Origin of the sequence: Paenibacillus sp. 102 (genome assembly GCF_039549175.1) — a bacterium.
Classification (GTDB): Bacteria; Bacillota; Bacilli; order Bacillales; family Bacillaceae_G; genus Bacillus_A.
Genome location: NZ_JBCGHT010000001.1, coordinates 861955 through 919625, shown reverse-complemented (window position 1 = coordinate 919625; position 57671 = coordinate 861955). Strand labels below are relative to the sequence as shown.

At 37.7% G+C, this 57671-nt stretch carries 54 protein-coding genes and 2 other annotated features (2 of these 56 only partly in view); of the genes, 44 read left to right on the top strand and 10 right to left on the bottom strand.

Translation table 11 applies throughout. From position 1 onward, the window contains the following. The 10 genes from AAIE21_RS04870 to pheA form a co-directional block, all read left to right on the top strand. A protein-coding gene (locus tag AAIE21_RS04870; RefSeq protein WP_006096063.1) for a ribosomal-processing cysteine protease Prp crosses the window boundary here: on the top strand, nt 1-91 show its 3' portion. The gene continues 254 nt to the left of window position 1, outside the view; 91 of the gene's 345 nt are visible here — the last part of the coding sequence; the start codon falls outside the window, past its left edge; it ends in the stop codon at nt 89-91. A 3-nt stretch (nt 92-94) separates the two neighbouring features. Further along, entirely contained in the window at nt 95-385 is a 291-nt protein-coding gene (rpmA, locus tag AAIE21_RS04865) for a 50S ribosomal protein L27 (RefSeq protein ID WP_000944957.1), read from the top strand. A gap of 64 nt (nt 386-449) precedes the next feature. Next, nucleotides 450-998, top strand: a complete 549-nt coding sequence (locus AAIE21_RS04860) for a Spo0B C-terminal domain-containing protein (RefSeq protein ID WP_343265700.1) — start codon at nt 450-452, stop codon at nt 996-998. Beyond that, nucleotides 998-2284, top strand: a complete 1287-nt coding sequence (gene obgE, locus AAIE21_RS04855; protein WP_343265699.1) for a GTPase ObgE — start codon at nt 998-1000, stop codon at nt 2282-2284. Before AAIE21_RS04860 ends, obgE begins: the two co-directional genes overlap by 1 nt. A 92-nt stretch (nt 2285-2376) precedes the next feature. Next, entirely contained in the window at nt 2377-3084 is a 708-nt protein-coding gene (locus tag AAIE21_RS04850) for a response regulator transcription factor (protein ID WP_343265698.1), read from the top strand. Next, nucleotides 3074-4156: a HAMP domain-containing histidine kinase gene (locus AAIE21_RS04845; RefSeq protein WP_343265697.1), complete on the top strand. Its 1083-nt coding sequence runs from the start codon at nt 3074-3076 to the stop codon at nt 4154-4156. The genes AAIE21_RS04850 and AAIE21_RS04845 overlap by 11 nt, the downstream gene beginning before the upstream one ends. 94 nt (nt 4157-4250) lie before the next feature. Further along, nucleotides 4251-5027 (top strand): ABC transporter ATP-binding protein, encoded by a 777-nt coding sequence (locus tag AAIE21_RS04840; RefSeq protein ID WP_241814891.1) that lies wholly within the window; start codon nt 4251-4253, stop codon nt 5025-5027. Then, nucleotides 5002-6915: an FtsX-like permease family protein gene (locus AAIE21_RS04835; protein WP_343265696.1), complete on the top strand. Its 1914-nt coding sequence runs from the start codon at nt 5002-5004 to the stop codon at nt 6913-6915. The genes AAIE21_RS04840 and AAIE21_RS04835 overlap by 26 nt, the downstream gene beginning before the upstream one ends. Before the next feature lie 244 nt (nt 6916-7159). After that, nucleotides 7160-9073 carry an ABC transporter permease gene (locus tag AAIE21_RS04830; protein WP_343265695.1) on the top strand — a complete coding sequence of 638 codons (1914 nt, stop codon included), beginning with the start codon at nt 7160-7162 and terminating at the stop codon, nt 9071-9073. 95 nt (nt 9074-9168) lie between these two features. Further along, nucleotides 9169-10020, top strand: coding sequence for a prephenate dehydratase (gene pheA / locus AAIE21_RS04825; RefSeq protein WP_343265694.1), 852 nt, complete (start codon nt 9169-9171; stop codon nt 10018-10020). 42 nt (nt 10021-10062) lie between these two features. Here pheA and AAIE21_RS04820 read toward each other — a convergent pair whose 3' ends face one another. The 3 genes from AAIE21_RS04820 to AAIE21_RS04810 all read right to left on the bottom strand — a co-directional run bounded on the left by AAIE21_RS04820 (nt 10063) and on the right by AAIE21_RS04810 (nt 12479). Then, entirely contained in the window at nt 10063-10710 is a 648-nt protein-coding gene (locus AAIE21_RS04820) for an MOSC domain-containing protein (protein ID WP_343265693.1), read from the bottom strand. Between the two features lie 87 nt (nt 10711-10797). Further along, a complete protein-coding gene (locus AAIE21_RS04815) occupies nt 10798-11340 on the bottom strand; it encodes a transcription repressor NadR (protein WP_343265692.1) in 543 nt (180 codons plus the stop codon). 2 nt (nt 11341-11342) lie between these two features. Next, a complete protein-coding gene (locus AAIE21_RS04810; RefSeq protein ID WP_343265691.1) occupies nt 11343-12479 on the bottom strand; it encodes an IscS subfamily cysteine desulfurase in 1137 nt (378 codons plus the stop codon). A 365-nt stretch (nt 12480-12844) separates the two neighbouring features. Between AAIE21_RS04810 and nadB the strand changes: the two genes are divergently transcribed. The 5 genes from nadB (at nt 12845) to AAIE21_RS04785 (ending at nt 19607) form a co-directional block, all read left to right on the top strand. Beyond that, a complete protein-coding gene (nadB, locus tag AAIE21_RS04805; protein WP_343265690.1) occupies nt 12845-14371 on the top strand; it encodes an L-aspartate oxidase in 1527 nt (508 codons plus the stop codon). Between the two features lie 20 nt (nt 14372-14391). Beyond that, complete coding sequence (gene nadC / locus AAIE21_RS04800) at nt 14392-15225, top strand: carboxylating nicotinate-nucleotide diphosphorylase (protein ID WP_343265689.1); 834 nt, start codon at nt 14392-14394, stop codon at nt 15223-15225. 29 nt (nt 15226-15254) lie between these two features. Next, nucleotides 15255-16361 (top strand): quinolinate synthase NadA, encoded by a 1107-nt coding sequence (gene nadA / locus AAIE21_RS04795; protein ID WP_343265688.1) that lies wholly within the window; start codon nt 15255-15257, stop codon nt 16359-16361. A 204-nt stretch (nt 16362-16565) separates the two neighbouring features. Then, nucleotides 16566-18785 (top strand): SafA/ExsA family spore coat assembly protein, encoded by a 2220-nt coding sequence (gene safA / locus AAIE21_RS04790; RefSeq protein ID WP_343265687.1) that lies wholly within the window; start codon nt 16566-16568, stop codon nt 18783-18785. Nucleotides 18786-18926: 141 nt separating this feature from the next. Then, the gene (locus AAIE21_RS04785; RefSeq protein WP_343265686.1) at nt 18927-19607 is read left to right on the top strand and encodes a YhcN/YlaJ family sporulation lipoprotein; all 681 of its coding nucleotides are present in this window, start codon (nt 18927-18929) and stop codon (nt 19605-19607) included. A 68-nt stretch (nt 19608-19675) separates the two neighbouring features. On the opposite strand, the gene AAIE21_RS04780 is transcribed toward AAIE21_RS04785, so the two are convergent. Next, entirely contained in the window at nt 19676-20110 is a 435-nt protein-coding gene (locus AAIE21_RS04780; protein WP_343265685.1) for a branched-chain amino acid ABC transporter substrate-binding protein, read from the bottom strand. Between the two features lie 448 nt (nt 20111-20558). Here AAIE21_RS04780 and AAIE21_RS04775 point away from each other — a divergent pair, with 448 nt between their 5' ends. After that, nucleotides 20559-21092: a BofC C-terminal domain-containing protein gene (locus AAIE21_RS04775; protein ID WP_343265684.1), complete on the top strand. Its 534-nt coding sequence runs from the start codon at nt 20559-20561 to the stop codon at nt 21090-21092. Between the two features lie 16 nt (nt 21093-21108). On the opposite strand, the gene AAIE21_RS04770 is transcribed toward AAIE21_RS04775, so the two are convergent. Beyond that, the gene (locus tag AAIE21_RS04770) at nt 21109-22053 is read right to left on the bottom strand and encodes an iron-hydroxamate ABC transporter substrate-binding protein (protein WP_343265683.1); all 945 of its coding nucleotides are present in this window, start codon (nt 22051-22053) and stop codon (nt 21109-21111) included. A gap of 191 nt (nt 22054-22244) precedes the next feature. On the opposite strand from AAIE21_RS04770, the gene ruvA reads away from it, so the two are divergent. Genes ruvA through yajC form a run of 6 tightly spaced genes read left to right on the top strand, consistent with a single transcriptional unit; the run spans nt 22245 to nt 26580 of the window. Next, nucleotides 22245-22862 carry a Holliday junction DNA helicase RuvA gene (ruvA, locus tag AAIE21_RS04765; RefSeq protein ID WP_343265682.1) on the top strand — a complete coding sequence of 206 codons (618 nt, stop codon included), beginning with the start codon at nt 22245-22247 and terminating at the stop codon, nt 22860-22862. A gap of 5 nt (nt 22863-22867) precedes the next feature. Continuing rightward, a complete protein-coding gene (gene ruvB / locus AAIE21_RS04760) occupies nt 22868-23869 on the top strand; it encodes a Holliday junction branch migration DNA helicase RuvB (protein WP_343265681.1) in 1002 nt (333 codons plus the stop codon). After that, nucleotides 23866-24066: a DUF2905 domain-containing protein gene (locus AAIE21_RS04755; RefSeq protein WP_343265680.1), complete on the top strand. Its 201-nt coding sequence runs from the start codon at nt 23866-23868 to the stop codon at nt 24064-24066. The genes ruvB and AAIE21_RS04755 overlap by 4 nt, the downstream gene beginning before the upstream one ends. A gap of 18 nt (nt 24067-24084) precedes the next feature. Beyond that, nucleotides 24085-25137 (top strand): tRNA preQ1(34) S-adenosylmethionine ribosyltransferase-isomerase QueA, encoded by a 1053-nt coding sequence (queA, locus tag AAIE21_RS04750; RefSeq protein WP_343265679.1) that lies wholly within the window; start codon nt 24085-24087, stop codon nt 25135-25137. Between the two features lie 14 nt (nt 25138-25151). After that, the gene (gene tgt / locus AAIE21_RS04745; RefSeq protein WP_343265678.1) at nt 25152-26291 is read left to right on the top strand and encodes a tRNA guanosine(34) transglycosylase Tgt; all 1140 of its coding nucleotides are present in this window, start codon (nt 25152-25154) and stop codon (nt 26289-26291) included. Between the two features lie 28 nt (nt 26292-26319). Further along, nucleotides 26320-26580, top strand: a complete 261-nt coding sequence (gene yajC, locus AAIE21_RS04740) for a preprotein translocase subunit YajC (protein ID WP_018782985.1) — start codon at nt 26320-26322, stop codon at nt 26578-26580. Nucleotides 26581-26612: 32 nt separating this feature from the next. Here yajC and AAIE21_RS04735 read toward each other — a convergent pair whose 3' ends face one another. Beyond that, nucleotides 26613-26996: a TIGR04086 family membrane protein gene (locus AAIE21_RS04735; RefSeq protein WP_343265677.1), complete on the bottom strand. Its 384-nt coding sequence runs from the start codon at nt 26994-26996 to the stop codon at nt 26613-26615. Between the two features lie 114 nt (nt 26997-27110). On the opposite strand from AAIE21_RS04735, the gene AAIE21_RS04730 reads away from it, so the two are divergent. Beyond that, nucleotides 27111-27758 (top strand): DUF421 domain-containing protein, encoded by a 648-nt coding sequence (locus AAIE21_RS04730; protein ID WP_343265676.1) that lies wholly within the window; start codon nt 27111-27113, stop codon nt 27756-27758. Nucleotides 27759-27798: 40 nt separating this feature from the next. Here AAIE21_RS04730 and spoVB read toward each other — a convergent pair whose 3' ends face one another. Next, entirely contained in the window at nt 27799-29358 is a 1560-nt protein-coding gene (gene spoVB / locus AAIE21_RS04725; protein WP_343265675.1) for a stage V sporulation protein B, read from the bottom strand. Nucleotides 29359-29575: 217 nt separating this feature from the next. Between spoVB and AAIE21_RS04720 the strand changes: the two genes are divergently transcribed. The 12 genes from AAIE21_RS04720 to AAIE21_RS04665 all read left to right on the top strand — a co-directional run bounded on the left by AAIE21_RS04720 (nt 29576) and on the right by AAIE21_RS04665 (nt 44780). Beyond that, nucleotides 29576-29860, top strand: coding sequence for a post-transcriptional regulator (locus AAIE21_RS04720; RefSeq protein WP_343265674.1), 285 nt, complete (start codon nt 29576-29578; stop codon nt 29858-29860). Between the two features lie 355 nt (nt 29861-30215). Next, complete coding sequence (secDF, locus tag AAIE21_RS04715; protein ID WP_343265673.1) at nt 30216-32477, top strand: protein translocase subunit SecDF; 2262 nt, start codon at nt 30216-30218, stop codon at nt 32475-32477. A 196-nt stretch (nt 32478-32673) separates the two neighbouring features. After that, nucleotides 32674-33567: a cation diffusion facilitator family transporter gene (locus tag AAIE21_RS04710; protein ID WP_343265672.1), complete on the top strand. Its 894-nt coding sequence runs from the start codon at nt 32674-32676 to the stop codon at nt 33565-33567. A gap of 123 nt (nt 33568-33690) precedes the next feature. Further along, a complete protein-coding gene (recJ, locus tag AAIE21_RS04705; protein ID WP_343265671.1) occupies nt 33691-36030 on the top strand; it encodes a single-stranded-DNA-specific exonuclease RecJ in 2340 nt (779 codons plus the stop codon). A gap of 47 nt (nt 36031-36077) precedes the next feature. Next, on the top strand, nt 36078-36590 hold the full coding sequence (locus AAIE21_RS04700; RefSeq protein ID WP_033672699.1) for an adenine phosphoribosyltransferase: 513 nt from the start codon (nt 36078-36080) through the stop codon (nt 36588-36590). A gap of 212 nt (nt 36591-36802) precedes the next feature. Beyond that, complete coding sequence (gene relA, locus AAIE21_RS04695; RefSeq protein WP_343265670.1) at nt 36803-38986, top strand: GTP diphosphokinase; 2184 nt, start codon at nt 36803-36805, stop codon at nt 38984-38986. 17 nt (nt 38987-39003) lie between these two features. Next, entirely contained in the window at nt 39004-39444 is a 441-nt protein-coding gene (locus AAIE21_RS04690) for a D-tyrosyl-tRNA(Tyr) deacylase (protein ID WP_343265669.1), read from the top strand. A gap of 222 nt (nt 39445-39666) precedes the next feature. Further along, on the top strand, nt 39667-39843 hold the full coding sequence (locus tag AAIE21_RS04685; protein ID WP_001242606.1) for a hypothetical protein: 177 nt from the start codon (nt 39667-39669) through the stop codon (nt 39841-39843). Nucleotides 39844-39897: 54 nt separating this feature from the next. Then, nucleotides 39898-40129, top strand: a binding site (T-box leader). Nucleotides 40130-40198: 69 nt separating this feature from the next. Then, nucleotides 40199-41470 (top strand): histidine--tRNA ligase, encoded by a 1272-nt coding sequence (hisS, locus tag AAIE21_RS04680; protein ID WP_343265668.1) that lies wholly within the window; start codon nt 40199-40201, stop codon nt 41468-41470. 12 nt (nt 41471-41482) lie between these two features. Next, nucleotides 41483-43258 carry an aspartate--tRNA ligase gene (gene aspS, locus AAIE21_RS04675; RefSeq protein ID WP_343265667.1) on the top strand — a complete coding sequence of 592 codons (1776 nt, stop codon included), beginning with the start codon at nt 41483-41485 and terminating at the stop codon, nt 43256-43258. Between the two features lie 188 nt (nt 43259-43446). Beyond that, the gene (locus tag AAIE21_RS04670) at nt 43447-44214 is read left to right on the top strand and encodes a tRNA threonylcarbamoyladenosine dehydratase (RefSeq protein ID WP_000903174.1); all 768 of its coding nucleotides are present in this window, start codon (nt 43447-43449) and stop codon (nt 44212-44214) included. A 311-nt stretch (nt 44215-44525) separates the two neighbouring features. Next, nucleotides 44526-44780 carry a hypothetical protein gene (locus AAIE21_RS04665; protein ID WP_343265666.1) on the top strand — a complete coding sequence of 85 codons (255 nt, stop codon included), beginning with the start codon at nt 44526-44528 and terminating at the stop codon, nt 44778-44780. Between the two features lie 348 nt (nt 44781-45128). On the opposite strand, the gene AAIE21_RS04660 is transcribed toward AAIE21_RS04665, so the two are convergent. Together AAIE21_RS04660 and AAIE21_RS04655 are read right to left on the bottom strand one after the other, a co-directional pair. After that, nucleotides 45129-45779 carry an RsfA family transcriptional regulator gene (locus AAIE21_RS04660; protein WP_343265665.1) on the bottom strand — a complete coding sequence of 217 codons (651 nt, stop codon included), beginning with the start codon at nt 45777-45779 and terminating at the stop codon, nt 45129-45131. A gap of 38 nt (nt 45780-45817) precedes the next feature. Next, nucleotides 45818-47104, bottom strand: a complete 1287-nt coding sequence (locus AAIE21_RS04655; RefSeq protein WP_343265664.1) for a replication-associated recombination protein A — start codon at nt 47102-47104, stop codon at nt 45818-45820. Nucleotides 47105-47405: 301 nt separating this feature from the next. On the opposite strand from AAIE21_RS04655, the gene cymR reads away from it, so the two are divergent. From cymR to AAIE21_RS04620, 7 genes are all read left to right on the top strand, one after another. Next, nucleotides 47406-47822: a cysteine metabolism transcriptional regulator CymR gene (cymR, locus tag AAIE21_RS04650; protein ID WP_000704116.1), complete on the top strand. Its 417-nt coding sequence runs from the start codon at nt 47406-47408 to the stop codon at nt 47820-47822. A 35-nt stretch (nt 47823-47857) separates the two neighbouring features. After that, nucleotides 47858-49003 (top strand): cysteine desulfurase family protein, encoded by a 1146-nt coding sequence (locus AAIE21_RS04645; protein WP_343265663.1) that lies wholly within the window; start codon nt 47858-47860, stop codon nt 49001-49003. A gap of 16 nt (nt 49004-49019) precedes the next feature. Next, complete coding sequence (mnmA, locus tag AAIE21_RS04640; protein WP_343265662.1) at nt 49020-50135, top strand: tRNA 2-thiouridine(34) synthase MnmA; 1116 nt, start codon at nt 49020-49022, stop codon at nt 50133-50135. A 112-nt stretch (nt 50136-50247) separates the two neighbouring features. Beyond that, nucleotides 50248-50907, top strand: a complete 660-nt coding sequence (locus tag AAIE21_RS04635; RefSeq protein WP_343265661.1) for a tetratricopeptide repeat protein — start codon at nt 50248-50250, stop codon at nt 50905-50907. A gap of 102 nt (nt 50908-51009) precedes the next feature. After that, entirely contained in the window at nt 51010-53346 is a 2337-nt protein-coding gene (gene recD2 / locus AAIE21_RS04630) for an SF1B family DNA helicase RecD2 (protein ID WP_343265660.1), read from the top strand. 132 nt (nt 53347-53478) lie between these two features. Beyond that, nucleotides 53479-53667, top strand: a complete 189-nt coding sequence (locus AAIE21_RS04625; RefSeq protein ID WP_000490499.1) for a hypothetical protein — start codon at nt 53479-53481, stop codon at nt 53665-53667. An 18-nt stretch (nt 53668-53685) separates the two neighbouring features. Continuing rightward, nucleotides 53686-53814, top strand: a complete 129-nt coding sequence (locus AAIE21_RS04620; protein ID WP_001102898.1) for a YrzQ family protein — start codon at nt 53686-53688, stop codon at nt 53812-53814. Nucleotides 53815-53861: 47 nt separating this feature from the next. Here the strand turns inward: AAIE21_RS04620 and AAIE21_RS04615 are convergent, their stop codons facing one another. Beyond that, entirely contained in the window at nt 53862-54074 is a 213-nt protein-coding gene (locus AAIE21_RS04615) for a hypothetical protein (protein ID WP_343265659.1), read from the bottom strand. A 184-nt stretch (nt 54075-54258) separates the two neighbouring features. On the opposite strand from AAIE21_RS04615, the gene AAIE21_RS04610 reads away from it, so the two are divergent. Then, the gene (locus AAIE21_RS04610) at nt 54259-55317 is read left to right on the top strand and encodes an AI-2E family transporter (protein ID WP_343265658.1); all 1059 of its coding nucleotides are present in this window, start codon (nt 54259-54261) and stop codon (nt 55315-55317) included. An 81-nt stretch (nt 55318-55398) separates the two neighbouring features. Continuing rightward, nucleotides 55399-55616: a binding site (T-box leader), on the top strand. A gap of 53 nt (nt 55617-55669) precedes the next feature. Continuing rightward, on the top strand, nt 55670-57671 hold the 5' portion of the coding sequence (gene alaS, locus AAIE21_RS04605) for an alanine--tRNA ligase (protein WP_343265657.1). It continues 641 nt past the right edge of the window; only the first 2002 of its 2643 coding nucleotides appear in the window; its start codon is at nt 55670-55672; its stop codon lies beyond the right edge, outside the window.

The window sequence follows — 57671 nt, the reverse complement described above, 5'->3', positions numbered from 1 at the left end:
ACTTTTAGAAGGATTGGTTGTTTCGCTAAAGACGATTGAACTTGATTACGGAAAGTATATCCGTTTAATAGAAAAAATGCAGGAGGTGTAACGTATGTTAAGATTAGATCTTCAGTTTTTCGCATCTAAGAAAGGTGTAGGTAGTACAAAGAACGGTCGTGACTCTCAGTCAAAACGTCTTGGTGCTAAACGCGCAGATGGTCAAACGGTTTCAGGTGGTTCAATTCTTTACCGTCAACGCGGTACAAAAATTTATCCAGGTGTTAACGTTGGTCGTGGTGGCGATGACACTTTATACGCGAAAGTTGACGGCGTAGTACGCTTCGAGCGTCTTGGTCGTGACCGCAAACAAGTGAGCGTATATCCTGTTGCTCAAGAAGCATAAGAAACTCACGGAAAACTCTAACCTGAGTGCAGGTTAGAGTTTTTCTATATTAAGGGGTATCTGGATGAATAAAAAATGGACAATTATAGATGCGTTGCGCCATTCTAGGCATGATTGGCTTAATCGTATGCAGATGATTAAAGGAAACCTTTCCCTTGGAAGAGTGGAAGAGATTCATGGGCTCATCGATCGTTTTGTCCAAGAAGCGAGACAAGAATCTAATCTGATAGGGCTATCGATGCCTTTATTTTCAGAATGGATTTTAACATATAATTGGAAACAGCAGCCGTGCTTATTGGAGTACGAAGTATTAGGGAAATTACATAACTTATCTCATTACGATGAAGAAGTATGTACGTGGACGAATGAATTTTTCTCAATGCTTCAGCATAGTTTAGACGTTTATGTTGAAAATTATGTTTGTATCACAATTGAATGTGACGCGGAGAATGCTCGTTTCTTTTTTGATTTTCGTGGCAAGCTAACGAATGTAGAAGAACTACAAACGTGGCTTACAAACCAAAACAATGAATGGTATTCCATTTCTTATACAGTGCGAGATGATGAAGTCTCGGTTATATTACAACCAATCGAAAAAAGTGTGGTGAAATAATGTTTGTAGATCAGGTCAAGATATATGTAAAAGGCGGCGACGGTGGAAACGGAATGGTTGCGTACCGTCGTGAAAAGTATGTTCCAAAAGGCGGCCCAGCAGGTGGCGATGGAGGAAAAGGTGCAGATGTTGTTTTCGTTGTTGACGAGGGCTTACGTACATTAATGGACTTCCGCTATCAGCGCCATTTCAAAGCCGATCGTGGTCAACATGGAATGAGTAAAGGCCAACATGGTCGTAAATCAGAGGATTTAATCGTAAAAGTTCCACCAGGAACAGTTGTAAAAGATGAAGCAACTGGTCAAATTCTTGCCGATTTAGTAACACATGAGCAATCGGCAGTTATCGCAAGAGGCGGTCGTGGTGGTCGTGGTAACTCACGTTTCGCAACTCCAACGAACCCAGCGCCAGAAATCGCTGAGAACGGGGAACCAGGTCAAGAACGTGATGTAATCTTAGAACTAAAAGTATTAGCGGATGTTGGACTTGTTGGATTCCCAAGCGTGGGTAAATCAACATTACTATCTGTTGTATCATCAGCGCATCCGAAAATTGCAGAATATCACTTTACAACAATCGTTCCAAACCTTGGTGTTGTTGAAACAGGCGATAACCGCAGTTTCGTTATGGCTGACCTTCCTGGACTAATTGAAGGAGCACATGCCGGTGTTGGACTTGGACATCAATTCTTACGTCATATCGAACGTACACGTGTTATCGTGCATGTTATTGATATGTCTAGTTTAGAAGGCCGTGATCCATATGAGGATTATGTAACAATCAATGCTGAATTAAAAGAGTACAATCTGCGTTTAACAGAACGTCCACAAGTTGTTGTTGCAAACAAAATGGATATGCCAGATGCAGAGGAAAATTTACAAGCATTTAAAGAGAAAGTAGGAGACGAAGTTCAAATCTTCCCAATCTCTGCCGTAACAAAACAAGGTGTTCGTGATTTATTATTTGAAGTAGCGAATTTAATAGAAACAACACCAGAATTCCCAGTACATGATGTTATAGACGAATCTGAAGCAAGTGTGATGTATAAATTTGAATCTGAAGGATCTAAGTTTGAAATTACACGCGAGAGTGACGGTACATTTGTCATTTCTGGTTATGATATTGAGAAAACATTCAAGATGACAGACTTCTCACGTGATGAATCTGTACGTCGTTTCGCTCGTCAAATGCGCGGAATGGGTATTGATGAAGCTCTTCGTGCACGTGGTGCAAAAGATGGTGACATTGTAAAAATTCTTGAATATCAATTCGAATTTATCGATTAAGACTGCCAAAATACGGCAGTCTTTTTTATAATGGAAAAAGGAGTGATTTCTAGAAGAATAATTTGCAGTAACAAACAAGGGGAGAAAAGAGCATGTATAAAATATTAATTGTAGAAGATGATGAAAAGATTGCAGAAATATTAGAGGAACATTTAGAAAGGTATGGCTATCAATCATTTAGGGCGAGTGATTTACGTCAAATAAAAGATGAGTTTGTAAAAATAAATCCTCATCTAGTATTACTTGATATTAATTTACCGTACTTTGATGGTTTCTATTGGTGTCGCCAAATTCGCACAGTATCGAATGCACCAATTATTTTTGTTTCTGCAAGAACAGGGGAAATGGATCAAGTGATGGCGATTGAGAATGGTGGAGATGATTATATTACAAAGCCGTTCCATTTAGACATCGTAATGGCAAAGGTGAAGAGTGCACTTCGCCGCGGATATGGTGAGTATGCTTTGGTAGCGGAAAGCGACTGTTTAGGTGTTAATGGATTGTTATTGTTCCCATCACAGCACACAGTAGAATGGAAAGGTCAACAAACGGAACTTACAAAAAATGAATTTTACTTATTAGAGTGTTTAATGAAGCAAGCGAATCAATATGTAACGCGTGAAGAGCTCTTAGAAGCCTTATGGGATGAAGTAGCTTTTGTTGATGATAATACATTAACTGTGAATGTAAAGCGTGTAAGGAAGAAATTAGAGGAGCTAGGTATTAAAAATGCAATTGTCACAAAACGTGGGTATGGTTATGCTCTTCTTACTGAGTGGGGCGAAGGGCATGAAGGTTAAAAGTTACCTCATAGACCGTTTTTCATTAATCCTTTCTTACATTATAAGCCTTTGTTTATTTGGGCTCGTATTGCAGTTACAAAGCCTTTTAGAAAAGCGTTCACTGGACTGGAGTATGTGGTTATATGGACTTTTATTAGGGACAGTTGTGTTTAGTGTATACCTTATTTACGATTACCGAAAACGAAGTGTGTTTTTAAAGAGAATAGAACAGTATATTGCCGATGGACATACATTACACGATTCTTTACTCATAGATGCTTCTTACACATTAGAGCAAGAAATGGTCGTTGAAGCGTTTACGTTGCTAAGGCAGCAATATATGAATGAAGTTCATAAACAGAATGCGAAAGAACAACAGCAAATGATATTTATGAATCAGTGGATTCATCAAATGAAAACACCGGTATCTGTTATTGAATTATTGTTACAGAAATATGGTAAGGAACACCGTGAGGCAAGAGGAACGATTGAAAGTATTCGTGAAGAAAATAATCGTATTTTAAATGGCTTAGATTTAGCATTACATATGGCAAGATTAGATCAGTTTGCGAAGGATTATAAAGTAGAAGTAGTAAATGTTATAGATGTCATTCGAGAGATTATTAATGAGAATCGAAAGTCGTTCATTCAATCTTCTGTATTTCCGAAACTGATGTTTGAAGAAGAGACTTGTATGATTGCGTCTGATAGAAAGTGGCTTAGTATCGCCATGAGCCAAATTGTTGTAAATGCAATTAAGTATACAAAAATTTCAGAAGCAGAGAAAAAAGAAATTCACTTTCAAATTGAAGAGAAGGATCAAAAGGTATTGCTACATATTAGGGACAATGGAATCGGTATTCCAGAGCAAGATGTAAAGCGTATATTTGACCCGTTCTTTACGGGAATAAACGGCCGTAAAACGAGGGAAGCGACTGGAATGGGTTTATATATTACGAAGGAAATTTGTGATAATTTACACCATAGAATTTATGTCCAATCAACGGAAGGTGAAGGCACGACCTTTACGTTTCAATTTGCAAAAGATGAAGAATATCATACATTAATGAGAAAAATGACAAAACTGTAAGATAACAAAACGTTTTGTAAGGAAAATCACTCGTTTCTTTTTCTTAATTTTTTTATAGTAAATGTAAGAAGAAAACACATAGGGGGATTTAGAAATGAGTGTGCTTGAAGTAAAGGGGTTAACAAAGGTCTATCAATCAAAAGGATCAGTGGCAACGACTGCCTTGCATGATATAAATTTCAAAATTGAAGAAGGCGAATTTGTCGGAATTATGGGACCTTCAGGCAGTGGGAAAACAACGCTTTTGAATTTATTAGCAACAATTGATAAACAAACATCAGGTCATGTTTATGTAAATGGTGAAGAGATTAGCCAAATGCGTGCTAAAAAACTAGCAGAATTTCGTCGCACGCACTTAGGATTTATCTTCCAAGACTTTAATTTACTTGATACGCTATCGATTAAAGAAAATATTATTTTACCACTTGTTATGGCAAAACGTTCTGTAAAAGAAATTGATACGAAGGTACTTGAGATTGCAAAATTCTTAAACATTGAAGAAATCTTAAACAAAAAAGTATATGAAGTATCAGGTGGACAGCAGCAACGTGCTGCAGCTGCACGTGCCATTATTCATGAACCGACATTAATTTTAGCAGATGAACCAACGGGGAACTTAGATTCTAAGTCTGCAAAATCGTTAATGGGTGCTCTGCAAGATTTACATGAACAGAAAAAAGTAACGATTGCGATGGTAACGCATGATCCAGTAGCAGCGAGTTATTGCGAACGAATTCTCTTTATACGCGATGGAGAAATTTTCTCGGAAATTCATAAAGGAAAAACAAAACAAGCCTTTTTCCAAGAAATTTTAGATGTACTTGCGATGCTAGGAGGAGAATATCATGAACTTTCGCCAGCTCGCGCTTAATAATGTAAAAGGAAATTGGCGTAATTATAAAGCTTTTCTTATTAGTAGTTGTTTATCGATTTTAGTATTTTTTATGTATGCTTCTTTCATCTATCATCCAGATGTAGTAAGCGGGAATATTAGCATGAAGGTGATGATTACAAAAGGATTAGAATCTATGAACTATATCGTTGTCATCTTCTCAGCACTCTTTATTTTATATGCGAACTCAACGTTTTTACGAGCAAGAAAAAAAGAGTTTGGTTTATTAACATTAATAGGTGGAACGAAAGCGCAGCTTGGCCGAATGATTATACTAGAGCAAATAATTTTAGGTGGAATTGCAATTGTAGTAGGAATTGGTTTAGGAATGCTCTGTTCAAAACTGTTCTTTCAGGCTTTAAGTGTATTGTTAGGTATAGACAAAACCCTTCCGCTCGTCTGGAATGGAAAAGCTGTTTTAATTACAGCTAGTGTATACTTCATTCTCTTCTTTCTCTTATCACTGTTTGGTATTTGGACGGTTGGTCGTTTACAAATTATTGATTTATTAAGAGAAGCAAGAAAGCAAAAAGTAGAGCCCTTTGCATTTACATGGTTATGTGTAGTTGGGATATTATGTATTATTGTCGCATATGTTCTTTGCTTCCAAGTGACGCTTATGAATTTTCTTATGTACTTCTTGCCGATTGTAGGACTAACAGTTGGAGGAACATATTTACTATTTACACAAGGTAGTACAGTGGTATTGAAAGCGTTACAAAGACGAAAAAAATCATTCTATACATATCCAAATATGTTTGTGCTTAGCAATCTTATTTATAAAATGAAAGATAATGCTCGTTTTCTTTTCGTTATTTCTATTATTACAGCTGTTGTTTCTTCAGCGGTTGGTACGCTTTACGTATTCTTTCAAGATATGAGTTATAAAACAGTATCAAGTACTCCTCATGCAATTTCATATGAGGAAAAGGGAGTAAATTCGCATAATGTCATTAGTGACGAGAAAATGCAAACAACTTTGAAAAAACACGGGTTTGGGGATGCGAGAAAAGTAACATATGTAAAACTTCCTGCGAAACAAAAACTAGTGATGTTTAATGGTGGGCATGAGATGCCTTTAGGTATTATCTCAGAAAAAGAATATAATGCAGAAGCGCGCAAGCAAAAGAAAGAGGAAGTTCATAATGCACCGGGAAGTGCGACGATGGTTTTAATTGATATGATGAACGATTTTGTGAAGGTAGATCGTACAAAGCCATTTGAGTTTACACTGAACGGACAAAAACAATCTATTAAGTTAAATGATCCAATTTCACAGTCTGTTTTTAATGATGAAGGGTATCTTATTGTGAATGATCAAGATTTTATGAAATATGCAGAGGCTATATCAGATGAAGAAAAGACAAAATATTACGGATATTATATTGGAGACTGGAAAGGAACAGAGAATCTTGTAGTAGAATTGAAAAAAGAAATTGCTCAAGAACAACAACAGAATTTCCATAATTCGGTTCTCACTTATAAAGCAATAAAGGAACAAGGGGCAATTACAATGTTCATCGGTTTCTTCGTAGCAGTACTCTTCTTCTTCTTTGCTTGCAGCATGACATATTTTAAATGGTTTAATGACAAAGAACAAGATCGTATCCAATTTAAATCCTTAAGACGAATTGGTATGACGGATAAAGAAATTCATAAAATCGCGATTCGCCAAATGGGAGTAATTTTCTTTATCCCAATTCTTATTGGTACTGTGCATAGTGGATTTGCTCTTCATACATTAGGAAAGATGTTATATTTAGATTTATGGAAATCAGGCGCGATTGTTATTGGAGCATATATATTTGCGTCAGCAATTTACTTTGTAATTGCACAACGAGGCTATTTAAAACACGTAAAAAGCTAGGGGTATCTCTAGCTTTTTACCTATGTAAATAAGGATTGAAAAAACGACATAAAACCATTCTTTTTAGATGGTAGAGAGGATCCGCCGGTGGATAGAAGCGGTCAGTTCCTTTTTTAGCCCCATGCCATGTAAAAACAGAAGGAGGAAATGAGTGGAAGTCCCTTTTTGTTTTTCATAGCCGTAATTTATATGTCGGAAAATCAAATTGGATTTATATATGTAACAAGTTACAGGGGGGATGCAGATGAATATCAGGCAGCTAGCGATACAAAATGTAAGGGGGAATTGGCGAAGTTATAAAGCGTTTCTATTAAGTAGCTCTTTTTCTGTAGCAGTTTTTTATATGTATACAGTGTTTGTGTATCATCCGGAAGTTGCAAATAGTAATGTACACATTGGAATCAGGTCGGGTTTACAAGGGTGTAGTTATCTTATTCTCATGTTCTCGGCACTTTTTATGTTAAGTTCTAATACTACTTTCCTTGATGCGAGAAAAAAAGAATTAGGATTACTTAAATTAATGGGATCTACAAATTCTAGAATTTCAACTTTATTATTTCTAGAACAGGTTGTAGTTGGTTTTGTATCAACTTGCATTGGAATTGGAGTTGGAATGTTATTTTCAAACTTGTTTTTAATGACATTGAGTATACTATTAGATTTACAGAATGCAATTCATTTTATCTTTCAAATAAAACCGATTTTGATGACAGCTGTTGTATATTCATGTATCTTTTTTTCTTTAGCATTATTTAGTTTATGGAATGTACGGAAGTTAGAAATTGTTGATTTATTATTAGATAAGAGGAAAGGACGTAGAGCTTTTAAAGTAGGGAAATGGCGATTTGGTTTAGGAATTATTTTTCTTTTATGTGGATATACCCTTGCGGTAAAGGTAACGCTAGGGAAGTTATTCCTCTACTTCTATCCCATTCTTAGTACTGTAATTATAGGAACTTATTTTATATTTACGCAAGGAAGTTTAATTGTTTTGAAAGGGCTTCAAAAACAAAAGCACATTTATTATAAATATCCAAACCTATTTGTGCTTCGCAGTCTTGAGCATAAATTGAAAGATCATGCAAAGTTTTTATTTTCTATTTCTATTTTGACAGCAACAGTTATTACAGCAACAGGAACTGCATATACATATTTTTCTGATCTTCCCAAAAGTACTATGTTTTCATTCCCTCATGAAATTTCCTATACAGAAAAAGGAATAGCATCTCATGAGGTGATTTCTCCTAATGAGCTCTCGGCATTATTTAAAAAACATGGTTATGGAAATGTAGAGAAAGTACAGTTTATCGGATTACCAGGAAAATTTATTACAACACATGACGGGCGTTTATTTCCGATTACTGTTATATCACAAGCAGATTATAACAAAGAAGCAAAGAAGCAAAGGAAAAGCATGTTGAACAATAAAAAAGGTTACGGCACATTTATAAACCCAATGGCTTTTGATGGTCAGAATCTGTATGATAAGGAAATATTTTATTTTCAAATGTTAGGGGTACCATATCAGATTAAATTACAGGAATCTAAATCGGACATGGTTTTTAATGGAGATGGCGCTGGACACCATAACCAATTATTAGTTGTACAGGATGAACAGTTTAAACAATGGGAAAGTGTTATTCCTGATCATGAAAAGTACGTATATTATGGTTATAATCTTCCAAATTGGCAGGAGCAAAAAAAATTCGCGTTAGAGCTTGGGGAGAAAGTGTCTCCAGATTATTCTTCTTCGATGAGAAATAAGATTATTATATACACTGTATTTAGAGAAGGAGGGGCAATATTATTATTTATTGGTTCATTTATTAGTGTTCTCTTCTTCTTAGCAACTTGTAGCATGACATATTTTAAATGGTTTTCTGATATTGGACAGGATCGTAAAGAGTATCGCTCGTTAATGAAAATAGGAATGGAGAAAGAAGAAATAAAAAGAATTGTCAGATGGCAAATGGGAAGTTTATTTTTTATTCCTATTTTGGTTGGAATCATACATAGTATATTTGCTTTTATTGCATTAGGTAATTTAATGGGGACGGATGTGTTATATACAAGTATAAAAGTTATAGGTATATATTGTCTTGCAACAGCCATTTATTTCTTCTTCGCCCAAAAAGAATATATGAAACATATAGACTAGCAAATGCTAGTCTTTTTTAAATATTCGAAATTTATATAGAGGAATATAAATATTTGTGGTATAACAGTAAGAAAACGAAAAAGAGGGGAAAGACGATGATTCGAGTTGGATATTTAGGACCGGAAGCAACATTTACAAATATGGCGGTAAGTCGTTTTTTTTCGGAAGCAGAGCATGTACCGTATCGAACGATTCCTGATTGTATAGATGCTGCAGCAAATGGAAATGTTGATTTTGCAGTTGTGCCGTTAGAGAATGCAATTGAGGGTTCTGTTAATATTACTGTTGATTATCTTGTGCATGAGCAGCCGCTCTTCATTGTAGGAGAAATTACAGTGCCTATTCAGCAACATTTACTTGTACATCCAGATCATGAAGAAAATTGGAAAGAGGTATATGCAGTGCATTCTCATCCACATGCGATTGCGCAGTGCCATAAGTTTTTAAATAGGGAATTAAAGGGTGTAACAGTTCGTGATATGACATCCACAAGTGCAGCGGCGCGGTATGTAAAGGAACATCCAAAAGAGAGAGTAGCAGCAATTGCAAATGAAGCGGCAGCGGAAAAATATGATTTAGCAGTTGTACAGCGTAATATTCATACGCATAAAAATAATCATACGCGTTTCCTCGTGCTACATAAAAAGAAACAAGCGATACGATCGAAAAATGGTGAAAACCGTGGAGAGAAAACGACACTTATGATAACGTTACCTGCCGACTATGCAGGAGCGCTTTATCAAGTGTTATCAGCATTCGCATGGAGAAAGTTAAATTTATCAAAAATCGAGTCCCGTCCGATGAAAACGGGTCTTGGAAATTACTTTTTCTTAATCGATGTTGATAAGGCGTATGATGATGTGTTATTGCCAGGAGTAACAATGGAGCTTGAAGCACTTGGTTTTTCTGTTACGGTGCTTGGGAGCTATTCGTCGTATTGGTTATAACATAGAAAAGCCCACCTTTTATTATGGTGGGCTTTTCTATGTTTATTTTAATTTCGCTAAACAATCTGTTAATTGCTCACGCCAAACTTCTGCTAGTTCTGGAACAGCAATAATTTTCTCCATTGCCTCTTTATCTTTCCGTCTATGAAAATATACTTCGTTAGAAAATAGAATAGACACTTGATGTGGGTGACGCTCTAGTAATTTCAGCTGCGAGTCTTTGCGAACGACTCCCTCTTGAAGAACACGGCATAAATAACCCGTATAACCGGTTTCTACAATGCGTGGTAAAATGCCAGGGATGTCGACTCTTTTTGAGATGGTACTACATGGTACTCGGCCTTGTGTAATTTGAATGACCGCCTCGCCTAATTGATATGTATTACCGATGAAAACATCACGTTCTAACATATTTGTTACGGTAATATTTTCGCCAAATGTAGATGGAGGGAGCGTTGTTTGAAATTCTTGTTCCCATAGTGCGTAATGTTCATGCGGGTAGACACAAACGGCGCGATCAGGTCCGCCATGGAACCTTAGGTCAGCTACACCATCTCCAAGAAATCCATCTTGTGATAGAAAAGCTTCTTCTGTAAGCTCTTTACAGATGCCTGTTGTCATTTCTTTATTTTCCCCGTACTGCATTTGTTTTGGTTTACCGATGCTAAAGTGAACGAGTTCAATTCCCATATGTTCTCTCCTTTACAATTGATTTCAATATTATATCATTTCACAAATGACAGCACAGAGAAGAATGAAACTCTCTGTGCTGTTATTTTAATAAACAAGAAATCCAGCTCGGTCTAGCGCTTCGCAAGCAGCGTTTAATTTTTCTGTGGAATCTGCTTCGATTGTATGTAAGTGAATCCCATCTGTTAATTGAGATAGATAGGATGCCTTTGTATCTTCAATTTTTTGTAAATATTGTTCGACATCAAAGCGGTTGCTTACCATGATCGAAGCTGTTAAGTCGCCGTATACAGGATGTTCTACTTTCACATCTTTAATTGTAACGCCATGATCGACTAGCAATGTCAATTCCTGACGTACTTCCTTTGGTTTATGTTGGCAGACGATGACACGTTCAAACGTATGTTGCTTTGCCTGCGGTTTTAAATATAAGTACCCTTGTGCAGTTGCAATAATTGGTTCATTCCGTGCTTTTAGTAAGGAAATATCTTGTACGATTACTTGGCGACTAACGTTTGTTTTCCTAGATAGTTCACTTCCAGATAACGGTTCATTGGCTGCAAGGAGCCATTGTAGGATAAGCTGCCGTCTTTCTTCTCCTAAAATCTTTTTTTGATCATTTTGCCTCATTATTATTTAACACCTCTATAAAATTGATTTCCAATTGTGTGTAGTGCATGAATGGTTGTATCAATTTGTTTCTTCGTTGTATGACGTCCAAATGAAAAGCGGACGTATTGTTTTGCCTCTTCATACGTTTTTCCAATTGCAAGCATTGTTTTTGAAGGTTCTTGTTTGCCGACTTGGCATGCGCTACCTGTTGAAATAGCAATACCATGGCGATTGCATTCTAACATCGTGTACTGACCTTCTATTCCCTTTATTGTAACCCCAATAATATGAGGTAAACAAGCAGTAGAATGTCCTTTCACTTGAATTTCCATCGGTAGATGCTGTAGCTGTTCAATAAAATAACTTCTTAATCGTTGAAAACGAGCGCGTTCTTCTTCACGGTCATCTAAAATAAGCTCCGCCGCTGTTAGAAAGGAAGCGATGCCAGGCACATTAACTGTACCAGGACGAAATCCTTTTTCATGAGATGTTCCTGGGAAAATTTGTCCCCAGCGAACTTGCGGATTGATATAGCAAGCCCCTACACCCTTTGGTCCATAAATTTTATGTGCGGAAACAGAAAGGCTATCAATTTGCATCGCTGTAACATCAATAGGGAGTTTACCAAATGTTTGTACACAATCTGTATGAAATAAAATATGGTGTTTTCTTAGTAGTGCTCCAATTTCTCTAATAGGTTGAATGGTTCCGATTTCAGAATTACCATGTTGAATACTTGCTAAAACGGTATTATCTGTAATAGCTGCTTCTAAATCTTCAAGGTTAATAAGTCCGCATGAATCCACAGGAATTTCCGTAATGGTATATCCTTGCTTTGTTAATGATTGAAAGTAGCTACGAATCGATGCGTGTTCCATTGGTGTTGTAAGTATGTGCTTGCCGCTTTTTGTGTTTAAAAGCGACTGGATTGCAAGATAATTAGATTCAGAACCACAGCTTGTGAAAAATACGCCTTGTTCTTTTCCTCCAATCATTTGTGCAAATGATGTCCTGCAAGCTTGTAGTAAAGATGAAGCTGTTCCTCCAATATCGTGTAAGCTTTGTTCATTACCGAAGTATTGCTGTGCTGCTTTCGTATATGTGTCAATCGCTTCTTTGCTCATTGGTGTTGTTGCTGCATAGTCAAGATATATCATAACGTATAGTCCTCTCTATAGTAGAGTTACATTTCTTTTAAAGTATATAAATACAAATTAAAAAACGACATAAACCTTTTCTTTTTAGGTGGGAGAGAGGATACGACCATGCATAGAAGCGGTCAGATCCTCTCCTTACCCCATGCCGAGTAAAACCAGAGAGAGAAAACGAGTGTAAGTCTGCTTTTCGTCTTCATAGCATCGATTTATATGTCGAAAAAATAAAATGGATTTATATAGCAGGAGAATTTCATTAAACTCCTCAGTGAAAATATTACTTTCTAAAAAACTCTTGTCATTATTTTAAATCTATGTAAATATAGGTGTCAAGACAGTTGAAAAGTGTAAACTAGGAGGCAATGATCATGCCAAGTGCAGATGTCTTAATTATCGGAAGTGGTGTTGCAGCACTTAGTGTTGCGAAAGAGATTTGTCACGAAAAGAATGTGATAGTTATCACAAAAAAAACAGGGCGAAATAACAATACGCATTTAGCGCAGGGTGGAATTGCAGCAGCTGTAGCTACATATGACAATGCGAATGATCATTATGAAGATACGATAGCGGCTGGTTGTGGCTATAACAACGAAGAAGCAGTTCGATATTTAGTTGAAGAAGGACCGAAAGAGATTCGTAAGCTTATTGCGAATGGGATGAAATTTGATGGGGATGAAAAAGGGCCTCATCTTGGAAAAGAAGGCGCGCATCGAAAACGACGTATTTTACACGCTGGTGGAGATGCAACAGGAAAAAACTTATTAGAGCATTTGATTCAGGAAGTAGGTCCTTACGTTACAGTAGTGGAGCAGGAAATGGTGCTCGATTTAATTATAGAAAATGAAGCATGTTATGGTGTTGTAACCCGTGATAGTGAAGGGAATATACAACGTTACTATGCTGAACATACTGTATTAGCTACAGGTGGTGTTGGAAGTGTGTATGCATTTACGTCTAACGATGCGACGATTACAGGTGACGGACTAGCAATCGTGTACCGAGCTGGTGGAGAGCTTGTTGATTTAGAATTTATCCAATTTCACCCAACGATGTTATATGTAGGTGGACGATGCTGTGGACTTGTTTCAGAAGCGGTACGAGGTGAAGGTGCTGTTCTATTAAATGAAAGAGGACAGCGTTTTATGCTGGACGTACATCCGCAGCACGATCTTGCGCCGCGCGATGTGGTGGCGCGGGCGATTCATAAACAACTTCTTGCAGGTGAAAGTGTATACTTGGATATTTCTTCTATTCAAAACTTTGAAGAACATTTTCCTACTGTATCGGCATTATGTAAAAAGAATGGGATAGATGTAACACAAAATAGAATACCGGTTGTACCTGGCGCGCATTTTCATATGGGCGGTGTGAAAACGAATTGTGATGGGGAAACATCGATTTCTCATTTGTATGCCGCTGGTGAAGTAGCTTGTAATGGTGTGCATGGTGCAAACCGTTTGGCTAGCAATTCGTTGTTAGAAGGACTTGTATTCGGGAAACGAATTGGAACACATATTTTATCTCATCCAGTACAAGGAAAAGAAAACAGTTATGAAAGAATACATGAAATATTTACAGTTCCTCAATTACCAACGAAAAAAGAGATACAAGAACAGATGATGAAATACGTAGGGATCGTACGAACAGAAACGAGCTTATTATATGCGAAGCAATGGTTTGAACAGTATGGTGTGCGCAACATTCAACCGCAATATGGAGCTTTTACAAATGAAGATATAACAATTATGAATATGCTAACCGTTTGCCAACTCATTACAGAAGCGGCACTGCAAAGAAAAGAGAGTATAGGTGGTCATTATCGTGGTGATTACCCAGGCAGAAATAAAGTAACAGAAGAAATTATTTTAACAAAAAGAAAACCACAACTTGTGTAATGAGAGGAAAGAGGGGTTCTATGAATACGCTAAAGGTGAGAGAAGCATTAAACCGATTTTTTTTAGAAGATATTGGGGAGAGGGATGTAACATCTCAGCTCATTTTTCCGGACAATTTACAGGCAAAAGGGACGTTTCTTGTGAAAGATACAGGTGTATTTGCGGGGACAGATGTAATTGAACAAGGATTTCGATTGATGGATGACAGAATCCAAGTTTCATTTTATAAAAAGGATGGAGATTTTGTAGAAAAGGGAGACACTTTAGCAACTGTACAAGGCCCGATTACGGCTCTATTAACAGCAGAGCGTGTAATTTTAAATGTCATTCAAAGAATGAGTGGTATAGCAACGATGACACAAAGAGCGGTTTGTGCGTTAGAAAGTGATCATACACGCGTTTGTGATACAAGAAAAACAATACCAGGGCTACGTATGTTTGATAAATATGCGGTGGTATGCGGTGGTGGATTTAATCATCGCTTCGGATTATATGATGGTGTCATGATTAAAGATAACCATATTGCTTTTGCGGGATCTATTACAAAAGCCGTTACATCTGTAAAAGAAAAGCTTGGACATATGGTGAAAATTGAAGTGGAAACGGAGAATGAAGAACAAGTGCGCGAAGCGGTTGCCGTAGGGGCAGATATTATTATGTTCGACAATCGTACACCAGAAGAAGTTCGTGAGTTTTCTAAAATTGTTCCAAGTGCAATTGTAACAGAAGCATCAGGGGGCATTACAATTGAAAATTTATCAAAATACGGCAAAACAGGGGTAGATTACATTTCACTTGGATTATTAACACATTCTGCAGGAGCATTAGATATTAGTTTTAATATTGAAGTTTAAGGCAAGAGGGCTAGAGGGGGAGAGTATCGATGAGTATTTTAGAGAAGGTTCAGCCAATTGAAACGATGTTACCAGAGCGTTATCAAACGATGTCTGTACGAGCAATGGAAGAGCGTGTTCGTGAAATTAAAGGAAAACTGGGGGAAGCGTTATTTATTCCAGGGCACCATTATCAAAAGGATGAGGTCGTTCAATTTTCAGATGCTGCAGGCGATTCATTACAACTTGCCCAAGTAGCAGCTAGCAATAAAGCAGCAAAATATATCGTATTTTGTGGTGTACATTTTATGGCTGAAACAGCAGATATGTTAACGACAGATGAACAGGTTGTTATTTTACCAGATATGCGTGCTGGTTGTTCCATGGCGGATATGGCAGATATTGAACAAACAGAGCGAGCTTGGAAAGAGCTTACGCAGTTATTTGGAGATACGATGATTCCATTGACATATGTCAATTCTACGGCAGCTATCAAGGCATTTTGCGGTCGCAATGGCGGTGCAACAGTAACATCTTCTAATGCTAAAAAGATGGTGTCTTGGGCATTTACGCAAAAAGAGCGTCTTGTCTTTTTACCAGACCAGCATTTAGGAAGAAATACAGCGTATGACTTAGGGATTCCATTAGATAAAATGGCGGTTTGGGATCCGCATACAGATTCATTAGAGTATGATGGGGATATAGAAGATATAAAGGTGATTTTATGGAAAGGACATTGTTCTGTTCATCAAAATTTCACTGTCAAAAATATTGAAAGTGTACGGAAAAATCATCCTGATATGAATATTATTGTTCATCCAGAATGTTGTTATGAAGTGGTAGCAGCTTCTGATTATGCAGGATCAACAAAGTATATTATCGATATGATTGAACAAGCCCCATCTGGAAGCAAGTGGGCAATTGGTACAGAGATGAACTTAGTCAATCGAATTATTCATCAGCACCCTGATAAAGAAATTATTTCATTAAATCCTTTTATGTGTCCTTGTTTAACGATGAATCGCATTGATTTACCACATTTATTGTGGGTGTTAGAAACGATAGAGCGCGGAGAGGAAATCAATGTCATTCAAGTAGATAAGCAGGTGACAAAAGAAGCAGTTCTTGCCTTAAATCGTATGTTAGAGCGTGTGTAAAAGCGACGGGTTTCCGTCGCTTTTTTATTAAACATAATTAGCCAATGATAGTCATACATTGTGTTGAGGGAATCATTGTATTTTTTCATATTCGTACAACATTGTGTATGACTAAACGGTAAGAGTTAGAGTGGTTAACCATAGAGGATCGTTTCACTTTACATTATTTTTGTTTATAGATAAGTAATACAGGAGGGGGAAAATTTGAAAATTCATATCGTGCAAAAAGGGGATACCCTTTGGAAAATTGCGAAAAAGTACGGGACAGATTTTGAAACGTTAAAAAAAGCGAATACGCAGCTCAGTAATCCCGATTTAATTATGCCAGGTATGAAAATAAAAGTGCCATCTAGCAGTGTGCATGTAAAAAAAAATATGGGTGCTGGCTCAGCTCCTCCAAAAGAATATGTAAAAGAGGTACAACAAAAAGAATTTGCAGCGACACCTACGCCGCTTGGAATAGAAGATGAAGAAGAAACTCCATATCAATCTGCACCAATTACGCAGCAACCGGCTATGCAACAAACACAAAAAGAAGTGCAAATAAAGCCGCAAAAAGAAATGCCTGTCCAAAAAGAAAAACCAATTCAGAAAGAAGTACCTATTCAAAAAGAAGTACCCATTCAAAAAGAAGTACCCATTCAAAAAGAAGTACCCATTCAAAAAGAAGTACCCATTCAAAAAGAAGTACCTATTCAAAAGCCACCTGTAATTGAAAAGCCACCTGTTGTTGAAAAACCAGCTGTAATTGAAAAGCCACCAGTTGTAGAAAAAGTAGAGAAACCTGTGGGGAAAGAAAGTACAAAGTTTTCAGTGAATATATTACCGCAGCCACCACAACCACCAATTAAACCTAAAAAAGACTATAAAATTTCAGATGTAATAAAAAAAGGAAGCGAGTTAATCGCCCCGCAAATTATTAATAAGATGAAACCGAGCAATATAGTGTCACCGCAAATGAAAAAGGAAAATGTAGGTAACATAGTGTCGCCACAAACGAAAAAAGAAAATGTAGGCAATATAGTGTCACCGCAAATGAAAAAGGAAAATGTAGGTAACATAGTGTCGCCACAAACGAAAAAAGAAAATGTAGGCAATATAGTGTCGCCACAAACGAAAAAAGAAAATGTAGGCAATATAGTGTCGCCACAAACGAAAAAAGAAAATGTAGGCAATATGGTGTCACCACAAACGAAAAAAGAAAATGTAGGCAATATAGTGTCGCCACAAACGAAAAAAGAAAACGTAAGTAATGTGGTTTCGCCACAAGTCCAAAAAGAAAATATGGGTAATATAGTGTCACCGGATGTAACAAAAGAAAAATTTGTTATTCCACAAGTAACACCACCAAATATTACGATGCCAATGATGGATAATAATCCACCACCGAATATGATGCCGATGATGGATAATAATCAAATGCTGAACATCATGTCAATGATGGAAAATAATCAAATGCCGAACATCATGCCGATAATGGATAATAATCCACCACCGAATATGATGCCGATGATGGAAAATAATCAAATGCCGAACATCATGCCAATGATGGATAATAACCAAATGCCGAACATCATGCCAATGATGGAAAATAATCAAATGCCGAACATCATGCCAATGATGGAAAATAATCAAATGCCAAATATGATGCCAATGATGGAAAATAATCAAATGCCAAATATGATGCCAATGATGGAAAATAATCAAATGCCAAATATGATGCCAATGATGGAAAATAATCAAATGCCAAATATGATGCCGATAATGGATAATAACCAAATGCCAAATATGATGCCGATAATGGATAATAACCAAATGCCAAATATGATGCCGATAATGGATAATAACCAAATGCCAAATATGATGCCGATGATGGATAATAACCAAATGCCAAATATGATGCCAATGATGGAAAATAATCAAATGCCGAACATCATGCCAATGATGGATAATAATCCACCACCGAATATGATGCCGATGATGGATAATAACCAAATGCCAAATATGATGCCAATGATGGATAATAACCAAATGCCGCCAATGATGCCGCAGCAAATACCTATGCCATATCAACCCCAAATGATGCCACAACAGTATCCATATTATCAAATGCCATATCAACAACAGCAAAATCCGTATAATCAAATGCCATATACACAAGGTATGCCAATAATGCCGCACCAAATGCCGGTTCAACATACTTCAATGCCATATCAACCGCCAATGGATAATAACATGCCGCCAATGATGCCAGCAGAAGAAGATTGTGGATGTGGTGAGGGAAGAAATCTATATAGTCCACAGCCAGGTGGACCATATTATCCAACAGCTCAAGTTGCATATGCACCGCAGCCAGGTATGATGAATTATCAGCAAGATCCGCCCGAGATTTTTGGAGAACCACTTGCAGAAGATGAGGAATAGACAGAGTGGTGTTAACGATGAAGAGATAGTGTTAGAAAATTCCTAGTGAAATATTAACAAGTGTAAAAATCTCCTTTGTTACTCACTATAAGAAGGAGCTTTTCGAGAGAGAAGTTCAACCTAACAAGGGGGGTTTTTATATTGAGTAAAAAGATTAAGATTATTGCCGCTTCTTTGTTAGTTACCAGTGCGTTAGCTGCATGTGGTACACCTAATAATAAAAATGCGATGGATGATCGCAATGCAACTTACAATTATGAGCGTACATCGTATGATAATACACATCCCTATAGAAATAATGTGACGCGTACCGATCGATATACTGATTATGTAACATATCGTAATGGTGACCGAATGAATAATAATGTTTACGATCGTCGTGATAATGTTGGATATAACTATTACCGTGATGTGAATTACCATGGTCAAATTGCAAATCCATATCCAACTCGTAACATTACAATGAACAATTCGTACATTAACAACGATGGTAAGACAGCAGAAAGAATTACAAATCGTGTTAAGCGTATGAATAATGTAGATCGTGTATCTACTGTTGTACGAGGAAATGATGTAGTGATTGCGGTAAGACCACGTGGTGCAGTAGCAAATGAAACAGCAATGGCAAATGAAATTCGTCAAGCTGTTGCCAATGATGTGAAAAACCGTAATGTGTATGTAACTGTTAAAAATGACATGTTTGACCGTGTTGATACAGTGAATACACGTTTGCGCAATGGAACAGTTACAAACGATTTAAATCGTGATATAACAGACTTGTTCCGAGATATCCGTGATGGTCTAACTGGTACAGTGCGATAACAAAAAAGGGAAAGGTTTATGCCTTTCCCTTTTTACTTTCATAAATATTAAAACAACGATGTAGAAAATCATTCATCGACATCCTGCATACGTTGTTTTTTGATAAAGTAGCTAACAGAAAAAGAAGCTAAAAAGCATAGGAAGAGGATACTTCCCATAAGAACGGCTTCCCAAAGCGGTCTTTCAGGACTGAAGATTACATAGATAATAGTAAAAACAATCCCTACGATAGCAGAACGTAAAACAAGTTTGTAATAAGGAGTTAGTTTCATTCCTTTTTCATTTTCTTCTACATCAATAGAGATTCCCATTTGTAAATAGGCTAGAAGTATACTTGTTAGTATGAATAATAACCATAGCGGAGATTTTGTAATTTGATCTATTCCTTCATTGAAGCCAATATACCCTAAAATACCTATTATGCCAATCGATTGAAATAAAAAGGCAATTCGAACGTTCTTTAAATTTTGAAGGATTAAACGTTCATCTTTTATTTTTTTCAATATACTCACCCCTGTTTACCAGATTTTTCATTGTATCCACATTAATTGTAACATATATATTGCATTAATCATTTTATATATTACCTAATAGACTGAAGTAATAAATACTGGTGTAAAAAGGGAATAAATATTTTTATTTATTATATTGCCTTCCGGTGCTATTAATGTTATATTAGCAAAGCGATGAGCTAATTTACGTAAGACGAGAGATATGCTTAAGTGCTAAACACGCGAATGTGGTCGCCTGGTCTCTCGCCGTAAACGCATCAAGACGCCTGCTATGCAGGCGTCTTTCTTATTATATAAACGTAAACGAGTTATGCAGGTAGGGGTTATATCTTACCTGTATTTTTATTTAAATAACGATAGCTGTTTCTGTGGATAAAACCCCTATTTCTGGAAAAACTACAAATAGAAGTTGTATTTTTCCTAGAAGAGGTGAGCGGAAATGAAATTCATGATGGTTGCAGTTCAAGTCGTAATCGCTATGTTTTGTTTATATCATGAATCAAGTGTGATGGCTGAGTCTCCTGTACCAAAAGTCACGCAAAAAGAACCTCAAGTTACGATTCTATTAGAGCGTATGTATTTAGATGGAGAAGTAAGTGAGGAAATCTTTACTGAAAAAGTGGCAAACTTAGAACAGTTTCTTCAGCAGTATAAAGAATGGCAACTTGTAGACCGTGATGATACACAAATTGTATTGCAAAAAAAGGTAGATGATATTTCACCACTACTTAAAACGAGTGGATATTTTGGTGTTTCCGATGAGGGGATATTGCAAATTTTTAATGGTGTTCCAAAAAGTGACAATGCGATTCATTCATTTTTTCAAATTGATATGAAAAAGTTAGAAAGCTATGAACGGGCAGAGTTGAAACGTGGTATTCGTATTAAGTCAAAAGAGCGGTTTGTGAAGACGATTGAGAGAATGAAGCAGTATGCCGTGCAAAGTAAGAAAAACAGCAGCAGCTCGGGATGAGCTGCTGCTGTTTTTCTTACTTGTTTTTATCTAAAATTTGTTTTGCAATTTCATCAATTAGCATATCTTTTCCGATTGGATTAAATGCTTTTGTGTTAAAGACTTCATTGCTTACTTCGTAAACATGATTATTTTTTACAGCTTTGTTATCTTTCCAAACAGCGCTGTTTTTGTAGTCGTCAAACACTTTATCTGCTTCGCCGCCAAAGTTTACGATAAACATTTGATCAGGCTGGAATGCAACCAGACCTTCTAATGATACTTGTGCCATCGTTTGTTTTAAATCTGTACCTTTCGTTGCAGGAAGTTTTAAGTCATTAAAGAGGATGTCCCCGTACCCGAAGCTACCGTATACACGGAAGTTTTGTGGTGTTACAGCAAGGAACATAAAGTTTTCATCTTTTGTTTTCTCTTTAATTTTTTTAGATAAAGAAGCTGCTTTTTTATCGTAATCTGCAATCCATTTATCTGCTTTTTTCTCTTCGTCAAATAGCTTGCCTACTTCTTTAAATTTATCGCGCCAGTTCTCTAAGTTTGTTTCTAAGACAACTGTAGGTGCAACTTTTGATAGTTGATCATAAATTTTCAATTGACGATTGTTTAAAATAATTAAGTCTGGTTTTAAAGCAGTAACTGCTTCTAAATCAACTTTAGGTGCCCAGTACCAACCAACTGCTTTTACACCTTTTAGTTTTTCTTGCAAATGATCTTGGATTTTATCTTTATACGTGTTGGCAGTACCAACAGGCTTATGACCAAGAAGTAATAATTCTTCAGATGATCCAGATAAGTCAACGATTCTTTTTGGATTTGTCGGAATTTTAACTTCTCCTTTTGCATGTTTTACAACTTTTGTTTTTGGTTGTTCTTTTGTCTGTGCTTCTTCTTTTTTAGAAGAGCAACCAACGATGGTAAGAACAATAAGAATGAGAGTAAGTAAAATAGATAGATTGCGTTTCATTTTGTATGTAACCCCTTTAATTAGTATTGATAATCATTATCGACTTTGTAATATTAATTTGCTTTATGTCTTTCTGTCAATATTAAAAAAATGGAAAATCCAAATAGAGAACGTTTGTTGGGTCAGTCTCGCTTTTCTATCATTAAATATGTTAAAATGGAATACATGATTTAAGAGGGAGAGATCGTATTTTGTTTGAATATGTTACAGGCTATGTGGAATATGTAGGGCCGGAATATGTCGTTCTTGATCATAATGGAATTGGCTATCAAATTTTCACGCCAAATCCGTATGTATTCCAAAGAAGTAAGCAAGAAATTCGTGTATATACATATCATTATGTGAGAGAAGATATTATGGCACTTTATGGGTTTAAGACACGTGAAGAGCGGTTGTTATTTACAAAACTTTTAGGTGTGTCAGGAATCGGGCCAAAAGGTGCGCTCGCAATTTTAGCTTCTGGTCAAACCGGACAGGTCGTGCAAGCAATTGAACATGAGGATGAAAAATTCTTAGTGAAATTCCCAGGAGTCGGAAAGAAAACAGCACGTCAAATGATTTTAGATTTAAAAGGGAAATTAGCTGATGTTGTGCCGGATGCATTTGTTGATTTATTCTCAGATGTAGAACGTTTCGACGAGAAGAAAGGCTCATCGGCTGAGCTTGACGAAGCGCTTGAAGCACTGCGTGCACTTGGCTATGCAGAACGAGAAGTGAACCGTGTTGTACCGGAGTTAATAAAAGAATCACTTACGACGGATCAATATATTAAAAAGGCACTTAGTCTTTTACTAAATGGTAAGAGGTGAGTAGAATGGACGAACGTCTCCTCTCAGGAGAATCGGCATATGAAGATGCGGATTTAGAATATTCGTTACGGCCACAGACGCTCCGTCAGTATATTGGCCAAGATAAGGCAAAGCATAATTTAGAAGTATTTATTGAGGCAGCGAAAATGCGTGAGGAAACTTTGGATCACGTACTATTATACGGGCCGCCAGGGCTTGGTAAAACGACACTTGCGAATATTATCGCTAATGAAATGGGTGTTAATATTCGAACAACGTCAGGTCCAGCAATCGAGCGTCCAGGGGATTTAGCGGCAGTGTTAACGGCGCTTCAACCTGGTGATGTATTATTTATTGATGAAATTCATCGTTTGCACCGATCAATTGAAGAGGTATTATACCCAGCGATGGAAGATTTCTGTCTTGATATTGTCATCGGTAAAGGGCCGAGCGCACGATCTGTACGTCTTGATTTACCTCCATTTACGCTAGTTGGCGCAACCACGCGCGCTGGTGCATTATCAGCGCCGCTCCGTGATCGTTTTGGCGTGTTGTCGCGATTAGAGTATTATACAGTAGATCAACTGTCAGCGATTGTAGAGCGTACAGCAGAGGTGTTTGAAGTTGAAATAGATTCATTAGCTGCTTTAGAGATTGCAAGGCGTGCAAGAGGTACGCCGCGTATCGCAAACCGTTTACTAAGACGTGTACGTGACTTCGCGCAAGTTCGAAGTGACGGAACGATTGCGATGGAAATTACTCAAATGGCATTAGAGCTCTTACAAGTCGATAAACTAGGGCTCGATCATATCGATCATAAGTTACTACTTGGGATTATTGAAAAGTTCCGCGGTGGACCGGTTGGATTAGAGACTGTCTCAGCGACAATTGGGGAAGAGTCTACAACGATTGAAGATGTGTATGAACCATATTTACTCCAAATTGGATTTTTACAACGAACGCCAAGGGGAAGAATCGTAACGCCGCTTGCGTATGAACATTTCGGAATGGAGATGCCGAGGGTATGACGGATATGCCAAAGCTGCTTATTACAGCCGGTATTCTTCTCATTGTTGTTGGATTAGCTTGGAAGTTTGTAGGAAGGCTTCCAGGCGATATTTTTGTGAAAAAAGGAAACGTTACCTTTTATTTTCCGATCATTACATGTATTGTGTTAAGTATTGTATTATCTTTTATTATGTTTATAATAAATCGATTTAAGTAGAAATAGGTGGCTATAGTTATGGATATTAATCTGTTTGATTTTCATTTACCGGAAGAACTTATTGCACAAACGCCGCTTGAAGAGCGTGAAACATCAAGATTAATGGTGTTAGACCGTGAAACGGGTGATATCGAGCATAAGCATTTTACGGACATTCTTTCTTATTTACATAAGGGTGATTGTTTAGTTTTAAATGAAACGAAAGTTATGCCTGCTCGCTTGCATGGTGTAAAAGAAGACACGGGCGCACATATTGAAGTACTTCTTTTAAAACAAGAAGATGGCGATAAGTGGGAAACACTTGTGAAACCAGCTAAACGTGTAAAAGAAGGAACTGTTATTTCTTTTGGTGAAGGAAAGCTAAAAGCAACTTGCATCGGGACAGCTGATCAAGGTGGCCGTCAGCTTGAGTTTTCGTATGACGGTATCTTTTATGAAATTTTAGACGAACTTGGAGAAATGCCGCTCCCTCCGTATATTAAAGAGACACTAGAAGATCGTGATCGCTATCAAACGGTATATGCGAAGGAAATTGGTTCTGCAGCAGCGCCAACAGCTGGGCTTCATTTTACTGAAGAATTATTAGAGAAATTGAAGCGAAAAGGTGTTCATTTAGCATTCATTACACTTCATGTTGGTCTTGGTACATTTAGACCGGTTTCTGCGGATACAATTGAAGAACATCATATGCATGCGGAGTATTATCATATGTCTGAGGAAACGGCAGATTTGTTAAATCGTGTGAAAGAGAACGGTGGTCGCATCATTACAGTTGGGACAACGTCAACGCGTACACTTGAAACAATTGCTACAGATCACGATGGTGAGCTTTGCGCGGCCTCTGGGTGGACGGATATCTTTATGTATCCAGGTTATGAATTTAAAGCAATTGATGGTTTAATTACAAACTTCCATTTGCCGAAATCAACATTAATTATGCTTGTAAGTGCATTTTCAAATAGAGAAAATGTCCTTCACGCTTACAATGAAGCAGTAAAAGAAAAGTATCGTTTCTTTAGTTTTGGTGATGCGATGTTCGTTGCATCTCATTCAAAAGCGAGAAACAAATAAAAAGGAGTACAGATATGACAGCAATTCGTTATGAATTTATTAAAACATGCAAACAAACAGGTGCACGTTTAGGTCGTGTCCATACACCACACGGCTCATTTGATACGCCAACATTTATGCCAGTTGGTACACTTGCGACTGTTAAAACAATGTCACCAGAAGAGCTAAAGGCGATGGATTCTGGTATTATTTTAAGCAATACGTATCATTTATGGCTACGTCCAGGTCATGAAATTGTGCGCGAGGCAGGTGGTTTACACAAATTTATGAACTGGGATCGTGCGATTTTAACGGATTCCGGTGGTTTCCAAGTATTTAGTTTAAGTGATTTCCGCCGTATTGAAGAAGAAGGTGTTCATTTCCGTAATCATTTAAATGGAGATAAGTTATTCTTATCACCAGAAAAGGCAATGGAAATTCAAAATGCATTAGGTTCAGATATCATGATGGCATTTGATGAGTGTCCGCCGTTTCCTGCTACTTTTGAATATATGAAAAAATCTGTAGAACGTACGAGCCGCTGGGCAGAGCGTTGTTTAAAGGCGCACGAACGTCCAGAAGATCAAGGCTTATTCGGAATTGTACAGGGCGGAGAATTTGAAGAACTTCGTCGCCAAAGTGCGAAAGACCTTGTTTCAATGGATTTCCCTGGTTATGCAATAGGTGGATTATCAGTTGGTGAGCCGAAGGATATTATGAATCGCGTGCTTGAATTTACAACACCGCTTCTTCCAGACAATAAACCTCGTTATTTAATGGGAGTAGGTTCTCCTGACTCATTAATTGATGGTGCAATTCGCGGTGTTGATATGTTTGACTGCGTACTGCCAACTCGTATTGCGCGAAATGGTACATGTATGACAAGCGAGGGACGTCTAGTTGTGAAAAATGCCAAGTTTGCAAGAGACTTTGGTCCACTTGATCCAAATTGTGATTGTTACACATGTAAAAATTACTCTCGTGCGTACATTCGTCACTTAATGAAGTGCGATGAAACGTTCGGAATTCGTTTAACGTCTTATCACAACCTTCATTTTCTGTTAAACTTAATGGAGCAGGTGAGACAAGCCATTCGTGAAGACCGTCTTGGTGACTTCCGTGAAGGGTTCTTTGAACAGTATGGCTTTAATAAACCGAATGCTAAAAACTTCTAATACATAATAATTAAAGGAGGAACAAAAAATGAATCCAGGTATGATGAATATTGTCATGATTGTTGCGATGTTTGCGATTTTCTATTTCTTATTAATTCGCCCACAGCAAAAACGTCAAAAGGCAGTAGCTCAAATGCAAAGTGAGATCCAAAAAGGTGATGCTATCGTAACAATCGGTGGCTTACACGGTACAATTGAATCAGTGGATGAGACGACAATTGTTGTTAAATCTGGTGGTGCACACTTAACATTCGATCGCAATGCGATTCGTGAAGTTGTGAAGAAGTAATAGTCAAAAGCCCTGCTAATAGCGGGGCTTTTTTAATTGGAGCGTTTCGTCATGTTAACGCCGAATATACCACCAATTGTACTTGCCCCCATTAACGCAAGCTGATAGAGAAGTTGTGAGTTGGATAGAGCGTATGAGAAACCTAAGTAGCTAACGAGAAAAACAAGAATTGTAAAGGTAAGTCCGGTTGTGAAGCCGACTAACCATCCTCTTCCTTGTGCCTTTTTACCAGCGACAAAACCAGAGATGAGAGTAGAGAGAATCGCAAATATGAAAAGAGTGATTGCTAATGCTCCTTCATTAATGTTTGTGAATTTTAATAAAAGCGCAATCACCATACTTGTAACAGAGGCTAGTATTAATAAAGTGATAATACCGAATCCAATTGCTGTAGATAATTTTTTTGTTCCATCCATGGGACATTCCTCCTTTTTAATACAAACATATTTTCATTTCTTGTAAGTTAGACTAGTTTCTTTTCTGCTGGTTAAACTACACCTTAGAAGAAATGTGTAGAAAGGAGACTAAAGATGGAACTATGGGGAATTGCTTTACGAACAGTGGTACTGTATTTTATTATGTTAATTATTTTTCGTGTTATGGGAAAGCGCGAAATCGGAGAACTAAGTATCTTAGACTTAGTCGTCTTCATTATGCTAGGAGAACTGGCTGTGTTAGGAATTATTGAAGCCGATCGTCCTATGTGGGATCAAATTGTTCCGATGATAGTAATTGTAGTGATCCAGATTGTATTAGCATATGCATCTCTTAAAAGTGGAAGGATACGTCATTTAATCGATGGTGAACCAGCCATTATTGTTCGGAGAGGGAAAATTGATGAGAAACAAATGCGAAAGCAACGTTATAACATGGACGATTTATTAATGCAGTTAAGAGAAGAAGGGATTGGTGATATTCGCGATGTTGAATATGCTATTTTAGAAGCTTCGGGAAAACTATCTGTATTTGAAAAGCAAAAGAATAAGAATGAGAAGCCGATTTTTTCATTTCCGCTGATTATTGATGGGGAGATGCAACAATCACATTTGCATATGATTGAGCAGTCGGAAGAATGGCTTGTGAGAAAACTGAAAAAGATAGGATATAACGATATAACGGAAATTTCGTATTGTAGCTTTCAAAATGGGGAGTTTTTTGTAGATTTAAAAGATAAGTAAGAAGCTTACTGTTAAAAAAGCAAGCTTCTTATTTGTATAGTTATTTCAAAAATGATAGTTTTCTGATGATCGGGAGACGCCGTAATTCGTCTTTGCGAATGAGTTTGAAAATGAGAAGAAGCAGTGTATAAAGGATAGTAGTTAAGGTGATTTCCCATAATGTTTGCATGCCAAGTGAATGTGAAAAAACGATATACTTATGAAGATAGAATCCAAAAGCTCCTGCAACGGCAATCGCAATTCCACCGAAAATATAATCCCTTATATAAATTGTAAACGTAATTTTTTTTAAGACTGTGGCGTAGTGAAGGAATGTTACAGTCACAATATTAGCGGCGATTGCAAGTGCAACCCCCATCATTTGAAATTCCGGACGTGAAGCTAATGCGAAAATAACGAACAGTTTTACAATGGCTCCGATAAATGTGTTCATCATCGCGGCACGTGCTAAGTTTAAGGCTTGCAAAACAGATGTAAGAGGGCTTTGAAAATAGTGAAATAAAAAGCAAGGTGCGAGTAGTTGAATGAATGCAGTTGCACTATCTGAACCGTACATGAGAGTTAAAACCGGTGAGGCAAATACATAAAGAATAACGACTGACCAGCCGCCAGTAATTAAAGAAATCCGAAGCGCTTGTTGCAAGCGATGTTCTACTAATTGATGTTGCCTTTTTGCCATTGCTTCACTAATAGATGGTACCAGTGCTGTAGAAAGAGCGTATGTAATAAAGGCCGGTAGTGATAAAAGAGGAAACGCATAGCCATTTAATATGCCGTATTGCTGTGTAGCAACTGAAGCAGCAACACCAGCTATCGCTAAGCTTTGCATAACGACGATTGGTTCGAAAAAATAAGAGATTGATCCAATTAAGCGACTCCCTGTAGTTGGAAGTGCAATTTCCATAAGTGAATGAAAAGTGTGTTTACTTTCTTTAACAGTACTTAGAAAACCGGTTCGGATGGAAAGATGTTTTTCACGATGGAATAAAGTGAGTAAGAATAATAAAGAAGCAACTTCTCCAAGAACAGCTGATAGCATTGCGCCTGCAGCGGCGTATTCAACACCATAAGGCAAAAATAGACGGATACACACAGCAATAATCGTAATACGGACAACCTGTTCTAAAACTTGTGCATATGCGCTTGGTTTCATATTTTGTTTTCCTTGAAAATAGCCGCGCAAAACAGATGAAACCGCAATAACAGGAACGACAGGTAAAATGGCCATTAATGGATAGTACGTTCTTTTATCCGTTAATAATGTTTCAGCTAAAATAGGGGTTAGAAGCATGATTGCGATTGTTAAGATAATACTAATAACGGATGTAACAGCTAATGATACTGTTAATATTCTCTTTACTTTTTGTTTGTCATTTACTGCTTCTGCCTCTGCGACGAATTTTGCAATGGCAACAGGAAGTCCGATTTGTGTTAATGTAATTGCTAAAATAAAGGTGGGGACAGCCATCATATAAAGACCGACGCCTTCTTCTCCTAAAATACGTGCCATTACAATTCGGTTTATGAACCCGAGAATTTTTGTAATAAAACCAGCTAGCATTAAAATAAATGCACCTCGTAAAAAGCTTTGTCTCGTCATGGTATTCTCCTACCTTCTCAAAATCAATGGAATGATTTACAATAATTTATATGCACGTATGAGACAAGAATGACAAGCATTTAAGAGGAGGCGCGTATCAAGTGAAACTTTCATAGGAAAGGAAAGAGCACTGGAACTCTTAAAGGGAGTTATTGCTGTCCATTAGAGCGGGATGAAAAACGACTTTTCGTGCTGAAATAAAAAGGAGATGTGACGTATGACTAAAAAAGAAGATTTGGTAGAAGCGTACCGCGGACAGTTGCAAGTCGTTTTAGAAAGCAAAGTAGAAGAATTTCAAATGATCGGCTATGACCGAGTGACGACTCAGGAGATTTGGAAATGTTTAAAAAGTAAAAAGTGGAAAAAAGTAGACCATGACGTTAGATTGCATGAACTTGTGAATGATGTGCTAACATTAACGACAAATGAGTACATGACATATTTAACGGTAGAAGCGTATCAAGAACCACTTGGGTCATTTGAAGAATATGAAAATAAATAACCGGCTGTAATTGGTTTGTTCTTCCTTTTGCAGTATAATGATAGGTATTGATAAAGAGGAATGTATGTCAGAGATTTTAAGTAAAGGAGGTAGAAAGCAGAAGTCATACTAATTTGTAGTAAGATATAGGTTGCGGTCCAGTGTCTAAGACGTAAAATGGAGGTTTTACCTATATCGCTAGTAGCATGATAGTAAAAAAGTTTAAAATTCACAGAAAGGAAGCCTACTAACTAGACAAACACATAAGTGTGGAGGAATACCTGTGAATAAACAGAAATGATTGTTACAGGAAATTGTCTAGCGTAAATGAATGATAGGATTTGTTTATGGTTTTAGTAGCAGAAAGAAGGTACATATGGCAAAGCGTAGTACTAGAATCGTCGCATTCTTTCTCATCGTATTACTAATCGGTGGAATTATTGGTGCGACAGGAAAAAACATAACAAAAGGAATTAGTCTTGGACTAGACCTTCGTGGTGGCTTTGAAATCTTGTATGAAGTAAAGCCAGCGAAAAAGGGAGATAAAATTGATCGAGATGCACTTGTGAGTACAGTAGGTGCTCTTGAAAATCGTGTCAATGTTCTCGGTGTTAGTGAGCCGAACATTCAAATTGAAGGGGAAGATCGCATTCGTGTACAGCTTGCTGGCGTACAAGATCAGCAAAAAGCACGTGAAATCTTATCTACTCAAGCGAAACTAACATTTCGTGATGTGAATGATAACCTTCTCATGGATGGAGCAGATTTAAAAGGCGGAGGAGCGAAGCAAACGTTTGATGATCAAGGTCGACCAAGCGTTGGACTTACATTAAAAAGTGCTGATAAGTTCCGTTCTGTAACAGAAAAAGTATTAAGTATGAAGCCTGATAACTTAATGGTAATCTGGCTTGATTTTGAAGAAGGTAAAGATTCGTATAAAGCAGAAGCTGCAAAACCAAATCCAAAATTTTTATCAGCAGCAACAGTAAATCAAGTGTTTAACCAAGCAGAGGTATCTATCACAGGTGGAAACTTCACAGTTGAAAGTGCGAAACAGCTTTCAGACTTATTAAACGCCGGTGCACTTCCTGTTGATTTAAAAGAAATGTATTCAACATCTGTTGGAGCGAAATTTGGTCAACAAGCATTAGAGCAAACGATTTTTGCTAGTATAATCGGGATTGCTATAATCTTTTTATTCATGCTTGTATTCTACCGTTTACCAGGACTTGTAGCGGTTATCATGTTAGGTTTATATATTTTCGTAACATTGCTTGTCTTTAACTGGATGCATGCAGTCCTTACGTTACCGGGTATTGCGGCGTTAGTGCTTGGGGTTGGTATTGCGGTTGACGCAAATATCATTACATACGAGCGACTGAAGGAAGAATTACGAATTGGTAAATCAATGATGTCAGCATTTCGCTCTGGTAATCACCGCTCGTTAGCGACGATTTTAGATGCAAACATTACAACAATAGCAGCAGCTGGTGTGCTATTCGTTTATGGTAATAGCTCTGTAAAAGGGTTCGCAACGAGTTTAATTGTAAGTATTTTAGTTGGTTTCATTACGAACGTATTCGGTACTCGTTTCTTACTTGGATTACTTGTGAAAAGCCGTTACTTCGATAAGAAATTATCTTACTTTGGTGTGAAACAGAAAGAAATTCTTCCGTTGTCAAAAGGTGTAGAACATGCGCCAACGAGATTTGATCGTATTAACTTCGTAAATATCGGTCATAAGTTCTTTTTATTCTCAATTGTAGTTGTTATTGCTGGAGCAATTATACTACCAATTTTCAAAATGAACCTTGGAATTGACTTTGCAAGTGGTACACGTATGGACTTGCAATCAAAGCAAGCAATGAGTGTTTCACAAGTGCAAAAAGATTTACATGAACTGAAGATTGATGTAAAAGAAGAAGATATTGTACCAACAGGGGATGACAATAAAGGATTTGCTGTTCGTACAATTGGTGTTTTATCGAAAGATGAAATTGCAAAGGCAAAAACATTCTTCCACGATAAATACGGGACAGATCCAAATGTAAGTACAGTTTCTCCAACTATCGGGAAAGAGATTGCACGAAATGCATTTATCGGGGTTATGATTGCCTCATTGGTTATCGTTTTATATGTAAGTATTCGTTTCCGCTTCACATATGCGGTATCTGCTGTAATCGCATTACTACACGATGCGTTTGTTATGATTGTTGTGTTCAGTATCTTCCAATTGGAAGTAGATTTAACGTTTATTGCTGCGGTATTAACAATCATTGGTTATTCCATCAATGACTCGATTGTTACGTTTGACCGAAACCGTGAGCTATACAAACAGAAAAAACGAATTCGCGACTTGAAAGATTTAGAAGAAATCGTAAACTCAAGTATTCGTCAAACAATTGGTCGTTCCATTAATACAGTTCTAACTGTACTGTTCCCTGTTATTGCACTGCTTATTTTCGGTAGTGAATCACTGCGAAACTTCTCACTTGCATTAACGGTTGGGCTAGTTGTAGGTACGTACTCTTCTATCTTCGTTGCTTCTCAAATCTGGCTAATGCTTGAAAATCGCCGATTGAAAAAAGGAAAAGGTACGAAGAAAGTAGAAAATGAAGTATCTGAACCACAAGTGTAAAAATTAAGACGACAAGATGATGCCTCTTTAGAGGCATCTCTTTTTTCGTTTGCGGATACACTAAAGTGACACTTCCTTTAGCGATTTTTGCTAAAGGCTAGTAGATCGAATTGTGGGGAACTGAAGGAGAGTGACACTTCTTTCGTTATTTTTGTTACAATAAAAAGGTAGTTTGAGAAAAGAAGGGATTTCATTTATGGAAAAAGATGAACGTTTTAAACAGGCGGAGTTTGGCGCTATTGTTGGAATCGTTGGAAATATTGTCTTAGCGATTGTGAAAGCGGTAATCGGTTATATTGGGAATAGTAAGGCGCTTTTAGCAGACGCGGTTCATTCAGCATCAGATGTAGTCGGCTCGTTAGCTGTATTTTTCGGACTGCGGGCGGCGAAGCAACCACCAGATGAAGATCATCCCTATGGACACGGAAAAGCGGAATCGATTTCAGCTATTATCGTTGCGGTTTTATTGTTTATTGTTGGAATTGAAATTGCTATTTCTTCTATAAAGGCATTCTCGCAAGATCTTGAACCACCAAAAGGAATTACAATTTTTGCGGTGATTCTTTCTATCGTCGTGAAAGAAGGGATGTTCCGATATAAGTATCGATTAGGAAAACGGGTAAACAGTGATGCAATTATCGCAAATGCATATGAGCACCGTTCAGATGTGTTTTCTTCAATTGCAGCTTTAATCGGGATTTGTGCAGCTATTATAGGGGATAAATTAGGTGTAGATTGGCTTGTATATGCCGATCCTGTTGCGGGATTATTTGTCTCTCTACTTGTTGTAAAGATGGCATGGAGTATTGGGGAAGAAGCGATCCATACAACGCTTGATCATGTCCTTCATGAGGAAGATGTTATTCCGTTAAGAGAAGCAGTCCTTGGAGTAGAAGGTGTGAAAAAAATCGGCTCCCTATATGCGAGAGAACATGGTCATTACGTTATTGTTGATATTAAAGTGTCTGTTGATCCATATATCACAGTAGAAGAGGGACATCGCATCGGAAAACATGTAAAAGAAGTATTGATGAAACAAGATAATGTACAAAATGTTTTTGTGCATATTAATCCATATTCACCGAATTAAATTTATTTTGCTTCTATGAGGAAGTAGATGTTCATCTGATTATGGAGATGTTAATTCATAGTTTGCATCATATTGTCACCCCTTAATCTGTCTTGTATAATGGACAGGTTAAGGGGTGATTTCGTGTTACAACCGAAGACGCGTTGGAAAGAAAAGTCATTTAATGAGGAGCAGGTAAGTGAGTTGGCAAGCAAATTACAATTATCACCGCTTGTTACTTCGTTATTCCTCGGTAGAGGTTTAGATACAGAAGATAAGATCGTGGATTTTTTAAATACAGCAGGGCAAGAATTTCATGATCCATTTTTACTTGAAGGAATGGACCGTACAGTAGAACGTGTAAAACAAGCCATTCAAAATGGAGAGCAAATTTTAATTTTTGGTGACTATGATGCCGATGGTGTAAGTAGTACGACAGTGTTATATCTTGCACTTCAAGAACTAGGTGCAGATGTTGAGTTCTATATTCCCAACCGATTTACGGAAGGGTACGGACCAAATGAAGAGGCATTTCGCTGGGCACACCGTGCAGGATTTTCTCTTATTATTACTGTTGATACAGGTATCGCAGCGGTTCATGAAGCTAAGATAGCAAAAGAGCTTGGCATAGATCTCATTATTACAGATCATCATGAGCCACCACCAGAACTACCAGAAGCGCTTGCGATTATTCATCCAAAGCTAGAAGGCGGCGTCTATCCGTTTCATTATTTAGCGGGCGTTGGTGTTGCTTTTAAAGTAGCGCATGCATTACTTGGCCGTGTACCGGAGCATTTGTTAGAAATTGCAGTGATTGGTACGGTAGCTGATTTAGTGTCACTTCATGGTGAAAATAGATTGCTCGTACAGCGCGGACTGAAACAAATGCGAATGACGAAAAATATTGGTTTAAAAGCATTATTTAAAGTAGCAAATGTTTCACAAAGCGAGATTACGGAAGAAAGCATTGGTTTCTCAATTGCACCGCGTATTAATGCAATTGGTCGTTTAGAAGATGCGGCTCCTGCAGTTCACCTTCTTTTATCGGAGGATCCAGAAGAAGCAAAAGAACTTGCTGAAGAAATTGATGAACTGAACAAGCTTCGAAAAGATATTGTAAAGCAAATTACAGAAGAGGCAATTGCAGAGGTAGAAACCAACTATCCACCAGAGGACAATAAAGTGTTAGTACTTGCGAAAGAAGGATGGAATCCAGGTGTAATAGGAATTGTTGCTTCTAAACTAGTAGAGCGTTTTTATCGACCAACAATTGTGTTATGTATTGATCCGGAGAAGCAAACAGCAAAAGGATCTGCTCGTAGTATTGCAGGATTTGATTTGTTTGCTAACTTATCAGATTGTAGAGAATTGTTACCACACTTTGGTGGTCATCCAATGGCAGCGGGAATGACGCTTCATATGAATGATGTGGAGGAACTGCGCCGCCGTTTAAATGAGCAGGCAGAAGCGGTTTTAACGCCGGAAGATTTTATTCCGATTACAACGGTGGATGCGATTTGTAAGGTGGAAGATGTAACACTTTCAGCAATTGAAGAAATGCAAAAACTAGCGCCATTTGGTGTTGGAAATCCGAAGCCGCGTATCGCAATTAAGGATGGGGAGTTGGAAAGTATTCGTGCAATTGGATCAGATGGTTCTCATTTGAAGATGGCACTTCGAGACGGACAAGCAACGCTAGATACAATTGGATTTGGTTTTGGCAGCTACGCGAAGGAAATTTCTCCGGTTGCCAATGTTTCAGTTGTAGGTGAAGCATCAATTAATGAGTGGAACAATTTCAAGAAACCGCAACTAATGATTCAAGATATTGCAGTAGAGGCATGGCAATTATTTGATTGGCGTAGCATGCGTAATGTGGAATCGAATTTAGCAGAGCTTCCGAAAGAAAAAGTAACAATGGTGTATTTTTCTGAAGAGGTATTAAATAAATTTTCTTTAGAGGAATATAAAGATCAACTTATGCATGCTTCAGAGGTAACTGAGCTAGATGATTGTTACATTATTTTGCTAGATTTACCAAAGGCAACAGACGAATTACGTGGTTTATTTAAGGTGGGCTTCCCAGCGCGAATTTATACGCTGTTTTATCAAGAGAATAATCATTTATTTAGTACGGTTCCAACAAGAGAACATTTTAAATGGTACTATTCCTTTTTACATCAAAAAGCACCATTTTCTTTAAGACAACATGGGGAACAACTATGCCGTCATAAAGGTTGGTCAAAAGATACAGTAAATTTCATGACACAGGTGTTTTTTGAGTTAGAATTTGTTACAATAAAAGACGGTGTCATTTTTATGGCAGAAGAAATGAAAAAGCGTGATTTAATTGAATCGAACACATATCGTGAGAAAATGAACCACCTTCAATTAGAAAAAGAGTTGGTTTATAGCACATATCAACAACTATATACATGGTTTGAAGCGATTCGTAATCATAAAGAAGTAGAACAGTTAGGGTAAAGGCCTTGTATTTACAGACCTTTTATATCTGAGGAGGATTCAGAAATATGGATTTCAAGCAACATATCGCAATTGTACCGGATTATCCGAAAGAAGGTATCGTGTTTAAAGACATCACACCTTTAATGAACGATGGGAAAGCATACAAAGCAGCAACAGATGAAATCGTTGCTTATGCGAAAAAAAGAGACATCGATCTTGTAGTAGGACCAGAAGCACGTGGCTTTATTATCGGTTGCCCAGTTTCTTACGCGCTAGAAGTAGGGTTTGCACCAGTTCGTAAATTAGGAAAATTACCTCGTGAAGTAATTACAGTTGACTATGGTAAAGAGTATGGAAAAGATGTTTTAACAATCCATAAAGATGCGATTAAACCAGGTCAACGCGTATTAATTACAGATGATTTATTAGCTACAGGTGGAACAATCGAAGCGACAATTAAGCTAGTTGAAGAACTTGGCGGAGTTGTGGCAGGGATTGCATTCTTAGTAGAACTTACTTACTTAGATGGCCGCAAAATGTTAGACGGTTATGATGTATTAGTGTTAGAAAAATACTAATTATTATATAGGTAAAACTACGGCGATAGAAAAAAGTACCCGTGAATCTCTTGGAGAGGAGCGGGTACTTTTGTATAATTGTACAAAAAAGTATGGTGAAATATCTGTAAAATCTTTTCCTTTTCACAATTCACAATCATTAGGTTATAATGATAGAATAAAATTTATTCTAATGATAAGGGAAAAGTCAATTTTCAATAAAAGGTGATTCGATGGCAAATGAGCAAGTACTAACAGCTGAACAGGTACTCGAGAAAGCACGGCAATATTTAGCAGACGATGATATTGAACTAGTGGCACGTGCCTATGAATATGCACGTGACTCACATAGTGAACAGTATAGAAAATCGGGCGAACCATATATTATTCATCCGATTCAAGTTGCAGGTATTTTAGTTGATTTACACATGGATCCATCTACAGTGTCAGCAGGTTTTTTGCATGATGTAGTAGAAGATACCGAAGTTACATTAGAGGATATTGAACGGGAATTTAATAAAGAAATTGCAATGCTTGTTGATGGAGTGACAAAGCTTGGGAAAATTAAATACAAATCGCATGAACAACAGCAAGCAGAAAACCATCGTAAAATGTTTATTGCAATGGCCCAAGATATTCGTGTTATTTTAATCAAATTAGCTGACCGTCTTCATAACATGCGTACACTGAAGCATTTGCCGCAAGAAAAGCAGCGTCGTATTGCAAATGAAACGTTAGAAATTTTTGCACCTTTAGCTCATAGACTCGGAATTAATACTATTAAATGGGAGCTAGAGGATACAGCGCTTCGCTATTTAAATCCGCAGCAATACTATCGCATTGTTAACTTAATGAAGCGGAAACGTGCAGAGCGTGAAGAATATTTGGATGAAGTCATGACGGGTATTCGTGACAAACTGAAAGAAGTAGCGATTCAACCAGATATTTCAGGACGCCCAAAACATATTTATAGTATCTATCGTAAAATGGCACTTCAGAATAAACAATTTAATGAAATTTATGATTTGTTAGCTGTGCGCGTTGTTGTAAATAGTATTAAAGATTGCTATGCGGTGCTTGGTATTATCCATACATGCTGGAAACCGATGCCAGGTCGTTTTAAAGATTATATTGCTATGCCGAAAGCGAATTTATACCAGTCCCTGCACACAACCGTGATTGGTCCAAAAGGTGACCCACTTGAAGTGCAAATTCGTACGAAAGAAATGCATGAAATTGCAGAGTACGGGATTGCCGCGCACTGGGCGTATAAAGAGGGGAAAGCTGCAGAAGCAACAGGTACCCTTGAGAAGAAACTAACATGGTTCCGTCAAATATTAGAATGGCAAAATGAAGCTTCTAATGCGGAAGAGTTTATGGAGTCATTAAAAATTGATTTGTTTTCTGATATGGTATTCGTCTTTACACCAAAAGGCGATGTCATGGAATTACCGCTAGGTTCTGTTCCAATTGATTTTGCTTATCGTGTCCATTCAGAAATCGGGAATAAAACAATTGGTGCAAAAGTAAATGGTAAAATGGTGACACTTGATTATAAGTTAAAAACAGGTGATATCATTGAAATCCTAACATCTAAGCATTCGTATGGACCAAGTCAAGACTGGGTAAAACTTGCTCAAACTTCTCATGCGAAAAATAAAATTCGTCAATTTTTCAAAAAGCAGCGCCGAGACGAGAATATTGAAAAAGGTCGCGAGCTTGTTGAAAAAGAAGTGCGTAGTTTAGAGTATGAAATGAAAGAAATCTTAGCACCTGACAATTTAAAACGAGTGGCTGAGAAATACAACTTTGCGAATGAAGAGGATATGTTTGCAGCAGTTGGATATAACGGCATTACGGCGGCTCAAATTGTAACGCGCTTAACGGATAAGTTCCGCAAACGGGAAGAAGAACAAGAAATTGTTGAAGTAAAAGAAGTTCGTAAGCCGATGAAAATTCGGAAGTGGGATTCTGGTGTAAAAGTAAGTGGGGCTGATAATTTATTAATCCGCTTATCGAAATGCTGTAACCCAGTTCCGGGAGACGATATCGTTGGATATATTACGAAAGGACGCGGTGTATCGATTCACCGTCGTGATTGCGTCAATGTGCATACGGAAGAAGCACAAGAACGTTTACTAGAAGTAGAATGGGAAGGTAGCCCAGAGAAAGAAATTGAATACAATGTTGATATTGAAATCTCTGGATATGATCGCCGCGGTTTATTGAATGAAGTTCTGCAAGCTGTTACGGAGACGAAAACGTACATTTCAGCTGTATCAGGTAGAAGCGATCGTAACAAAATGGCGACGATTAATATGTCTATTTCTATTCGTAATTTACATCATTTGAAAAAGGTAGTAGAGCGTATTAAGAGAGTTCCAGAAATTTATGCAGTACGCCGCATGATGCATTAATAGGGAGTGTGTAAAATATGAGAGTTGTCTTGCAACGATCCAAAGAAGCATCTGTTACAGTAGATGGTGAGATTGTGGGACAAATCCCGTTCGGTTTAACATTGTTAGTTGGCATTACACATGAAGATACAGAGAAGGATGCAACGTATATTGCTGAGAAGGTTGCGAATTTACGTATTTTTGAAGATGAGAACGGGAAGATGAACCATTCGGTACTTGATAAAGAAGGACAAGTTCTATCTATTTCACAATTTACATTGTACGGAGATTGCCGTAAAGGAAGACGCCCAAACTTTATGGATGCTGCGAAACCAGACTACGCAGAGCGCTTGTATGATTTCTTTAATGAAGAACTTCGTAAACAAGGACTTCACGTAGAAACAGGTAAATTCGGAGCAATGATGGATGTTTCTTTAATTAATGATGGTCCGGTGACCTTAATTTTGGAAAGTAAATAATGGTGAAGAGAGGATTTCTCCTCTCTTTTTTATTTTTCGTGAAAGGGATTTTTTGTAAAAAGTAGGTATGATGATGTTAATAGAAATGATTGAAAAAATATAGAAATGTCTGCTCCTATTATAGGGCAGTAATATTCTCTTTTTTAACTTCGTGTATAACTGGCTTATCAATATGGAACAATAGAAGTAAAAACACCCATATTGAATGTGAGGGATACACGTATGCGCATGAACGAAAAAGGACACTCTGTTACGAATGGTGCAAATCAATTATTTAATGTGAATTTCCATGAATTTATCGACAAAGAACAAAACAATACTTCTATGGAGCTCGCTTCTGAATTTGGTATTTCCCTGCAAGATGTTAAGCGATTGAAGAGACAGATTGAACGCTCCTAAGAGACTTGACAACTGTTAGGAAGAAACGTATAGTAATTTTATATTTACATATGAAGAGAACCGATGATAGAGAAGAGTAGATGAGAGACACGTGAAAAGAGAAGAAATGTCCTAGGCTGAAAACATTTCTACACGATGACTGATTGAATGACACTCTGTAGGTTTCAACTTGAACAGCTTGTGTGCTTAGTAGAGATGGACGCAAATTTAAGCGTTATTAAAAAAGTGGAAGCATAATGTGCTTCAATTAGGGTGGCACCACGGGTATTATACTCTCGTCCCTACTGTGTAATCAGTAGAGGCGGGAGTTTTTTTATTTTTAATAAGATTAAAACAATTTGAGGAGGAACTGAATATGTCTATTCAAATCCCACGCGGAACGCAAGATATTCTTCCAGGTAGTGTAGAGTTATGGCAGTATATCGAAGGACAAGCACGCGAAATTTGCCGTCGTTATAACTATAAAGAAATTCGTACACCAATTTTTGAGCACACAGAATTATTTTTACGTGGTGTTGGTGATACAACAGATATCGTGCAAAAAGAAATGTACTCATTCCAAGATCGTGGAGAGCGCAGCTTAACACTTCGTCCAGAAGGAACAGCACCTGTTGTACGTTCTTACGTTGAAAACAAAATGTACGGTGATGCAACGCAGCCAACGAAATTATATTACATCGGTCAAATGTTCCGTTATGAAAGACCACAAGCAGGTCGCTATCGTCAATTCGTACAATTCGGTATCGAAGCAATTGGTAGTAATGATCCTGCAATCGATGCAGAAGTAATCGCACTTGCTGTAGAGTTTTACCGAGGCATGGGCTTAAAAAATATTAAAGTTGTCCTAAATAGTTTAGGTGATGCAGCGAGCCGTCAAGCACATCGTGAGGCGTTAATCGCTCACTTTGAGCCGCGCATTGGAGAATTCTGTTCTGATTGCCAATCTCGTTTAGAGAAGAACCCTCTTCGTATTTTAGACTGTAAGAAGGACCGTAACCATGAATTAATGGACGCGGCGCCATCTATTACAGAATACTTAAACGAAGAATCAACAGCGTACTATGAAAAAGTACAAGAGTTATTAACAATGATGGGTGTTCCATTTGAAAAAGATCCAAATCTAGTACGTGGTTTAGATTACTATCAGCACACTGTATTTGAAATTATGAGTGAAGCAGACGGTTTCGGTGCAATCACGACATTAAGTGGTGGTGGTCGCTATAACGGTCTTGTACAAGAAATCGGTGGTCCAGAAATGCCAGGTATCGGTTTTGCAATGAGTATCGAACGTTTAATTATGGCACTAAAATCTGAAAATATTGAGTTGCCAATTGAAAATAACATTGATTGCTATATTGTAGCACTTGGAGACAAAGCGAAAGATCATGCTGCAAAAGTTGCGTTTGATCTTCGTAAAGCTGGATTATCAGTTGAAAAAGATTATTTAGATCGCAAAATGAAAGCACAATTTAAATCAGCAGATCGTCTAAATGCAAAATATGTAGCTGTATTAGGAGAAGATGAGTTAGATAAAGGTATCATCAACTTGAAAAATATGGTAACTGGTGAACAAGAAGAAGTTGCATTAGACGTATTTGCTTCATATGTAGCAGAAAAATTAATATAGGGGGAACTCATAGTGGCTGAAAGAACACATGCATGTGGAAAAGTAACAGTAGAAGCAGTTGGGCAAACAGTTCAATTAAAAGGTTGGGTACAAAAGCGCCGTGACTTAGGTGGATTAATTTTCATCGACCTACGTGACCGTACAGGTATCGTACAAGTTGTATTTAACCCAGAAACATCTAAAGAAGCACTAGAGGTAGCAGAAACAATTCGTAGCGAATACGTGCTTCACATAGAAGGAACAGTTGTTGAGCGCGGCGCTGGTGCAATTAATGACAACATGGCAACAGGACGCATTGAAGTACAAGCTACAAAAGTAAATGTACTAAATGCAGCAAAAACAACGCCAATTATTGTTGCAGATGATACAGATGCATCAGAAGATGTTCGTTTAAAATATCGTTATTTAGATTTACGTCGTCCTGTTATGTATAACACATTCAAAATGCGTCACGACGTAACAAAAACAATTCGTAATTTCTTAGATTCAGAAGAGTTCTTAGAAGTTGAAACACCGATTTTAACAAAGAGTACACCAGAAGGAGCGCGTGACTACTTAGTACCAAGCCGCGTACATGAAGGTGAATTTTATGCATTACCTCAATCTCCGCAGCTATTTAAACAGCTTCTTATGGTTGGTGGATTTGAGCGTTATTACCAAGTAGCACGTTGTTTCCGTGATGAAGATTTACGTGCGGATCGTCAACCAGAATTCACACAAATTGACATCGAGGCTTCATTCTTAACACAAGAAGAAATTTTAGAGATGATGGAGCGTATGATGACAAAAGTCATGAAAGATGCAAAAGGTGTAGAGGTTAACGCGCCATTCCCTCGCATGACATACACTGATGCAATGGCTCGCTACGGTTCTGATAAGCCAGATACGCGCTTTGCGATGGAGCTTACTGACCTATCTGGATTCGCAACAGGTTGCGGTTTTAAAGTGTTCACAAGCGCTGTAGAAAGTGGTGGACAAGTAAAAGCAATTAATGCAAAAGGTGCAGCGAGCAAATATTCTCGTAAAGATATCGATGCATTAACTGAATTTGTAAAAGTATACGGAGCAAAAGGTTTAGCTTGGCTAAAAGTTGAAGAGGATGGCTTAAAAGGACCGATTGCGAAATTCTTCGGTGAAGAAGATGCAAACGTACTAATGAGCACATTAGAAGCGGCTGCTGGTGACTTATTACTATTCGTTGCTGATAAGAAGAGCGTTGTTGCAGATAGCTTAGGTGCACTTCGTTTACGCCTAGGTAAAGAACTTGAGTTAATTGACGAAAGTAAATTTAATTTCCTATGGGTAACAGATTGGCCACTTCTTGAGTATGATGAAGATGCTGATCGTTACTTCGCAGCACATCATCCATTCACAATGCCATTCCGCGAAGATGTTGAGCTATTAGAAACAGCGCCAGAAAAAGCACGTGCACAAGCATATGATCTTGTATTAAATGGTTATGAGCTTGGCGGTGGATCACTTCGTATTTATGAGCGTGATGTACAAGAGAAAATGTTCAAAGCACTTGGTTTCACGCAAGAAGAAGCACAAGATCAATTCGGATTCTTATTAGAAGCATTCGAATATGGTACACCACCACACGGCGGAATTGCATTAGGTTTAGACCGTCTTGTTATGTTACTTGCAGGTCGTACAAACCTTCGTGATACAATTGCATTCCCGAAAACAGCAAGTGCAAGCTGTTTACTAACAGATGCGCCAAGCCCGGTTGCAGGAGCGCAGCTTGAAGAACTATACTTACAGTTAAACGTAAAAGAAGAGAAGTAAGAACGGAAACTAGATGGGGTATACTAACCTCATCTAGTTTTTTATTAGGGATTCTGTGTATTTTTCCTGTATTCTCCTTGTTGGAGAGGTGTTTTTTAGTAGTTGTATAACTTTTTCTATACAAATAGTCGGAAAACCGCTAGAATACATCATGGTAGACCATTTTTGTAATAGGAGTGTAGGGACGCATGTTACATCAATTTTCACGTAATGAATTAGCCTTCGGAAAAGAAGGGCTTGAAATATTAAAAAATAGTACAGTTGGTATTTTAGGAATTGGCGGCGTAGGCTCATTTGCAGCAGAAGCGTTAGCACGTTCTGGTGTAGGACGCCTTGTATTAGTTGATAAAGATGTTGTGGATATTACAAATGTGAACCGTCAAATTCACGCACTACTTTCTACTGTAGGCCGTTCAAAAGTAGAATTAATGAAAGAGCGTATCGCTGATATTAACCCAGACTGTGAAGTAATAGGATTAGAAATGTTTTATACAGATGAAACGTATGAAGAGTTCTTTAAACATGGTTTAGATTTCGTGGTGGATGCATCTGATACAATTACGTTCAAAATTCATTTAATTAAACAATGCTTGCGACGTAAAATTAAAATTATCTCAAGTATGGGTGCAGCAAACAAAATGGATCCAACTCGTTTCCGTATTGCGGATATTTCTAAAACACATACAGATCCAATTGCGAAAGTGATTCGTACGAAGCTTCGTAAAGAGGGGATTAAAAAAGGTGTGAAAGTTGTATTTTCTGACGAAAATCCAATCGTAATTCGCGAAGAGGTTCGTAAAGAAATCGTTCCAGACGAAAACGCAAAAATTCGTAAAGCGAAATTACCACCTTCTTCAAACGCATTCGTACCATCTGTGGCAGGTTTAATTATGGCGAGTCACGTTGTGCGTGAGCGCATAAAGAATGTAGAAGTAAAGCGTGTAGGACAAGAATAACAGATAAAAAGGTGTATCCCTTATTAGAGGGATACACTTTCTTTTGTTTCTATATAAATCCAATTTGATTTTTCAACATATAAATTACGGCTATGAAAAATAAAAAGAGACTTCCACTCATTTTCTCCTTCTGTTTTCACATGACATGGGACTAAAAAAGGGACTGACCGCTTCTATCCACCGGCGGATCCTCTCTACCATCTAAAAAGAATGGTTTTATGTCGTTTTTTCAATATTTATTTATCTATATATTTGTATTTTATATGTATAATATAATTGTAAATACTTACATTTAGCTAGGGGGAGAAAGTATGGGACAATTACATCCAGCGGTAGCATTTGTAGGAGTATGGGAAAATTCAAAAGGATGGCTTGTAAAATTTAGCTGTAAAAATGGAATTACTCATAAATTGGCTGGAAATGAAAAAGCCTATTGCCAAGCATGCCAAGTAATTGCGGAACATTTGAAAACGAAAGACGAAGCGATGGAAGTTGCGAAAGAGACGGCTGATAGGCATAACTTAGAAGTGAAAGAGCTATCTTTCATGTATATTAATCCATTTTGAAATGAAAAAGAGATCCCGCTTTAAAAAGTAGGATTTTTTAAGTTTCAAAAAAGAAATACCGACATCGGTAATACAATAGATTCAAAGGCGACTAAAGATAATAAATAATTATCATATTTGTCCGATTTGTATGAGGAAGTTTTTTTAAAGCCTTTAATAGTAAAAAAGCCTAAAATCAAAACAAGAATCCCGAGTGTAATTTTGAAAATTGTTAATGAAATAGATAACCCCTCCTTTCAATAGCGTGTTTCGTTAGGTTTATAATAACATGAAAGTTATATTTTTCCTTATTTTGTTTTGAATGCACAAGAAATACTCCCCACCATGTAATATAAGGTGGGGAGTATTTCAATTTTCAGCTGAATATATAATATCTAAATTCCCATTCTGATCTGTTTTAAAAATAGGAGCAATTTGATCTTCTTGTTCATCTACTAGCACGAGTTTTCGCGCACGGTCCATAATCCTAACAAGCATTGCATAATCTTCTTCGATTGCTTGTTGTTTTTTCGTTAAAGTTGCTAGTTTGACCTCTAGTTCATCGTTTGTTTTTTGTAAGGAGGCAAGCTTTGTATGCAAGTCTTCATTTTCAATTTGTATCTTTTCTAAGTGAGGATTATTGTGTCCTAAGTTTTGCAAGAATGAGATTACATCTTGCATTGTAAGGGAATGTTGATTAGAAACAAGTTCTTCGGAAAATTCAGCATCAATTATGATTTTTTGTTTTGGTTTTAGCTTTAATAGTTGCTCTTTTTCCACATTTGCTTCAGAACGTTTTAACTCTTTTCTTTGCTTCTTAGCAAGCTGTACAGCATCCTCATAATTTTGTCTAACTTCAGCATTCCATCTAAATCCGCAAGCTGCGGAAGTGCGGTTTAATTTATCTCCAACTTCGTCAAACGCTTTTAGTTGCGTACTTCCGCTGCGAATATGTCGTAAAACGGTTTCTGCTAAAAGGAGATCGTCTTCTCTTGTCCATGCATCTTGGCGCGTTTTCATAAGCGAAACCTCCAGTAATCATGTCGTTTTCGCTTAGATTACCCTTTTGGTTTGCTTTTATGCGAACTTTGCAATCTTTCATACACGCCTGAAAGTGCTTGTTCGAATTTTCCAGTCATTTTCGGTTTATAATATCGTTTATTCATTATTTTATCTGGTAAGTATTGTTGCTCAACCCATCCATTCGGATAATCGTGTGGATATAAGTACCCAATGCCTCTACCTAGTGATTCAGCACCTTTATAGTGACTATCTTTCAAATGACTCGGCACATCACCTGTTTGTCCGCTTCGTAAGTCGTGAAGTGCAGCATCAAGTGCTTTGTACGCTGAGTTTGATTTTGGAGAGAGACAAAGCTCAATTACGGCATTTGCAAGCGGAATACGAGCTTCTGGAAACCCGACGCGTTCTGCTGATTCAATTGCAGCGAGTGTACGTGGACCGGCTTGCGGGCTAGCAAGTCCAATATCTTCATATGCCATGATAAGAAGACGTCTCCCAATACTTTGTAAGTCACCAGCTTCAATAAGGCGTGCTAAATAATGAAGTGCAGCATTCACGTCACTACCTCGTACAGATTTCTGGAAGGCAGATAGGACGTCATAATGAGCATCTCCACCTTTATCGTGAACGAAACTTTTTTTCTGCAAACATTCTTCTGCAATGTCTAATGTGATTTCTACTTTTTGATCATCTGTTGTAAAGCTAGATAAAACTGCAAGTTCAAGTGCGTTATAAGTAGAGCGCATATCTCCTCCTGAAGCATTTGCAAAGTGGCGCAGTGCTTCATCTGTAACAGTTACATCATATTCACCTAAGCCTTTTTCTTTATCTGTAAGGGCACGTTTTAAACCAATTAAAATACTATCTTCTGTTAGTGCATGCAATTCGAAAATTTGGCACCTGCTACGAATGGCAGAGTTAATTGCGTGGAAAGGATTGCTTGTTGTTGCGCCAATTAAGGTCAGAAGTCCACTTTCTAAATGTGGTAAAAGAAAATCCTGTTTTGCTTTATCTAAGCGATGAACTTCATCTAAAATTAACACAAGGTGGCGGTGCATCTTTGCTTCTTGTACGACAACTTCCATATCTTTTTTATTGTGAGTAACAGCATTTAATAGGCGAAAAGGCGTCCCCGTACTACCAGCGATTGCACTAGCAATTGATGTCTTTCCAGTTCCGGGTGGGCCGTACAAAATCATCGATTGGAAATGGTTTGCTTGAACCATTCGCCATAAAATTTTCCCTTCACCAACTAAATGCTCTTGCCCAATAATTTCTTTAATATTTGTTGGGCGCATTCGGTGTGCGAGTGGTTGTTTCATTGTAACCGTCTCCCTTAACGTATAATATTATTCTATGGTAACATCTTTTTGATAAAAAATTGCAAAAGGATGTTAATAATTGTACAGGATTCGGTTTAATATTTTAAATTTTCTCTTAATTGTAATAATTTCCGAGTTTTTCAATGTGATTTTATGTTATCATTTTGATACATAAGTTGAAATTTCTTATAATACTATATTATGCTATAATTTCATAGGATTTTGATTTTTACATTGTGTTCTTCTCAAGAATAAAGATTTAACTAATAGAAGTGAAATTTTGAAAAGAGGTGCGAAATAGATGAAAATTTCAACGAAAGGCCGTTACGGCTTAACGATTATGATTGATCTTGCAAAAAAGTTTGGTGAAGGCCCGATTTCTTTAAAATCAATTGCGCAGGCGCATGACTTATCTGAACATTACTTAGAGCAACTAATCTCTCCACTTCGTAACGCTCGTCTTGTAAAAAGTACGCGTGGTGCATATGGTGGTTACGTATTATCTGACCAACCAGCAAACATTACAGCTGGAGATGTAATCCGCGTGTTAGAAGGTCCGATTAGCGTTGTCGAAATGATAGAAGAGGAAGAACCAGCGCAACGCCAGTTATGGATGCGTGTTCGTGATGCAGTACAAGAAGTATTAGATAGTACAACTTTAGAAGATTTAGTACGCTATGAGGAAGAAAATCATGGGGGTTATATGTTTTACATTTAATTCCTTGTGAAACGATTTGGAAAGAAGGAGATCTGATGGAACGCATTTACTTAGATCATGCTGCGACATCTCCGGCTCACCCAGAAGTAGTCGAAAAGATGATTCCATATATGACAGACATATTTGGTAATCCGTCTAGCATTCATTTTTATGGACGCCAAACGCGCCATGCGGTAGATGAAGCAAGACGCGTTTGTGCACGTAGCATCAATGCAAATCCAAATGAAATTATTTTTACAAGCGGTGGTACGGAGGCTGATAATTTAGCGCTTTTAGGTGTAGCACGTGCAAACCGCAACAAAGGAAATCACATTATTACGACGCAAATTGAACATCACGCTATCTTGCATACATGTGAAGTGCTAGAGCGAGAAGGCTTCGAAGTGACATATTTACCTGTTGATGAAACGGGCCGTGTTCGAGTTTCTGATGTGAAAGAGGCGTTAACGGGTGAAACGATTCTTGTATCCGTTATGTTTGGGAATAATGAAGTTGGAACAGTTCAACCGATTGCAGAAATTGGAGCGCTGTTAAAGGAACACCAAGCGTATTTTCACACAGATGCTGTACAGGCATATGGTTTAACAACAATTGATGTGAGGGAAGCTGGTATTGATTTATTATCAATCTCTGGGCATAAAATTAATGGTCCAAAAGGTGTAGGTTTTTTATATGCCAGTGCGCGAGTGAAATTTGAACCGTTATTAACGGGCGGTGAACAAGAGCGAAAACGCCGTGCAGGTACTGAAAATGTGCCTAGTATTGTTGGGCTTCATCACGCTATTTTGCTTGCTGAAAAAACACGTGAGCAAAAAAATGCCCAATATGAAGAATTTAAAGATATAATGGTATCTGTCTTTCAAAAAGAAGACATTACTTTTGAGGTAAACGGAAACTTAGAATATCGCTTACCGCATGTGTTTAATGTAAGTTTTACAGGAATGGATATTGAGCCGTTTCTTGTAAATTTAGATTTAGCAGGCATTGCAGTATCGAGTGGTTCTGCATGTACAGCTGGCTCTATTGACCCATCACATGTGTTAGTGGCGATGTTTGGAAAAGATTCCGATCAAATACGTTCATCCGTACGTTTTAGCTTTGGCCTTGGGAATACGAAAGAGCAAGTGGAAAAAGCAGCGTACGAAACAGTGAAAATCGTGAAGCGATTCTCGCAAAACTAGCATGGGAGGTGACAAGATGAACAAACTACCTCACGAAACACGCGTTGTCATCGGGATGTCCGGTGGCGTCGATTCATCTGTAGCAGCTCTTCTATTAAAAGAGCAAGGTTATGATGTAATCGGAATCTTTATGAAAAACTGGGATGATACAGATGAGAATGGTGTCTGTACAGCAACGGAGGATTACAATGATGTAATTGAAGTATGCAATCAAATCGGTATCCCATATTATGCAGTGAACTTTGAAAAACAATATTGGGATAAAGTATTTACGTACTTTTTAGATGAGTACCGAGCTGGTCGTACGCCAAACCCAGATGTAATGTGTAACAAAGAAATTAAATTTAAAGCCTTTTTAGAGCATGCGATTGCACTTGGTGCTGATTATGTAGCGACAGGTCATTATGCACGTGTTGCTTATATGGATGGCGAATATAAGATGCTTCGCGGCGTTGATGACAATAAAGATCAAACATACTTCTTAAATCAATTAAGCCAAGAGCAACTATCAAAAACGATGTTTCCGCTTGGTGAGTTGAAGAAACCGCAAATTCGTGAAATGGCGAAAGAAGCTGGTTTAGCGACAGCGGCGAAAAAAGATAGCACAGGTATTTGCTTTATCGGTGAGCGTAACTTTAAAGATTTCTTAAGTAACTACTTACCAGCTCAGCCAGGGGTGATGCAAACACTATCTGGTGAAGTGAAAGGGAAACATGACGGCTTAATGTACTATACAATTGGACAACGTCATGGTCTTGGTATTGGTGGTAACGGTGATCCGTGGTTTGCTGTTGGGAAAAACTTGAAAGAAAACATTTTATATGTTGATCAAGGATTCCACAATGAACTTCTATACGGTGATGAAGTCATTGCTACGAATATAGGCTGGGTAAGCAACAGAGCGAAAGAAAAAGAATTTAAGTGCACAGCGAAATTCCGTTATCGTCAAGAGGACAATAAGGTAACGGTTCAAATCGTTGATGATAACACAATTCGTATTCTTTGCGATGAACCAATCCGTGCGATTACGCCAGGACAAGCAGTTGTGTTCTATGATGGAGATGAATGCTTAGGCGGTGCTACAATCGATGAAGTATATCGTAGTGGTAAGAAACTAGACTATTTAGGATAAAACTGAGAAGCCTCTGCCGATTAGCGGTTAGAGGTTTCTTTTTTACAAAAGCGAATTTTTGTTCGCCTGGAAAATAGATTCTTTGTTATAATTTGTTGTAGAGGTGAAGAACATGTCAAATAAGCTTGAAGCAGGCATTCAATATATGCAAGAAGGAAACTGGGAAGAAGCAGCTAAAAACTTTACAGAGGCAATTGAAGAAAATCCGAAAGACGCGCTTGGATACATTAACTTTGCAAATTTATTAGATGTACTAGGTGACAGTGAGCGTGCTATTTTATTTTATAAACGCGCGATAGAATTAGATGAAAAATCAGCTGCCGCCTATTATGGGCTAGGAAACGTATATTATGGACAAGAGCAATTTGCAGAAGCAAAAACGGTGTTTGAACAAGCGATGCAAGCTGGATTACAATCAGCTGATGTGACATTTATGCTTGGGATTACGCACGTGCAGCTTGGAAATGATCGTCTTGCATTACCATTTTTACAAAGAGCAACTGAATTAGATGAGGCGGATGTGGAAGCGGCATTCCAGTGTGGATTATGCTTTGCGCGACTAGAACATATTCAGGAAGCGAAACCTTATTTTGAAAAGGTATTACAAATGGATGAAGAGCATGCAGATGCATATTACAATTTAGGTGTGGCATATGTGTTTGAGGAAAATAATGAAAAGGCACTTGCTCTATTTAAAAAGGCGACGGAGATTCAGCCAGATCACTTTTTAGCAGGAAATGGTGTTCGTTTATTAGAGCAAGAGGCTGAATAGAAATTGTATCTTAACGTGCAGTTACCCCTCATCTGATTTGGAAGAATAAGGTGGGGGCTTTACTGCTCGTTAAAGTGAGAGAGACCGGAAAGGAGAGGAAAGATGGGAAATCAACATGCGATGGATTTGTTTGAGGAAGAGCAAAAATTTATAAAAGCACAAGTTATTCATACCATTTTCCACAACGAAGAAAACCTCTATTCCGTTGTCAGTATGAAAATCATTGAAACAAATGAAACATACGACGAAAAAAAAGTGATGATTAATGGTCACTTTCCCCGTATGCATGAAGACGAAGTGTTTACACTAACAGGTCATTTTAAAGACCACCCAAAGTACGGAAAGCAATATTTAGTTGAAACATTTAAAAAAGAATTACCCCAAACAAAAACAGGTATGGTGCAATATTTAGCAAGTGATTTGTTTAAAGGAATCGGGAAGAGAACAGCAGAAAAGATTGTTGATCATCTCGGAGAACATGCGATCTCGAAAATTATGGATGATCCTGCTGCATTAGAAGGTGTGGTAAACAAGCAAAAAGCACAAGAAATATACGATACAATTATTGAACACCAAGGTCTTGAAAAAGTTATGAGCTTTTTAAATGGTTATGGATTTGGAACGAAGCTCTCGATTAAAATTTATCAACAATACAAAGAAATGACACTTGAGGTAATTCGAAATAATCCGTATCAACTGATTGAAGAAGTAGATGGCATCGGTTTTGGAAGAGCTGACGATATAGGACGAGCGCTTGGGATATCTGGTAATCATAACGACCGTGTACGAGCAGGGTGTTTCTATACGTTAGAAAATGTTTCGTTGCAAGAAGGTCATGTTTATATGGAAAAGGATCAACTTGTTCGGGAAACTGTGTCGCTGTTAAATAATCAAGAAGGTCCGGTAACAGAAGAAGATATATTACAATGTGTTGAAATGATGCAAGGTGAAGGTAAAGTCATTATCGAAGAAAATCGCATTTATTTAGCCTCTTTATTCTATTCTGAAAAGGGCGTTGTCAAATCGATTCGCCGTCTTATGAATCAAGAAGAGACGCCTTCATTTCCTGAAGCGGAAATACTGTTAACATTAGGGAAGATTGAAGAACAATTGAAAGTACAGTATGCTCCACTTCAACAAGAGGCGATTCAAACTGCGCTTCATAAACCGATGATGTTGTTAACCGGTGGACCAGGGACAGGAAAGACAACTGTTATTAAAGGGATCGTCGAAATGTATGCTTCGCTGCACGGGTTATCATTAAACCCAAAGGATTACAGTGATGATAATCCATTTCCAATCCTGTTAACAGCTCCGACGGGCCGAGCAGCAAAACGAATGAATGAGTCTACAGGGCTTCCTGCTTGCACAATTCATCGTTTGCTTGGCTGGACCCCTGAAGGAGCCTTTCAGCGTAATGAAACAGATCCTGTACAGGGGAAATTGCTTATTATTGACGAGTTTTCAATGGTTGATATTTGGCTAGCAAATCAATTGTTTAAATCATTACCAACAAATATTCAAGTAATTGTTGTAGGTGATGAAGATCAATTGCCATCTGTAGGACCTGGACAAGTATTGAAGGATTTATTAGATGCAGGCGCAATCCCGACAGTGAAGTTAACAGAAATTTATCGTCAAGCAGAAGGGTCATCTGTTATTCAGCTTGCCCATGCGATAAAAAACGGAACGTTGCCGCCAGATTTAGCGCAGAATAAAAAAGATCGTTCATTTATTGGCTGTGCAGGAACCCAAATCGTTGAGGTTGTCAAGCAAGTATGTGAAAACGCAAAAACGAAAGGGTTTAGTGCGAGAGATGTACAGGTTTTAGCGCCTATGTACCGCGGGCCGGCAGGAATTAATGTGCTAAATGAGGCACTTCAAGAAGTGTTTAACCCGAAAAAAGAAAAAAGTAGAGAAATTGCTTACGGTGATGTTGTATATCGAACGGGTGATAAAGTATTGCAGCTCGTAAATCAACCAGAAAGCCAAGTGTTTAATGGCGACATTGGAGAAATTGTTTCTGTATTTTATGCAAAGGAAAATGTAGAAAAACAAGATATGATTGTCGTTTCATTTGATGGCATTGAGGTAACGTATATAAAACCAGACCTAAATCAAATTACGCATGCGTATTGCTGTTCGATTCATAAGTCTCAGGGAAGTGAATTTCCCATTGTAATCATGCCGATTGTAAAGAGTTATTATCGTATGCTCCGCCGTAATTTAATCTATACAGGGATTACGAGGAGTAAAAAGTTTTTAATTATTTGCGGAGAAGAATCTGCCTTTCAATCGGGTGTGAATCGTCTGGATGATTCCTTGCGACAAACAACGTTAGCTGGTCGCCTGCAGGAGTCAAAAGGAGAAGTGCAAATGGTTACGATTGATGGTCAGGAGATGGATGTGGAAAACATTTCACCGTATGATTTTATGTAGCAAGGTGAAATTATATAGTGAAACTTTCAACGCACAGAACATTGTTTTGAAAGTGTCTAGCATGTATAAATGAGTGCAGTTTGGACATAATGGCGAATAGAATCTGGGAGATTGTAAGGAGATGAACGCCATATGTTCAGTTGTCCAAATTGCAAAGGGAAAGACATTGGGAAAATAGGTGTCAACCAATTTTATTGCTGGAACTGTTATATTGAATTATCGGTTTCAAAGGGGAAAATCCATACACATCAAGTAGAAGAAGATGGCTCGCTTAGTTCTCTTGATGATTTATTTGATGAGAATGAACGAACCATCGGATAATCAAAAGGGGGATTTACTTTGAACGTACGCAATTCATTAATCGCATTAGGTATTGGGGCTGCAGCATACCAATATGCACGTAAACAAGATGTGTTTTCCAAACGTAATATGAAAAGAGCGCGTAAAATGATTAAGTCTTATCTATAATCATTTCTATAAAGTGAAAAAACTCCCGTATGCATTAGGGAGTTTTTTCATGTGCTCGTATATAAATAAAATAGGCCAATTTCAGAAAAAAGATAAGAAAGTCCGTAGCATCCAATACCGAGAACTCCGTAATACCATAGATGTTTCGCTCGTTCCTTTCGCGTTGAACGCATGAAGAGTCCCTTCCAAATGCCAAAGCCAATACAAATCCATTCTAGTATCATGAAAAATGCTGAAAGAATTAACATGAACCAAACCATTCTACCCCTCCTCACCTATTTATGAGCTGACTTAAGTGCTTGTCCGTATGATGTTAAATATATGTAGTTTTTTTAAAAACAGTATGGTCCGTATGAAAATATTTTAGTCCGGTTATTTTTTTAAAAGTTTTACACATAACCTTCTCTATTTCTTTTCAAAATAAGGGGAGAGGAGGTTTTTCGCTTGAAGAATCTTAAAATTATTTGGATCTATCGATTAGGGTTATTGTTATTAGTGTTTCTATGTTTGTTTGTCTTTTTAAAAATCAAGCCATTATGGGCGCCGATTATATTTGTTTTTAAAGTAGCGATTACCCCATTTTTTATTGCTTGTTTCATTGCGTATTTATTACATCCCTTAATTGAAAAATTACATAAAGAAGGAATGCCACGTACACTTGCTATTTTACTTATTTATATTCTCTTTTTTGGTGGCCTCGGATATGGGGTCTATAAAGGGACACCGGTTGTTATTGCACAGCTGCAAGAAATCAATAAACAATTTCCACAGTTTATGAAAATGTATGATTCGTGGATGGATGGTGTGACAGAACAGACGGACAATTTCCCATCGTTTATTCATGAGAAAGTAAAGCAAATTTTTATCGGCATTGAAATGAAGATACAAGCACTTTTAAATAAGGTGATGAGTACAGCACGTGGTGTACTGGATTCATTACTCATCATTTTCTTGATTCCGTTCATTGTATTTTACATATTAAAAGACTATGGAGAGTTTTATCATATTTTTTGGAAGCTTGTTCCGAGTAAATGGCGTAGTACAGGACAAGTATTGGCGAAGGAGATCGATAAGTCACTTGGAAGTTATATTCGAGGACAATTATTTGTTTGTTTAGTTTTAGGAGGAGTGTCTGCTTTTTCATTTTGGTTTATTGGGATGAAGTACCCGCTGTTACTAGGCATTATTGTGGGAGTTACCGATATTATTCCTTACTTTGGACCAATTTTGGGAGCGGTTCCGACGTTGATGATCGCGGCAACCGTATCCACGAACCTTTTTGTTAAAGCGGGCATAGCACTTGCCATTTTACAATTTGTTGAAAGTAACATTCTCTCCCCATATATTGTTGGGAAGTCGTTACGTATGCATCCTGTTATTATTATGCTTGCTCTCCTGATTGGAGGAGAAGTGGGCGGAATCGTAGGTCTTTTAATAGCGGTTCCTATTTTAGCGGTAGTCCGTACAATTGTTGTTCATATAAAGCCACTATGGAAACATTGACAAATGGAAACGGATTCGCTACAATTTTGGCATATAGCATAAACTTATATAAGTTTATATAATAAATGTATAGTATATGATTTTAAATTGATGACGGAACGAGTATGTCACAGTCCATTTTTAGAGAGAAACTTCCATCGGCTGAAAGAAGTTTTAAGTGAAGGGTGACAGAACGCTAATCCTGAGAGCAGCTAATCCCTGCCGTCTTGCCACGTTACGGCGCCATGAGGTGATGAACCGAGATTGTAAAGATCGGTTCATAATTAGGGTGGTATCGCGAGTTAACTCTCGTCCCTTTTATAGGGACGGGAGTTTTTTGTTTTTATGGAATTTCTTAAAGGAGGAAATATAGATGAAACAATTAACAGGAGCACAAATTCGTCAAATGTTTTTAGACTTTTTCGAGGAAAAAGGGCATGCAATTGAACCAAGTGCATCATTAGTTCCACATGAGGATCCATCTCTTTTATGGATCAACAGTGGTGTAGCAACATTAAAGAAATACTTTGATGGTCGTGTAATCCCGCAAAACCCACGTATTACGAATGCACAAAAATCAATTCGTACAAATGATATTGAAAACGTTGGGAAAACAGCTCGTCACCATACATTCTTTGAAATGTTAGGAAACTTCTCAATTGGTGACTACTTTAAAGAAGAAGCAATTACATGGGCTTGGGAATTCTTAACAAGCGACAAATGGATTGGATTCGATAAAGAGTTACTATCTGTTACAATTCATCCAGAAGATGATGAAGCATTTGCAATTTGGAATGAGAAAATGGGTGTTCCGAAAGAGCGCATTATTCGTTTAGAAGAAAACTTCTGGGATATTGGTGAAGGCCCAAGTGGACCGAACACAGAAATTTTCTATGACCGTGGTGAAGCTTACGGCAATGATTTTAGTGACCCAGAATTATATCCAGGTGGAGAAAATGAGCGTTATTTAGAAGTGTGGAACCTTGTATTCTCTCAATTTAACCATAATCCAGATGGCTCATATACGCCACTTCCAAAGAAAAACATCGATACAGGGATGGGTCTAGAGCGTATGACATCTATCGTTCAAGATGTACCTACAAACTTTGATACAGACCTATTTATGCCAATGATTGGTGCAACAGAATCAATCTCTGGTGAGAAGTATCGCAATGGCGATGTAGAAAAAGATATGGCGTTTAAAGTGATCGCTGACCATATTCGTACAGTAACATTCGCTGTAGGTGATGGTGCTCTCCCTTCTAATGAAGGCCGTGGTTATGTATTACGTCGCTTATTACGCCGCGCTGTACGTTATGCGAAGAAATTAAACATTAACCGTCCATTCATGTTTGAATTAGTACCGGTTGTTGGCGAAGTAATGAAAGATTTCTATCCAGAAGTTCTTGAAAAGAAAGATTTCATTGCAAAAGTTGTAAAAAATGAAGAAGAGCGTTTCCATGAAACTCTTCATGATGGCGAAGCAATTTTAGCAGAAGTAATTGCAAAAGCGAAAGAAGAAAAAACAACTGTTATTTCTGGAGTAGACGCGTTCCGTCTATACGACACATACGGCTTCCCGATTGAATTAACAGAAGAATATGCAGAAGAAGCTGGTATGACAGTTGATAATGAAGGCTTTGAAGCTGAAATGGAAAAACAACGTGAGCGTGCACGTGCTGCTCGTCAAGACGTTGATTCTATGCAAGTTCAAGGTGGCGTACTTGGAGAAATTAAAGTAGCGAGTGAATTCGTTGGTTATGGTACAGTTGCGGCAGAAAGTAATGTTGTTGCACTTGTGAAAAATGGCGAGTATACAGATAGCTTACAAGCAGGAGAAGAAGGACAATTAATGCTTGATGTAACACCATTCTATGCTGAGAGCGGTGGACAAATTGCAGACCGTGGTTACCTTCTTGCTGACGGTGTAAAAGTCCTTGTAAAAGACGTGCAAAAAGCGCCGAATGGTCAAAACTTACACAAAGTTGTCGTTGAAGAGGGTACTTTAACGAAAGAAGCGGCTGTAAAAGCTGTTATCGATACGAAAAACCGTAGCAGCGTTGTGAAAAACCATACAGCAACTCACTTATTGCATCAAGCATTAAAAGATGTACTTGGAACACACGTTAACCAAGCTGGTTCTCTTGTAACATCAGAACGCTTGCGCTTTGACTTCTCTCACTTCGGTCAAGTACAAGCTGACGAATTAGAAAAAATTGAGCGTATTGTAAACGAGAAAATTTGGGAAAGTATTGATGTTGAGATTTCTCAAAAAGCAATTGAAGAAGCAAAAGAAATGGGTGCAATGGCATTATTCGGTGAAAAATACGGAGATGTTGTACGCGTTGTCCAAGTTGGGGATTACAGCTTAGAAC

What these genes read in the sequence shown, in the direction of transcription:
- rpmA (WP_000944957.1), top strand. Translation starts at nt 95, where the DNA reads ATGTTAAGATTAGATCTTCAGTTTTTCGCATCTAAGAAAGGTGTAGGT.
- AAIE21_RS04860 (WP_343265700.1), top strand. Translation starts at nt 450, where the DNA reads ATGAATAAAAAATGGACAATTATAGATGCGTTGCGCCATTCTAGGCAT.
- obgE (WP_343265699.1), top strand. Translation starts at nt 998, where the DNA reads ATGTTTGTAGATCAGGTCAAGATATATGTAAAAGGCGGCGACGGTGGA.
- AAIE21_RS04850 (WP_343265698.1), top strand. Translation starts at nt 2,377, where the DNA reads ATGTATAAAATATTAATTGTAGAAGATGATGAAAAGATTGCAGAAATA.
- AAIE21_RS04845 (WP_343265697.1), top strand. Translation starts at nt 3,074, where the DNA reads ATGAAGGTTAAAAGTTACCTCATAGACCGTTTTTCATTAATCCTTTCT.
- AAIE21_RS04840 (WP_241814891.1), top strand. Translation starts at nt 4,251, where the DNA reads ATGAGTGTGCTTGAAGTAAAGGGGTTAACAAAGGTCTATCAATCAAAA.
- AAIE21_RS04835 (WP_343265696.1), top strand. Translation starts at nt 5,002, where the DNA reads ATGAACTTTCGCCAGCTCGCGCTTAATAATGTAAAAGGAAATTGGCGT.
- AAIE21_RS04830 (WP_343265695.1), top strand. Translation starts at nt 7,160, where the DNA reads ATGAATATCAGGCAGCTAGCGATACAAAATGTAAGGGGGAATTGGCGA.
- pheA (WP_343265694.1), top strand. Translation starts at nt 9,169, where the DNA reads ATGATTCGAGTTGGATATTTAGGACCGGAAGCAACATTTACAAATATG.
- AAIE21_RS04820 (WP_343265693.1), bottom strand. Translation starts at nt 10,710, where the DNA reads ATGGGAATTGAACTCGTTCACTTTAGCATCGGTAAACCAAAACAAATG.
- AAIE21_RS04815 (WP_343265692.1), bottom strand. Translation starts at nt 11,340, where the DNA reads ATGAGGCAAAATGATCAAAAAAAGATTTTAGGAGAAGAAAGACGGCAG.
- AAIE21_RS04810 (WP_343265691.1), bottom strand. Translation starts at nt 12,479, where the DNA reads ATGATATATCTTGACTATGCAGCAACAACACCAATGAGCAAAGAAGCG.
- nadB (WP_343265690.1), top strand. Translation starts at nt 12,845, where the DNA reads ATGCCAAGTGCAGATGTCTTAATTATCGGAAGTGGTGTTGCAGCACTT.
- nadC (WP_343265689.1), top strand. Translation starts at nt 14,392, where the DNA reads ATGAATACGCTAAAGGTGAGAGAAGCATTAAACCGATTTTTTTTAGAA.
- nadA (WP_343265688.1), top strand. Translation starts at nt 15,255, where the DNA reads ATGAGTATTTTAGAGAAGGTTCAGCCAATTGAAACGATGTTACCAGAG.
- AAIE21_RS04775 (WP_343265684.1), top strand. Translation starts at nt 20,559, where the DNA reads ATGAAATTCATGATGGTTGCAGTTCAAGTCGTAATCGCTATGTTTTGT.
- AAIE21_RS04770 (WP_343265683.1), bottom strand. Translation starts at nt 22,053, where the DNA reads ATGAAACGCAATCTATCTATTTTACTTACTCTCATTCTTATTGTTCTT.
- ruvB (WP_343265681.1), top strand. Translation starts at nt 22,868, where the DNA reads ATGGACGAACGTCTCCTCTCAGGAGAATCGGCATATGAAGATGCGGAT.
- AAIE21_RS04755 (WP_343265680.1), top strand. Translation starts at nt 23,866, where the DNA reads ATGACGGATATGCCAAAGCTGCTTATTACAGCCGGTATTCTTCTCATT.
- queA (WP_343265679.1), top strand. Translation starts at nt 24,085, where the DNA reads ATGGATATTAATCTGTTTGATTTTCATTTACCGGAAGAACTTATTGCA.
- tgt (WP_343265678.1), top strand. Translation starts at nt 25,152, where the DNA reads ATGACAGCAATTCGTTATGAATTTATTAAAACATGCAAACAAACAGGT.
- yajC (WP_018782985.1), top strand. Translation starts at nt 26,320, where the DNA reads ATGAATCCAGGTATGATGAATATTGTCATGATTGTTGCGATGTTTGCG.
- AAIE21_RS04735 (WP_343265677.1), bottom strand. Translation starts at nt 26,996, where the DNA reads ATGGATGGAACAAAAAAATTATCTACAGCAATTGGATTCGGTATTATC.
- AAIE21_RS04730 (WP_343265676.1), top strand. Translation starts at nt 27,111, where the DNA reads ATGGAACTATGGGGAATTGCTTTACGAACAGTGGTACTGTATTTTATT.
- spoVB (WP_343265675.1), bottom strand. Translation starts at nt 29,358, where the DNA reads ATGACGAGACAAAGCTTTTTACGAGGTGCATTTATTTTAATGCTAGCT.
- AAIE21_RS04720 (WP_343265674.1), top strand. Translation starts at nt 29,576, where the DNA reads ATGACTAAAAAAGAAGATTTGGTAGAAGCGTACCGCGGACAGTTGCAA.
- secDF (WP_343265673.1), top strand. Translation starts at nt 30,216, where the DNA reads ATGGCAAAGCGTAGTACTAGAATCGTCGCATTCTTTCTCATCGTATTA.
- AAIE21_RS04710 (WP_343265672.1), top strand. Translation starts at nt 32,674, where the DNA reads ATGGAAAAAGATGAACGTTTTAAACAGGCGGAGTTTGGCGCTATTGTT.
- AAIE21_RS04700 (WP_033672699.1), top strand. Translation starts at nt 36,078, where the DNA reads ATGGATTTCAAGCAACATATCGCAATTGTACCGGATTATCCGAAAGAA.
- relA (WP_343265670.1), top strand. Translation starts at nt 36,803, where the DNA reads ATGGCAAATGAGCAAGTACTAACAGCTGAACAGGTACTCGAGAAAGCA.
- AAIE21_RS04690 (WP_343265669.1), top strand. Translation starts at nt 39,004, where the DNA reads ATGAGAGTTGTCTTGCAACGATCCAAAGAAGCATCTGTTACAGTAGAT.
- AAIE21_RS04685 (WP_001242606.1), top strand. Translation starts at nt 39,667, where the DNA reads ATGCGCATGAACGAAAAAGGACACTCTGTTACGAATGGTGCAAATCAA.
- hisS (WP_343265668.1), top strand. Translation starts at nt 40,199, where the DNA reads ATGTCTATTCAAATCCCACGCGGAACGCAAGATATTCTTCCAGGTAGT.
- AAIE21_RS04670 (WP_000903174.1), top strand. Translation starts at nt 43,447, where the DNA reads ATGTTACATCAATTTTCACGTAATGAATTAGCCTTCGGAAAAGAAGGG.
- AAIE21_RS04665 (WP_343265666.1), top strand. Translation starts at nt 44,526, where the DNA reads ATGGGACAATTACATCCAGCGGTAGCATTTGTAGGAGTATGGGAAAAT.
- AAIE21_RS04660 (WP_343265665.1), bottom strand. Translation starts at nt 45,779, where the DNA reads ATGAAAACGCGCCAAGATGCATGGACAAGAGAAGACGATCTCCTTTTA.
- AAIE21_RS04655 (WP_343265664.1), bottom strand. Translation starts at nt 47,104, where the DNA reads ATGAAACAACCACTCGCACACCGAATGCGCCCAACAAATATTAAAGAA.
- cymR (WP_000704116.1), top strand. Translation starts at nt 47,406, where the DNA reads ATGAAAATTTCAACGAAAGGCCGTTACGGCTTAACGATTATGATTGAT.
- AAIE21_RS04645 (WP_343265663.1), top strand. Translation starts at nt 47,858, where the DNA reads ATGGAACGCATTTACTTAGATCATGCTGCGACATCTCCGGCTCACCCA.
- mnmA (WP_343265662.1), top strand. Translation starts at nt 49,020, where the DNA reads ATGAACAAACTACCTCACGAAACACGCGTTGTCATCGGGATGTCCGGT.
- AAIE21_RS04635 (WP_343265661.1), top strand. Translation starts at nt 50,248, where the DNA reads ATGTCAAATAAGCTTGAAGCAGGCATTCAATATATGCAAGAAGGAAAC.
- recD2 (WP_343265660.1), top strand. Translation starts at nt 51,010, where the DNA reads ATGGGAAATCAACATGCGATGGATTTGTTTGAGGAAGAGCAAAAATTT.
- AAIE21_RS04625 (WP_000490499.1), top strand. Translation starts at nt 53,479, where the DNA reads ATGTTCAGTTGTCCAAATTGCAAAGGGAAAGACATTGGGAAAATAGGT.
- AAIE21_RS04615 (WP_343265659.1), bottom strand. Translation starts at nt 54,074, where the DNA reads ATGGTTTGGTTCATGTTAATTCTTTCAGCATTTTTCATGATACTAGAA.